This is a genomic window from Sulfitobacter sp. NFXS29, from assembly GCF_040148765.1.
Taxonomy (GTDB): Bacteria; Pseudomonadota; Alphaproteobacteria; order Rhodobacterales; family Rhodobacteraceae; genus Sulfitobacter.
Genome location: NZ_JAGDED010000004.1, coordinates 223884 through 281554 on the forward strand (window position 1 = coordinate 223884; position 57671 = coordinate 281554).

51 protein-coding genes, 2 tRNA genes and 1 riboswitch (2 of these 54 cut by a window edge) are annotated in these 57671 nt (G+C 63.4%); of the genes, 20 read left to right on the forward strand and 33 right to left on the reverse strand.

Annotated features, from left to right (window positions below; all coding sequences use genetic code 11):
- Positions 1-315 carry the final stretch of an NAD(P)H-hydrate dehydratase gene (locus J3456_RS09225; protein WP_349579915.1) on the forward strand. It extends 540 nt beyond the left edge of the window, so 315 of the gene's 855 nt are visible here — the last part of the coding sequence; its start codon lies off the left edge, out of view; its stop codon occupies positions 313-315.
- Here the strand turns inward: J3456_RS09225 and J3456_RS09230 are convergent.
- Positions 312-833: a Hint domain-containing protein gene (locus J3456_RS09230; protein ID WP_067939494.1), complete on the reverse strand. Its 522-nt coding sequence runs from the start codon at positions 831-833 to the stop codon at positions 312-314. The two genes, J3456_RS09225 and J3456_RS09230, sit on opposite strands and share 4 nt — an antisense overlap.
- Positions 834-967: 134 nt before the next feature.
- Between J3456_RS09230 and J3456_RS09235 the strand changes: the two genes are divergently transcribed.
- Positions 968-1051, forward strand: a tRNA-Leu gene (locus J3456_RS09235).
- Positions 1052-1101: 50 nt separating this feature from the next.
- Here the strand turns inward: J3456_RS09235 and J3456_RS09240 are convergent.
- The 7 genes from J3456_RS09240 to J3456_RS09270 all read right to left on the reverse strand — a co-directional run bounded on the left by J3456_RS09240 (position 1102) and on the right by J3456_RS09270 (position 7655).
- Positions 1102-2031: an AEC family transporter gene (locus J3456_RS09240; RefSeq protein ID WP_067939491.1), complete on the reverse strand. Its 930-nt coding sequence runs from the start codon at positions 2029-2031 to the stop codon at positions 1102-1104.
- A gap of 63 nt (positions 2032-2094) precedes the next feature.
- The gene (locus J3456_RS09245) at positions 2095-2904 is read right to left on the reverse strand and encodes an MBL fold metallo-hydrolase (protein ID WP_349579917.1); all 810 of its coding nucleotides are present in this window, start codon (positions 2902-2904) and stop codon (positions 2095-2097) included.
- Positions 2904-3710: a TatD family hydrolase gene (locus J3456_RS09250; RefSeq protein ID WP_349579918.1), complete on the reverse strand. Its 807-nt coding sequence runs from the start codon at positions 3708-3710 to the stop codon at positions 2904-2906. The genes J3456_RS09245 and J3456_RS09250 overlap by 1 nt, the downstream gene beginning before the upstream one ends.
- A gap of 13 nt (positions 3711-3723) precedes the next feature.
- Positions 3724-4836, reverse strand: coding sequence for a DNA polymerase III subunit delta' (locus J3456_RS09255; protein ID WP_349579919.1), 1113 nt, complete (start codon positions 4834-4836; stop codon positions 3724-3726).
- Between the two features lie 47 nt (positions 4837-4883).
- Positions 4884-5528, reverse strand: coding sequence for a dTMP kinase (gene tmk / locus J3456_RS09260; RefSeq protein WP_349579920.1), 645 nt, complete (start codon positions 5526-5528; stop codon positions 4884-4886).
- The gene (locus J3456_RS09265; protein WP_349579921.1) at positions 5525-6715 is read right to left on the reverse strand and encodes a D-alanyl-D-alanine carboxypeptidase family protein; all 1191 of its coding nucleotides are present in this window, start codon (positions 6713-6715) and stop codon (positions 5525-5527) included. Before J3456_RS09265 ends, tmk begins: the two co-directional genes overlap by 4 nt.
- 22 nt (positions 6716-6737) lie before the next feature.
- Positions 6738-7655, reverse strand: coding sequence for an SPOR domain-containing protein (locus J3456_RS09270; RefSeq protein ID WP_349579922.1), 918 nt, complete (start codon positions 7653-7655; stop codon positions 6738-6740).
- Positions 7656-7902: 247 nt separating this feature from the next.
- Between J3456_RS09270 and J3456_RS09275 the strand changes: the two genes are divergently transcribed.
- Positions 7903-7992, forward strand: a tRNA-Ser gene (locus tag J3456_RS09275).
- 22 nt (positions 7993-8014) lie between these two features.
- Here J3456_RS09275 and J3456_RS09280 read toward each other — a convergent pair.
- From J3456_RS09280 to J3456_RS09340, 13 genes are all read right to left on the reverse strand, one after another.
- Positions 8015-8767: an ABC transporter permease gene (locus tag J3456_RS09280; protein ID WP_349579924.1), complete on the reverse strand. Its 753-nt coding sequence runs from the start codon at positions 8765-8767 to the stop codon at positions 8015-8017.
- Positions 8767-9504, reverse strand: a complete 738-nt coding sequence (locus tag J3456_RS09285) for an ABC transporter ATP-binding protein (protein WP_349579926.1) — start codon at positions 9502-9504, stop codon at positions 8767-8769. The genes J3456_RS09280 and J3456_RS09285 overlap by 1 nt, the downstream gene beginning before the upstream one ends.
- Positions 9501-10184: a TenA family protein gene (locus J3456_RS09290; RefSeq protein WP_259949337.1), complete on the reverse strand. Its 684-nt coding sequence runs from the start codon at positions 10182-10184 to the stop codon at positions 9501-9503. Before J3456_RS09290 ends, J3456_RS09285 begins: the two co-directional genes overlap by 4 nt.
- Positions 10181-11128 carry an ABC transporter substrate-binding protein gene (locus J3456_RS09295; protein WP_349579928.1) on the reverse strand — a complete coding sequence of 316 codons (948 nt, stop codon included), beginning with the start codon at positions 11126-11128 and terminating at the stop codon, positions 10181-10183. The genes J3456_RS09290 and J3456_RS09295 overlap by 4 nt, the downstream gene beginning before the upstream one ends.
- Positions 11129-11164: 36 nt before the next feature.
- Positions 11165-12127 (reverse strand): ThiF family adenylyltransferase, encoded by a 963-nt coding sequence (locus tag J3456_RS09300; protein WP_349579930.1) that lies wholly within the window; start codon positions 12125-12127, stop codon positions 11165-11167.
- Entirely contained in the window at positions 12124-12720 is a 597-nt protein-coding gene (locus J3456_RS09305) for a thiamine phosphate synthase (protein WP_349579931.1), read from the reverse strand. The genes J3456_RS09300 and J3456_RS09305 overlap by 4 nt, the downstream gene beginning before the upstream one ends.
- Positions 12717-13478: a thiazole synthase gene (locus J3456_RS09310; RefSeq protein ID WP_349579932.1), complete on the reverse strand. Its 762-nt coding sequence runs from the start codon at positions 13476-13478 to the stop codon at positions 12717-12719. The genes J3456_RS09305 and J3456_RS09310 overlap by 4 nt, the downstream gene beginning before the upstream one ends.
- 3 nt (positions 13479-13481) lie before the next feature.
- Entirely contained in the window at positions 13482-13679 is a 198-nt protein-coding gene (thiS, locus tag J3456_RS09315) for a sulfur carrier protein ThiS (RefSeq protein WP_349579933.1), read from the reverse strand.
- Positions 13669-14649, reverse strand: coding sequence for an FAD-dependent oxidoreductase (locus J3456_RS09320; RefSeq protein WP_349579934.1), 981 nt, complete (start codon positions 14647-14649; stop codon positions 13669-13671). The genes thiS and J3456_RS09320 overlap by 11 nt, the downstream gene beginning before the upstream one ends.
- Positions 14642-15445 carry a bifunctional hydroxymethylpyrimidine kinase/phosphomethylpyrimidine kinase gene (thiD, locus tag J3456_RS09325; RefSeq protein WP_349579935.1) on the reverse strand — a complete coding sequence of 268 codons (804 nt, stop codon included), beginning with the start codon at positions 15443-15445 and terminating at the stop codon, positions 14642-14644. The genes J3456_RS09320 and thiD overlap by 8 nt, the downstream gene beginning before the upstream one ends.
- Positions 15446-15511: 66 nt before the next feature.
- A riboswitch (TPP riboswitch) is annotated at positions 15512-15608 on the reverse strand.
- A gap of 111 nt (positions 15609-15719) precedes the next feature.
- On the reverse strand, positions 15720-19049 hold the full coding sequence (locus J3456_RS09330) for an error-prone DNA polymerase (protein ID WP_349579938.1): 3330 nt from the start codon (positions 19047-19049) through the stop codon (positions 15720-15722).
- Positions 19049-20536 (reverse strand): Y-family DNA polymerase, encoded by a 1488-nt coding sequence (locus J3456_RS09335; RefSeq protein WP_349580034.1) that lies wholly within the window; start codon positions 20534-20536, stop codon positions 19049-19051. The genes J3456_RS09330 and J3456_RS09335 overlap by 1 nt, the downstream gene beginning before the upstream one ends.
- A complete protein-coding gene (locus J3456_RS09340; RefSeq protein ID WP_349579939.1) occupies positions 20484-21218 on the reverse strand; it encodes an ImuA family protein in 735 nt (244 codons plus the stop codon). Before J3456_RS09340 ends, J3456_RS09335 begins: the two co-directional genes overlap by 53 nt.
- 135 nt (positions 21219-21353) lie before the next feature.
- On the opposite strand from J3456_RS09340, the gene J3456_RS09345 reads away from it, so the two are divergent.
- The gene (locus J3456_RS09345) at positions 21354-21992 is read left to right on the forward strand and encodes an SOS response-associated peptidase (RefSeq protein WP_349579941.1); all 639 of its coding nucleotides are present in this window, start codon (positions 21354-21356) and stop codon (positions 21990-21992) included.
- Here the strand turns inward: J3456_RS09345 and J3456_RS09350 are convergent.
- Together J3456_RS09350 and J3456_RS09355 are read right to left on the reverse strand one after the other, a co-directional pair.
- Positions 21989-23419, reverse strand: coding sequence for a UdgX family uracil-DNA binding protein (locus tag J3456_RS09350; protein ID WP_349579942.1), 1431 nt, complete (start codon positions 23417-23419; stop codon positions 21989-21991). The two genes, J3456_RS09345 and J3456_RS09350, sit on opposite strands and share 4 nt — an antisense overlap.
- Positions 23419-24654 carry a putative DNA modification/repair radical SAM protein gene (locus J3456_RS09355; RefSeq protein ID WP_349579943.1) on the reverse strand — a complete coding sequence of 412 codons (1236 nt, stop codon included), beginning with the start codon at positions 24652-24654 and terminating at the stop codon, positions 23419-23421. The genes J3456_RS09350 and J3456_RS09355 overlap by 1 nt, the downstream gene beginning before the upstream one ends.
- Positions 24655-24880: 226 nt before the next feature.
- On the opposite strand from J3456_RS09355, the gene dctP reads away from it, so the two are divergent.
- The 14 genes from dctP (at position 24881) to choV (ending at position 40200) form a co-directional block, all read left to right on the forward strand.
- Positions 24881-25852 (forward strand): TRAP transporter substrate-binding protein DctP, encoded by a 972-nt coding sequence (gene dctP, locus J3456_RS09360; RefSeq protein WP_349579944.1) that lies wholly within the window; start codon positions 24881-24883, stop codon positions 25850-25852.
- 7 nt (positions 25853-25859) lie between these two features.
- Positions 25860-26354, forward strand: a complete 495-nt coding sequence (locus J3456_RS09365) for a TRAP transporter small permease (protein ID WP_349579947.1) — start codon at positions 25860-25862, stop codon at positions 26352-26354.
- 1 nt (position 26355) lies between these two features.
- Positions 26356-27672, forward strand: a complete 1317-nt coding sequence (locus J3456_RS09370) for a TRAP transporter large permease (protein WP_349579949.1) — start codon at positions 26356-26358, stop codon at positions 27670-27672.
- Between the two features lie 175 nt (positions 27673-27847).
- Positions 27848-29365 carry a malonate--CoA ligase gene (locus J3456_RS09375; RefSeq protein WP_349579950.1) on the forward strand — a complete coding sequence of 506 codons (1518 nt, stop codon included), beginning with the start codon at positions 27848-27850 and terminating at the stop codon, positions 29363-29365.
- A 174-nt stretch (positions 29366-29539) separates the two neighbouring features.
- The gene (locus J3456_RS09380) at positions 29540-32398 is read left to right on the forward strand and encodes a monovalent cation/H+ antiporter subunit A (protein WP_349579952.1); all 2859 of its coding nucleotides are present in this window, start codon (positions 29540-29542) and stop codon (positions 32396-32398) included.
- Positions 32399-32400: 2 nt separating this feature from the next.
- Entirely contained in the window at positions 32401-32748 is a 348-nt protein-coding gene (locus tag J3456_RS09385) for a Na+/H+ antiporter subunit C (RefSeq protein ID WP_120350813.1), read from the forward strand.
- Positions 32745-34289 (forward strand): monovalent cation/H+ antiporter subunit D, encoded by a 1545-nt coding sequence (locus tag J3456_RS09390; RefSeq protein ID WP_349579954.1) that lies wholly within the window; start codon positions 32745-32747, stop codon positions 34287-34289. The genes J3456_RS09385 and J3456_RS09390 overlap by 4 nt, the downstream gene beginning before the upstream one ends.
- Position 34290: 1 nt before the next feature.
- Positions 34291-34791: a Na+/H+ antiporter subunit E gene (locus J3456_RS09395; RefSeq protein ID WP_067630869.1), complete on the forward strand. Its 501-nt coding sequence runs from the start codon at positions 34291-34293 to the stop codon at positions 34789-34791.
- Positions 34788-35075, forward strand: a complete 288-nt coding sequence (locus J3456_RS09400; RefSeq protein WP_067630872.1) for a K+/H+ antiporter subunit F — start codon at positions 34788-34790, stop codon at positions 35073-35075. Before J3456_RS09395 ends, J3456_RS09400 begins: the two co-directional genes overlap by 4 nt.
- On the forward strand, positions 35072-35467 hold the full coding sequence (gene mnhG, locus J3456_RS09405) for a monovalent cation/H(+) antiporter subunit G (protein ID WP_349579956.1): 396 nt from the start codon (positions 35072-35074) through the stop codon (positions 35465-35467). Before J3456_RS09400 ends, mnhG begins: the two co-directional genes overlap by 4 nt.
- Positions 35468-35586: 119 nt before the next feature.
- Entirely contained in the window at positions 35587-37215 is a 1629-nt protein-coding gene (locus J3456_RS09410; RefSeq protein ID WP_349579958.1) for a caspase family protein, read from the forward strand.
- A gap of 128 nt (positions 37216-37343) precedes the next feature.
- Positions 37344-38264 carry a choline ABC transporter substrate-binding protein gene (locus J3456_RS09415; RefSeq protein ID WP_349579960.1) on the forward strand — a complete coding sequence of 307 codons (921 nt, stop codon included), beginning with the start codon at positions 37344-37346 and terminating at the stop codon, positions 38262-38264.
- Positions 38265-38350: 86 nt separating this feature from the next.
- A complete protein-coding gene (gene choW / locus J3456_RS09420) occupies positions 38351-39184 on the forward strand; it encodes a choline ABC transporter permease subunit (protein WP_067626912.1) in 834 nt (277 codons plus the stop codon).
- Positions 39181-40200 carry a choline ABC transporter ATP-binding protein gene (gene choV / locus J3456_RS09425; RefSeq protein ID WP_349579963.1) on the forward strand — a complete coding sequence of 340 codons (1020 nt, stop codon included), beginning with the start codon at positions 39181-39183 and terminating at the stop codon, positions 40198-40200. Before choW ends, choV begins: the two co-directional genes overlap by 4 nt.
- Positions 40201-40274: 74 nt before the next feature.
- Here choV and cueR read toward each other — a convergent pair whose 3' ends face one another.
- Entirely contained in the window at positions 40275-40670 is a 396-nt protein-coding gene (cueR, locus tag J3456_RS09430) for a Cu(I)-responsive transcriptional regulator (protein WP_120350818.1), read from the reverse strand.
- Positions 40671-40679: 9 nt separating this feature from the next.
- On the reverse strand, positions 40680-43187 hold the full coding sequence (locus tag J3456_RS09435; RefSeq protein ID WP_349579965.1) for a heavy metal translocating P-type ATPase: 2508 nt from the start codon (positions 43185-43187) through the stop codon (positions 40680-40682).
- 330 nt (positions 43188-43517) lie between these two features.
- Here J3456_RS09435 and J3456_RS09440 point away from each other — a divergent pair, with 330 nt between their 5' ends.
- The gene (locus tag J3456_RS09440; protein ID WP_349579967.1) at positions 43518-48737 is read left to right on the forward strand and encodes a GEVED domain-containing protein; all 5220 of its coding nucleotides are present in this window, start codon (positions 43518-43520) and stop codon (positions 48735-48737) included.
- 135 nt (positions 48738-48872) lie between these two features.
- Here the strand turns inward: J3456_RS09440 and egtB are convergent, their stop codons facing one another.
- Positions 48873-50135 (reverse strand): ergothioneine biosynthesis protein EgtB, encoded by a 1263-nt coding sequence (gene egtB / locus J3456_RS09445; RefSeq protein WP_349579968.1) that lies wholly within the window; start codon positions 50133-50135, stop codon positions 48873-48875.
- A gap of 222 nt (positions 50136-50357) precedes the next feature.
- On the opposite strand from egtB, the gene purU reads away from it, so the two are divergent.
- Positions 50358-51242, forward strand: a complete 885-nt coding sequence (gene purU / locus J3456_RS09450) for a formyltetrahydrofolate deformylase (RefSeq protein WP_349579970.1) — start codon at positions 50358-50360, stop codon at positions 51240-51242.
- 266 nt (positions 51243-51508) lie between these two features.
- Here the strand turns inward: purU and J3456_RS09455 are convergent, their stop codons facing one another.
- The 7 genes in view from J3456_RS09455 to J3456_RS09485 are tightly spaced (at most 12 nt apart) and all read right to left on the reverse strand, a layout consistent with a single transcriptional unit that may run on beyond the window.
- Positions 51509-53011, reverse strand: coding sequence for a chlorohydrolase family protein (locus tag J3456_RS09455; RefSeq protein WP_349579971.1), 1503 nt, complete (start codon positions 53009-53011; stop codon positions 51509-51511).
- Positions 52996-54201, reverse strand: a complete 1206-nt coding sequence (locus J3456_RS09460) for an amidohydrolase family protein (protein WP_349579973.1) — start codon at positions 54199-54201, stop codon at positions 52996-52998. The genes J3456_RS09455 and J3456_RS09460 overlap by 16 nt, the downstream gene beginning before the upstream one ends.
- Before the next feature lie 12 nt (positions 54202-54213).
- Positions 54214-54954 carry an aspartate/glutamate racemase family protein gene (locus J3456_RS09465; protein ID WP_349579975.1) on the reverse strand — a complete coding sequence of 247 codons (741 nt, stop codon included), beginning with the start codon at positions 54952-54954 and terminating at the stop codon, positions 54214-54216.
- Positions 54951-55586, reverse strand: a complete 636-nt coding sequence (locus tag J3456_RS09470; RefSeq protein WP_349579977.1) for a flavin reductase family protein — start codon at positions 55584-55586, stop codon at positions 54951-54953. Before J3456_RS09470 ends, J3456_RS09465 begins: the two co-directional genes overlap by 4 nt.
- Positions 55587-55590: 4 nt before the next feature.
- Positions 55591-56628 (reverse strand): ABC transporter ATP-binding protein, encoded by a 1038-nt coding sequence (locus J3456_RS09475; protein ID WP_349579980.1) that lies wholly within the window; start codon positions 56626-56628, stop codon positions 55591-55593.
- The gene (locus J3456_RS09480) at positions 56625-57590 is read right to left on the reverse strand and encodes an ABC transporter ATP-binding protein (protein ID WP_349579982.1); all 966 of its coding nucleotides are present in this window, start codon (positions 57588-57590) and stop codon (positions 56625-56627) included. Before J3456_RS09480 ends, J3456_RS09475 begins: the two co-directional genes overlap by 4 nt.
- Positions 57591-57599: 9 nt before the next feature.
- Positions 57600-57671 carry the 3' end of an ABC transporter permease gene (locus J3456_RS09485; RefSeq protein ID WP_349579984.1) on the reverse strand. The gene runs 852 nt beyond the window's last position, so 72 of the gene's 924 nt are visible here — the last part of the coding sequence; its start codon lies off the right edge, out of view; its stop codon occupies positions 57600-57602.

Genomic DNA, 57671 nt, shown 5'->3' on the forward strand with positions numbered 1-57671 from the left:
CGGGATGCAGCCGCGCGATTTGGGTGCGTGATCTTGCTGAAAGGGCCCGAGACGATCATCGCCACGCCAGAGGGGGATCTGCGGCGTCACCATGCGACCCAAGACCGCGCGACGCCGTGGTTGGCCACTGCGGGGGCGGGCGATGTGTTGGCGGGGCTTATTACCGGCCTGCTCGCGCGGGGGATCACACCGGTAGAGGCGGCCACCCTCGCCACATGGATGCATGCGCAGGCGGCGTTGCTGCACGGGCCGGGGCTGATCGCAGAGGATCTGCCGGACCTGATGCCACAGGTGTTGCGCGACTTGGGGGTCTAAGCGGCGTGCAGCACCGCGCCGCGGGCGCGGGCGGCATCGGCGGTGCCAAGCTCCAGCCCATCGGCATAGATGATATGCGGGCCGTTGCAGAAAATCTGGATCAACGTCGTCTCTTCCTCACCCAGATCGGTGATGAATTCCTCGTCGACCAATGCGCGCGCTGCGACCAATGCGCGTTCGGAGTTGAAAAGCGCCCGCGCGCGCCAATCACGCACCAGCAGCATCTGATCCCCGGCGAGTTGCACATCGCGTTCGGGCCGCGTGTGGCCCAGCGAACCTGCCGCCAGCGCGATGCGCCGCACCTTGCGGGTCGTGCGTTGAATATGAAGGATTTTGGCAAAGCCACTGTCGCGCGTGATGACCCGATCCCCGACCGAGAGGAACTCAACCGGGATTTCACCGTCCAGCGTCAGAATAAGGGCGCCCTGCACAAGACCGGTGTCCAGCGCAGCAAATGGGGAAAACTGCCCCCCATGGCGATCGTTGTCGCCTACGCACCCGACCGTATTCGGTTTCATGGGCGTCTCTTTCTATTGTACCTGCCTCAGGTATCCCCAACCATATGCAAACATCTGGTTAATGTCTTGTGCTTTTTTGCTCTCGCATCTGCCGCGCGGGTTTGCTAATCAGCGCGGGCACCGGTTGGTGCAGTGCGGGTGTGGCGGAATTGGTAGACGCACCAGATTTAGGTTCTGGCGCCTATGGCGTGGGGGTTCGAGTCCCTTCACCCGCACCACTTTCCCCCCTAAATGACGGATATTGCAGGCTTTTCGCGGACGCTTCCGTTCAACCCAGAACCGTCAACCAAAGCCATACCGTCAAGATCGAACTGCCCGTCGCGATCAGCACCGAGCTTGCGGCGACACGGCGCGCGCGGCCGTACATATTGGCGAAAATATAGGCGTTGAACCCCGGTGCCATGGCCGCCGTCAGCACGCCGGACCGAAATCCCGCCTGCGGCAGGTCAAACATGGTGCCAAAGCTCCAGACCAGCGCGGGATGTACCAAGAGGGCGATGGCGCAGACCATGAGGATCGCTTTCATGTCGCCTTCGGGCTTGTATTGCAGCAGCACCCCGCCAAGTGCAAAGAGGGCGGCAGGCAGGGCGGCGCGGACAATGAGCGACAGCGCGTCATCCACCACGCCGGGGATCGGCAAGCCGCTGAGGTTGACGGCAAATCCGCCAAGGATCGCGATCACCAGCGCGTTGCGGAACATCGCGCGGCTGACATTGCGCAACAGCGACAGGCCCGATTGCCCGCGGTTGCGCACGAATTCCATCACCGTGATGCCCAGGCCGTAGCAAAAGGGCGCGTGGAACGACAGGATCGCATAGTTCCCGGCCAGCGCCTCGGGCCCGTAGGCGCGCTCGGTGATCGGCAGGCCCAAGAGGATCGAGTTCGAAAACAGGCAACAAAACCCGATCGCCACACTGTCCTCCCAATCGCGGCGAAAGAGCACCCGCGCGCCGAGGATGCCAAGTGCAAAGCACAGCGCCGCCCCGCCGTAGAAACTGCTCAGAAGACGCGGGTCATAGCTGCTGGAAAGGTCTATGCGGGCAATGGCTTGGAACAACAGGCAGGGGATGGCGAAGTTCTGGGTGAATTTCATCACCCCGTCGATGCCAGAGACGGGGAACAGCCCGCGCCAGACGGCCACGTAACCAAAGCCGATGACCAGAAAGACCGGCAGAATAACGTCTAAAAGAGTTTGCACTTAAAAGGGGCCTTTTGGGGGCTCGCCGGGGGCGCCGACCCTCTGGCCCGCGCCCGGCGACGCCTAGTCTGAATGAGGAAGGGGGAAATGAAGGGTCAGCCCGTCATAGGCCGGTTGAATATGATCCGGCGTCTCTGCGGCGATGGTGTGGTAATCAAGATCGTTGTGCATATTGGTGAGCACGGCGGTTTGTGGCGCCACGCGGGCGATCCACTCCAGCGTCTGTGCCAAATGGCTATGGGTCGGATGCGGGTCACGGCGCAGCGCATCGACGATCCAGCAGCGCAGGTTGACCATCATCGGCCAGCAGGCCTCGGGAATGTCCGAGACATCGGGCAAATAGACGATATCGTCAAAGCGAAAGCCAAGCGCGTCGATATTGCCGTGGGTCACGGTGAAGGGTGTGAATTTCAGCGTGCCGCCCGGCCCGTCGATGCGGACCTCGCCGGTGATGTCATGCATGTCGAGGATGGGCGGATAACTCGACCATTCGGGCTGCACGAAGGCATAGCCAAAGCGCTCAATCAGCGCGTCCCGCGTGGGCGCATCGGCCCAGACCGGCAGCCGCGCGCGCATGTTCATCACCACCATGCGCAGGTCATCCAGCCCGTGCACGTGGTCCGCATGGGCGTGGGTGTAGATCACCGCATCAAGCCGTCCGACGCCCGCGTCGAGAAGTTGGCTGCGCATGTCGGGGGAGGTGTCGATCAGCACGGTGGTGGTGCCTGCATCCGTCACCCGCTCCACAAGGATCGAGCAGCGGCGGCGGGCGTTTTTGGGCTCATTCGGGTCGCAGTCCCCCCAGTGGCCGCCGATCCGCGGCACGCCCCCGGAAGAGCCGCTGCCCAATATGGTCACCCGCAGCTCAGCCATCAGCGCGCGGGCTCCCAAGCGGCGGCTTTCGCAAAGAGCCGCTCGAAATTCTCCTGCGTACGGGCCGCGAAGTCGGCGTAGTCGAGGCCGAATGTCTCTGCCGCCCGGCGGGCGGTATGGGCGGTGAAGGCCGGCTCATTCGGCTTGCCCCGATGCGGGGGCGGCGCGAGGTAGGGCGCGTCGGTTTCCACAAGGATACGGTCGAGCGGGGCTTGGCTGAAAATATCGCGCAGATCCTGCGATTTGGGAAAAGCGGTGATGCCGGACATCGATAGGTAAAATCCGAGGTCCAGCGCCGCGCGGGCCAGTTCAGCCGAGGAAGAGAAGCAATGCATGACGCAGCTATAGGCACCTTGCGCATGTTCCTCACGCAGGATGCGGGCCATGTCGTCATCCGCATCGCGGGCGTGGATGATCAACGGCAGGCCACTTTCCCGCGCCGCCGCGATATGGATGCGCAGAGAGGTCTTTTGCACCTCCGCACTCTCGGCGGTGTAGTGGTAATCAAGGCCGGTCTCACCGATGCCGATCATCTTGGGGTGGCGGGTGAGGGCGAGCAACTCATCGACCGAGGTGAGCGGCTCTTCGGCGGCGGACATCGGGTGGGTGCCCGCGGCGTAGAACACCGGATCATGCGCCTCGGCAATGGCGCGCACGGCGGGCTCATTCTTTAGCCGGGTGCAGATGGTGACCATGCGCGTGACGCCCGCCTCTGAGGCGCGGGCGATGACGGCGGGCAGGTCTTCTTGCAGGCTCTCGAAGTCGAGGTGGCAATGGCTGTCGGTGATGTGGGGCGTGTCGGTCATGCTGTCCTTTCGGCTATCGCGGCGCCGTCTGGCCTATCTGCCGCAGGGTATCTAGGACCAGCGCGGCAGGGTCAAGGTTCACCGCCAGCCCGTGGCGGGCGCGGTCGGATATCTGTTGCGCGGCATCGGCCCAAGCGCGGCCCTGTGCGGGGCTGGGCGAGAGGCGTTGCAGCACTTCGATCTCATCGGGGCAGGCGGCTCGCGCAGGCGGCGCACCGGTGGCCCCGGTGCGTGCCAGACGAACCAGAAGCAGGTCGAGCAGGGTGAAGAGCAGGTCGAGCTTGGCCTCGGCCCCGCGCTGAGCGGCGGCTTCGGCCAGTTTGATGGCGCGGCCCCGGTCGAGTTGCGGCAGCGACGAGATCAGCCCGACGAGATCGGCATAGGTCTTGACCCCGCCCATCAGCGACAGGCGCAGCGCGCCGCCGACCGACCCGCCGGAAAGCTCGGCCAGCGCTCCGGGGTCACCTTCGACCTCCACGCCCGAGCCGGCAAGCGCCTCGGCCATCTGGTCCGCGTCGAGCGTGCCAAGCCGAAGGGTACGGCAGCGCGAGCGAATGGTGGGCAGCAGGCTGGAGGGTTGATGGCTCAGCAGCAGCAGAATGGCCCGCTCTGGCGGTTCTTCCAGCATCTTGAGCAAGGCATTGGCGGCGTTGGGGTTCATCTCATCCGCGTCGTCAATGATGACGACGCGGCGGCCCCCGTCGGCGGCGGACATCTGGAAGAACCCGTTTAACGCGCGGATGTCATCGACGACGATCTGCTTGCGCATCTTCTTGGTGTCGGGGTTCAGCGTGCGGGTGACGGATTTCAGCCCCGCTTCGGCCCCGGCGGCCACGCGGCGGGCGACAGGATGCTCAGGGTCGATCTCAAGCGTGTCGGCCGGGGGCAGGTCGAACATGCCGCCATCCGGGTCGGGCGTGGCCAAAAGGAACCGCGCGATGCGCCATGCCAACGTCGCTTTGCCGACGCCGCGTGGGCCGGTCAGCATCCAAGCGTGGTGCAACTTGCCACTGTTAAAGGCGTCGAGAAAGGCGACCTCGGCCGCGCTTTGGCCGATCAGTTTCGGCGTGTCGCGCGGGTGGCGGGCACCTTCCACACGGTCTGGCTGGGGGGCGTCGTCTGTCATGGTCTCGGTCTAGCATGTTTCGCCGCAGAGGGAAGCGGGCAGGGCGATCAGCCCAAGTGGGCGGTCACGGTCGCGGTCACGTCACGGGCCACGCTGTCCATGTCGCGGCCCCCGTCGATCACTTGGAAACGGTCGCTGAATTCTTCGGCAAGGCTCAGAAAGCCCGCGCGCATCTTGGCCTGAAGCTCGACGCCGAAATCCTCGAACCGTTCTTCGGCTGTCTGGCGTGACAAGGCGCGTTGCAGACCATTGGCCGGGTCCATGTCGATCAGCAGGGTCAGGTCAGGCTCGACGCCGATCATCAGCGTATGCAGATCGTCCACCATCTGCCGCAGATCACCGCGCGACAGGCCCTGATACATCCGCGTGCTGTCAGCGAAACGGTCGCAGATCACCACTTTTCCGGCGTCCAGCGCCGGGCGAATGGTCCGCTCCAGATGGTCGCGGCGGGCGGCGGTAAAAAGCAGGATTTCGGTCTGCGCCGACCAGCGGTCGGGATCGCCTTGCAACACCAGCGCGCGGATTTCCTCGGCCCCCGGGCTGCCGCCCGGTTCGCGGGTCAGTACCACGTCGTGGCCCTGCGCTGTCAGATGGTCTGCCAAACGCCGCGCTTGGGTGGATTTGCCAGACCCGTCGATGCCTTCGAATGTTACGAAGAGGCCCGGCGCGCGGGCCTTCTCTGCGCTGGTCACGAAGCTTCCGCTTCCGCGTCAGGGGCCGCCTGCGGCCCCGCGTTAAGGCGGTTCATCAGATGCAGCGCGGCGGCGGTCATTTTAACCATGAACCCCCCCGGCGCGATGGAGGCGGAGGCCACCAGCGGGACGCGCATGGCGGGCAATTCGCCCCGGTCGACCACCAGTTCACCCAATTCGTCACCCTTGCTGATCGGCGCTTGGAACGGGCCGGTATAGATCACCTCGGCTTCAATCTCATCCCCGCCGGTGACGGGCACCAGCATCGACAGATCGTCCTTCAGCTCGAGCCCGACCGATTGGGTCGTGCCAAGGGCCACAGGCGCCTCGGCGATGCGGCTGCCCGCCGCGCCCAGATCGCGCTGTGTGAACTGACGGAAGGCCCAGTTGACCACCGATTCAGCCTCCTGCGCGCGGGCGGCGGCGCTGTCGAGACCCGACAGCACAAAGATCACCCGGCGGTCGCCCTGTTTGGCCGAACCGACGAGACCATAGCCCGCTTCGCTGGTGTGGCCCGTCTTCAGACCGTCCGCGCCGATGCCGAGACCCAAAAGCGGGTTGCGGTTGGTCTTGTTCTGCGGCGCACGGCCATCAAAGGCAAACTCACGTTCGGCAAAGAGCGGGTAGAACTGCGGGTAGTCCGAGATGATCCGGTTGGCCAGCAACCCAAGGTCACGCACCGACATCAGATGCCCCGCCTGCGGCCAGCCGTTGGAGTTGGCGAAGGTGGAATTGGTCATCCCCATCTGCTGCGCGCGCTGTGTCATCAGCCGGGCAAAGCCGTATTCCGTGCCATCGGGGCTCAGCGCTTCGGCGATCACGGCAGAGGCGTCGTTGCCCGAGAGCACGATGATGCCCCGGATCAGGTCTTCGACAGAGACGCGGTCGGTGGTGTCGAGAAACATGGTCGAGCCGCCATAGGACATGGCATGTTCCGACACGGGCAGTTTTTCGACAAGGTCGAGCCCGCCGTTCTGCTTGCCGCGTTCCACAGCCTCAAAGGCCATGTAGAGCGTCATCAGTTTGGACATCGACGCAGGCGGCAACGGCTCATCCGCGTTTTTGGCCAGCAGCACGGTGCCGGTGGTCTGGTCCAGCACATAGGCGGCAGTGGCGCGGGTGTCGAAGGCGGCGGCAGGCTGGAGTGTCAGCACCAGCGCCACGGCGGCAGCAAAAAGGCGGATCATAGGAAGCATTTCCTCCGGTTTGTCAGTTCGACACGGCATAGGCGTCGGTAAAGCCCTCAGCTTTGACCTTCTTAAGAAGGGCGTCGAGTTCGGATTGGCTTGTGGCGGGGCCGATCACCACGCGCCAGAAGGGTTTGTTGTTGATCGCGCTTTCCTTGACGGTGGGCACCATGCCAGCGCCGCGCATCTGCTTGGCGGTGCGGGTGGCATTGGCCTCAACGCTGAAGATGCCCAGTTGCACGAAGGGTTTGGACAGTTTGGCACCGCTCGCCGTTCGCGCCGGTTTCGGGGCCGCGGCGACTGGCGGTTTGGCCGCCGGGGTGGTGCTGGCTGTGGCGGTGGCCGCAGAATTGGCCGCTGTGCTGGCCGACGCGGTCGCGGCAGGCTCCAACGCCGTGGCCGTCACGGGGGCAGGGGCGGCAAGCGTGCCCGCAGCATCGCCGGTGTTTTCCGCCTCAAAGCTTTCCTCAGGGGCGGCGCTTTCTTCGCGGCGCAGGGCGGTCACGTTCAGCGGCGCCGGGGCGCCCGCCAGAATGCCAAGTGCGGCGGCAGCGTCCGAAGAGATCTGCAATTTCGGGCCGGGCAGTTCCCGCTCACGGCGAAACAGCGCGCCGATCACGAATTTGCCGTTCGCCTCATTGCGCACGATCACGCGCTCAGGCTCGGTCACGTCTGGATGCGCGACCCAGACCCCGCCGAGCGAAGGGCGCCCGTCCCACAGACCCTCATCCGTGGCCGAGAACACCTCAGGTGCTTCGACATCGCGCTCGACCAGTTTGGTCGAGGTGCTGCGCGGGGCGCTGGCGCCCTCATTCGCGCCGAAGGGAAGTTTGAAATCGCCGCCTTCACAGCCAGCCAGCAAACCAAGCGCCAGAATGCCCACGCCCAAGCCCGCTGCGCGGCTTTTCTTGATGCGCAACGGTTGATTGTCCCTGCTCATGCCTTTGATGTCCTTGCCTGCTGTCGTCGCGCGCCGCGACCCATGTCCCGCGAGAATGTCGCGCCGTTGGATCGGCACGCCCTTCGCCCCACTGAAAGGGGCTTTGGCGCAGAGTAACCCGACCGAGCGGCCCTTGAAAAGACCGCGCAGGGCAGATCGGCGAATTTCCCCAAGGGGCAGCAGGGGTCTGGGTGTGAAAATGTGCATTTGCCGAATCAATCTGGGCGCACTAGGAGGAGCGTGCTGCGGAGGAGTGGCAGAGTGGTCGAATGCACCGGTCTTGAAAACCGGCGTGCGTGAGAGCGTACCGTGGGTTCGAATCCCACCTCCTCCGCCACCATGCCCCAGATCGCAGCCTCTTACAGATAAAACCGCCGTGCTGCCCAGCGGGCCAGTGCTTCGACCGCGGTCCACAGCAGCAAAGACAGCGCCGCCAGAACGATCAACGCCGCGAACATCAGAGCGGTCTGGCCGCGGCCATTGGCCATCAGCATCAGATGCCCCAAGCCGCGGGAGGAACCGACCCATTCGCCGATCAGCACGGCAAGGGGGCCGTAAACCACCGCGAGGCGCAGGCCCGAGATCAGGCCGGGCACCGCATGGGGCAGGCGCAGCAGCAGCGTTTCGCGCCAACGGTTGGCGCCAGAGAGACGCGACAGATCGCTCAGGCCCGTCGGCAGCGCCATCAGCCGGTCAAAGAGAGCAGAGGCAATGGGGAAATAGGTGACAAGCGCGATGGTGACGATTTTGGACGGCATGCCGTAGCCAAGCCAGAGGGTGATCACCGGGGCGAGGGCGAAGACAGGCACGGCTTGGGCCACCACCAGCATCGGCCGCAGCAGCCAGCGCGCGCGGCGCGAAAGGGTCAGCAGCAGCGCTGTCTCAATGCCCAGAAAAATCCCCACGCTCAACCCAAGCGCTAGATTGCCCGCCGACCACAGCGCGTTCTGCCACAGCAGTGCGGCATTCGCGCCCAGCGCCTGCACGACAAGCCATGGCCCCGGCAGGATGAAACGCGGCACCCCGCTGAGGGTGACCACGAGCTGCCAAAACGCCAAAGCAAGCGCAAAGCATACCGCGCCGCGCCATAGTCTATGCCCCACATGCGCCATCAGGCGACCTGCGCGGGTGCGGCCAGCCCCATACGGCGGAGGAGATCGGCTTGGGCTGCGAGGGTTTCAGGGGCGTCGATCTCGCGCGGTGGATGCGCTTTGGGCAGGCTGCAGGGGGTGACCCCTTGGCGGCTCACGATCCACGCATGATCGGCCAGCCTAAGGGCCTCGGCAGGGTCATGGGTAATCAGCACGACAGTCCGCCCGCAAAGCAGCCGCGCCGCCAAATCTTGCATTTTAAGGCGGGTCACCACGTCGAGGGCAGAGAAGGGTTCATCCAGCAGGACAACGGGGCGATCTTCGTAGAGGGTGCGCGCAAGGGCGACGCGCTGGCGCTGACCGGCGGAAAGCTCGGCGGGTTTGCGGCCCCCTTCGGCGGCGAGGCCCACTTCGGCCAAAAGCGCAGTGGCGCGGTCAGGATCCGCGCGCTCTCCACGCAGGCGGGCGGGGATGGTGACATTTTCCATGGCGCTCGCCCATGGCAGCAACTGGTCATCCTGCGCCATCATCGCGACACGGGGCGCGAGGGGCCGATCGTCATCGGCTGCGATGCGCCCGTTTAGACGGGCGGCAGAGGGCAGGCCCGCCAGAAGGCGCAACAGCGATGTTTTTCCAACGCCGGACGGGCCGAGCAGCACGTTCCATTGCCCGGCCCTGAGGGTGACATCGAACCCGTCGATCAACGGGGCAGCGGCCCCCTGCAGCGCGCCTGATAAATGAATTTCAGGCGCTGTCATGGTGCGGCGGGCGCAAGCGCCATGCCCCAGAAACCGACTTCAAGCCGGGTCGCGGTATTGAAACGCTCTTTTAGGGTTTTGGCGCGTGGCAGTGTTTTCCAATCCGCGCCCAGACGCCGCCGCAATGCGCCGTCGATCAAAGCGCCAACATCCCGGCAAAGCGCTTGGTAATCTTCGCCGCCATAGACGGCGCACCAATCGGCATAGGGGCCATCATTGCCCCGAAGGCTCAGCCCAATCTCACCATAGCCCAATACACAGGGCGCAAGTGCGGCCATCAGATCAAGGAAATCACCGGAATAGCCTGCCTCTAGCACATAGCGTGTATAGGCGAGGTTCCCCGGTGCCTCTGCCGTGGCTTCAAGCGTGGCGCGGTCGATGCCTTGGCGCGCGCAGGTTTCCACATGCAGTGGCATCTCTACATGAACAAGCGCATGGACCGTGGCGCTGGCTGCGGCCATCTCATCCAGCGTTTCCGCCTTGGCCGCGGCCAGCGCCCATGCGCGGGCGAAATGGATCAGAAACACATAGTCCTGCCGTAGATAATGCAGATAGCTGGCCTGTGGCAGGGTCCCCGCGCGCAGCTCTTCGACAAAGGCATGGCGGGTGTAGTCCCGCCACGCCTCTCCGGCGCCGCTGCGCCATGCGGCAAAGGCATCGCCATAGTCGGGTGCCGTCATGGCTTGGCCTGCGCGGTGACATCGACCACCAGATCAGCGGCGGGGATCACGGTCTCGACCACACCGCTTTCCTGCATGAAAGCCTCGAACCGGTCGTAGCGCCCATGATCCACGGCGGCGGGGCGGGTGGCGAAACGCGGCCATGTGTCTTCCCAGGCGCGGGTGTTCAGCTCGTTGCGCAACTCGGCATCGGAGGCAAAAAAGGTCTCACCGCTGGCAGCCGGATCGTTGACGATATCGGCCGCGGCACGTTCGGTGGCACGCAGGAAGCGCGCGATCATCTCGCGGTCCATATCCTCGGCATGGGCGACATAGATCAGCTCGTCATAGGCGGGCACGCCTTCGGCTTCGGGGTAAAAGCAACGGCCCTCATGGCCTTCGATCTGCATCTGGTTCAGCTCGAAATTGCGGAACGCGCCGATCACGCCGTCGACCTGACCCGACATGAGCGCGGGCGAGATCGACCAGCCGATATTGATCTGCTCAACCTCAGAGGGGGCCACGCCATGGTGGCTCAGCATCGCGTCCAACAGCATCTCTTGCACGCCTGCCACGGCGAAACCCATTTTCCGGCCCTTGAGGTCGGCCATCTCTTTGACCGGCCCGTCGGCGCGCACCACGAGGCAGGTCAGCGGGGTCTCGACCAAGGTGCCCACGCGGCGCAGGTCCAACCCCTCGCGCTGGGCCAGATGCAGTTCCGGCTGGTAGGAGACCGCCAGATCGACCCGGCCCGCCGCCACCATGCGCGGCGGATCGTTCGGGTCGGCGGGAGAGATCAGTTCAACCTCCAGCCCCGCATCGGTGAAATAGCCCCTTTCCTCGGCCAGAATGATCGGCCCGTGGTCGGGGTTGATGAACCAATCCAGCATGACTGTCATCTTGTCTTGGGCCAAGGCCGGGGCGGCGATCAATGTCAGGGCGAGGGGAGTAAGGATGTGTTTCACGAAAGGCTCCATTTTGTGGTTTTGTTCAAGAAAGGGTCAGGCACCGGGCAGGGCCAGCAGGGCGATTTCTCCCGGCCAGCGGGCGCGGAGGGTGTTGGCCGCGTGATGCGCGCGCAGGCCGGTGCGGCAGGCGAGCACGATGCGCGGTGTGTGTGGGGGCAGCGGCAGGTCCGGCAGCGCCTCGGGGGGGACATGGCGCGCTTGGGCTGAGAAGGGCGCGGGCGCTTCGGCGCGCAGGTCGATAACCATATCGCGCGGGGCGATCTGGCTCTCGGCGATGAAATTTACGGGCGACGCAGGTTCGGGAGCGCTGTCAAAGCGAAAGCCCGACATCCGCCATTGCGCGGCGTCCCAGACCATCAACTGCCCGAGCGGAGAGGGTGACAGCCCCAGCAGCACCGACAGCGCCATCTGCGCCTGCGCCGCGCCGATTACTCCCACCACGGGGCCCAAAACGCCCGCCGTGGCACAGGTGGCCGCCGTCTGCGGCAAATCTGGGAAAACCGCGCGGAGAGAGGGGGCAGGCCCACAAAAGCCGCCAACATAGCCCGACATCCCAAGCGCCGAAGCCGAGATCAGCGGCTTGCCTTGCGCCAAAGACAGATCCGAAAGCGTCAGGCTGACGGCGAAAGTGTCCGCGCAGTCGAGGGCAATATCGCACTCCGCCAGCAATCCGGGGGCGTTGGCGGGGGTAAGCCATTCGGCACGCGGGGTGAGCGTCACCTCCGGGTTCAGCGCCGCCATCGCCTCTGCCGCGGCGGTGACCTTGGGCCTGCCGATATCGCCCATTTGGTAGAGCGGTTGGCGGTGCAGGTTACTCTCGGCCACCACATCGCCATCGACCAGCGTGATGCGCCCCACACCGGCCCCGACGAGGTATTGCAGCACCGGCACCGCCAGTGCCCCGGCACCGACGACGAGCACATGCGCGGCGGCAAGCCGTTCCTGCCCCTCGACACCGACCTGCGGCAGAATCGTCTGGCGGGCGTAGCGGCTCATGCCGTCACCTTGAGCCATTCGCGCATCCGCGCCTCGGGGTCGGCGTTCAGGGTGATATCCGTAACAGCCGCCACCGTATCGGCCCCAGCGGCAAAAGCCCCCGGCGCGCGGGCGACGTTCATCCCGCCGATGGCACACAGCGGGATATCCCCGATCCTTGCCTTCCATTCTGTCAGCCGGTCGAGACCCTGTTCGGTCCATTTCATCTTTTTAAGGATCGTTGGATAAACGGGGCCAAGCGCGATGTAATCGGGGGCGAGGGCAAGGGCGCGCTCAAGCTCGGCATGGTCATGGGTCGACAGGCCCAGCTGCAGCCCCGCCCGGCGGATCGCGGGGATGTCGGCTGTATCCAGGTCCTCTTGGCCCAGATGCAGCCAGTCGACCCCCAGCTCAATCGCGAGCTGCCAATGATCATTCACCACCAACAGCGCGCCGTGCTGGCGGCAGACGTCAAGGGCGGTGATGATCTCGTTCCGCAGCACGTCTTGTGGCGCGTCTTTAATGCGCAGCTGCACCAGTTTTACGCCCAAGGGCACCGCCCGCGCAACCCATGCAGCACTGTCGAAAACGGGATAAAAACGCGGCAGGGTCATAGCCAAGCCTTTCCGATTACGGGGGTGGAGGGCACCGCCATATCGCGCTGGCCCATTGGGCCGGAGGCGGCGGCAAGCGCGCCCGCGCGGCAGGCCAGCGCAAAGGCCTCGGCCATGGCGGCGGGGTCGCGGGCTTCGGCGACGGCGGTGTTGAGGAGCACCGCGTCGAAGCCCATCTCAAGCGCCTGTGAGGCATGGCTGGGCAGGCCAAGGCCCGCATCGATCACCATCGCCACCTCCGGAAATGCCGCCCGTAGACTGCGCAGCCCGTGCTGGTTGTTCAGCCCCAGCCCCGACCCAATCGGCGCGCCCCAAGGCATCAGCACCCGGCAGCCCGCATCGACCAGCCGCCCGGCCAGCACCTGATCTTCGGTGGTGTAGGGAAAAACCTCGAACCCATCGGCGCAAAGCGCCTCGGCGGCCTCAACCAAGCCGAAGGGGTCAGGCTGCAGGGTGTCGGCATGGCCGATAACCTCAAGCTTGATCCAATTGGTCCCGAAATACTCCCGCGCCATCTGCGCCGTGGTGATCGCCTCCCGCGCCGAATGGCAACCGGCGGTGTTGGGCAGCAGATGCACGCCAAGCCCGCGCACCATATCCCAAAACGCCTGACCCGCACCCTGTTCGCGGCGCAGGGAAACGGTTGCAACCGGGGCGGCACTTTGGCGAAAGGCGGCCTCCATCACCGAGGGCGAGGGGTAGCGCGCGGTGCCCAGCATCAGCGGCAGGGGCAGAGAAACGCCGTAAAAGTCGCGCATCGTTCAGCCCCCCTGCATGGCGCTGAGCACTTCAAGCCGGTCGCCGTCACTGAGCGTCGTCGCGCTCCGCGCGCCTGCGGGGACGAAATTGCCGTTGAGGGCGGTGGCGACTTTCGCTTCGCCCCAGCCAAGCTCCACCATGGCCGCGTCAAGCTGCGTGGCTGTGATTTGACGCGTTTCGCCGTTCACTTCAATTTTCACGGAATAAATCCCCTGTTGTCGCTGTTGCAAGAAAGGCTGCGGCCTGTTCTGCCAAGGCCGGTGCCATAAGAAATCCGTGCCGAAACAATCCGTTAAGGTGCAGCACCGCGCCGCGTTGCACGATGCCGGGAAGGTTGTTGGCAAAGGCGGGGCGCAGGTCGGCGCCCATTTCGATGATCTCGGCTTCGGCAAAGCGCGGGTCGAGCGCATAGGCCGCCGAGAGCAGTTCCAGCGCCGAGCGCGCGGTCATTTGGACGCGGCTGGCGCTTTCGATCTGGGTTGCGCCCAGCATGTAAATTCCGTTCCCGCGCGGCACCACATAAAGCGGGTGGCGCGGGTGCAGCAGGCGGATCGGGCGGGTGAGGGTGATCTCAGGCGCGCGCAGCAAGATCATCTCGCCGCGCACCGCCCGCAGGCCGGGCAGGTCGGCGCTGGCGGCCATGCCACGGCAGTCGATCACCGGGCCTGCGACCTTGGATGGGGTAAGGGGCGTGGGTTCGACCTTCACCCCATGGGCGGCGACCGTTTGGGTCAGATCATGCAGGGCTTGGCGCGGGTTCAGATGCGCTTCCTCGTCAAAGAACAGCCCGCGCCGATGACACCCGGAGAGCTCGGGCTCGAACGCCGCGATGGCCTCGGCGTCGCATGGGGTGTGGCCGTCGGTCCGGTCGGCGAACCGCTGGATTTCTGCGCGGTCACGTTCCGGGGCGAGGACCAGCGTGCCCCTGTGGGTGACCTCGGTAATCTCAGACCACTTCGCCGCGGCACGCCGCCCGTGGGTCACCACCGCAGGCTCGCTCAGCGCGCCTTCGCAGAAGGGGGCGAGCATACCGCCCGCCCACCATGAACAGCCATGCGGCCCGGGCGTGCCTTTGCGGTCGACCAACCGGGGCCGCAGCCCCTGCGCCAGACAGGCCCGCGCTGTCCAAAGCCCCGCAACGCCTGCGCCGATGATGGTGACGTCACTCATGGGGCCAAACCGCGTGGAAGTGATGTACCGGGCCATGGCCACTGCCGATGTTGAGGGTGTCGGCAGCTGCAATGGCGCGTTGCAGATAGGCATGCGCAGCCCGCACGGCCTGCGGCAACGTCTGCCCCCGCGCCAGCCCCGCTGCGATGGCGGCGGAAAGGGTGCAGCCGGTGCCGTGGGTGTTGGCGGTGTGCTGGCGGGGCGCGGAAAGGCGCAGGGGTTCATCCGCGGTGATCAGCAGATCGACGCAGGTCTCCCCCTTGCCATGCCCGCCCTTCATCAGCACCGCGCCGGGACCGGCCGAGAGCAGGGCGCGGCCCTGTTCCAGCATGGTGGCCTCATTGGTGGCTTCCGGCCTGTCCAGCAGCCGTGCGGCCTCGGGCAGGTTTGGGGTCAGCACATGGGCCAAGGGCAGCATCCGGTCACGCAGTGTCTCCACCGCCGCGGCAGAGAGCAGGGCATCGCCGGATTTCGCCACCATCACCGGGTCAAGCACCACAGGCGCGGCGCAGCCCGCCAGCCCCTCGGACACGGCGGTGATCGTCTCAGGATCGCCCAACATGCCGATTTTCACCGCACCGATCGCCAGATCGTCAAAGACTGCCGCCATCTGCGCCCGGATCATCGGGGGAGAGATCATCTCAACCCCGGTCACCGCGCGGGTGTTCTGCGCCGTCACGGCGGTGAGCACGCTGGCCCCGTAAACGCCAAGCGCGCTGAAGGTCTTGAGATCGGCCTGAATTCCCGCCCCGCCGCCGCTGTCGGACCCTGCAATCGTCAGTGCTTGAAACGCCATTTGGCCCCCATGTGTTAGATGGGCCAAGGGCGTGTGGATACGGGGTAAACGACGGGCCGCATGGGGCCGATGCGTGGTTCCGTTCCCTACGCCGGTACGACCCGGATCAGGTTCGATGGGTCGGTTTTCACCTCTCAGCCTTGCGGCACCCCAACGGATTGCGGGCAGGCTAGCGAGGCGGGCTGGCAGGGTCAACTGGTGATGATTAATTTATGTGTTATCTTTATGTTTCAATAATTTGCGGCTCACACTTCATCAAGAACATGAAGATTCGTTAATGAAAGTCCCGCGACTTCGGGATCACCCGCGCATCGCGCGGATGGCTATGCATCGCCACCTGACCGGGCAGCGGATGGGTCGGGTGATCTCCCCGCGTGGTGATGCCGGGCATCGGTGCGTCCGACAGCGAAGCAAGCCTGTCAGAGCGGTCTTCCAACCTATCGGCCACCACATGGATCACCCGCCCGTCGGTCTGCACGCGCCCTTCGACCACCAGCAGCCGCGCGGCCATGATCGTGGGGCGGTAAAGCTTGAACATATTCGGCCAGATCACGAGATTGGCGACCCCGCATTCATCCTCCAGCGTGATGAAACAGACCCCCTTGGCGCTGCCCGGCTTTTGCCGCACCAGCACCAGCCCCGCGAGCTTGACCCGCCGCCCATGCCCCATCCGCGCCAGATCGCGGGCCGAAGAAAACCCCTGCGCGGCGAGGCTGGAGCGGTAGAAGGACATCGGATGCGCCTTCAGCGACAGGCGCAGCGTCTGGTAGTCGGCCACGACCTGTTCGGCCTTCGGCATCACCGGCAAGGTGACTTCCCGCTCCGGCCCCTGAGCCGCCGCCTCGGCATGGTCAAAGATCGGCAAGGCGGGCGCGTCGCGCAGCCCTTGGGCCTGCCAAAGCGCTTGGCGCCGGTCGATCCCCATGCTGCGCATCGTGTCGGCGGCGGCAAGCTGGCGGATCGCCTTGGCGTCTAACCCCGCGCGGGACTTGAGGTCTTCGACATCGACAAAAGGCGCCTCCCGTCGGTCCATGATCCGCGCGGCGGCTTTTTCCTGCAACCCGTCCACCATGCGCAGCCCCAACCGCAGGGCAAAGCCCTCGCCGCAGGGCTCCAGCGTGCAGTTCCAATCGGAGAGGTTCACATCCACGCCGCGCACCTCGACCTGATGCTCCCGCGCATCGCGCACGATCTGCGCCGGCGCGTAAAACCCCATCGGCTGTGAGTTCAGCAGCGCGCAGGCAAAGGCCGCGGGGTAGTGGCACTTCATCCAAGACGAGACATAGACCAGCTTGGCAAAACTCGCCGCATGGCTTTCGGGAAAGCCGTATTCGCCGAAGCCCTTGATCTGGTCGAAACAACGTTGCGCAAAGACCGGGTCATAGCCGCGTTTGGTCATCCGGCCCACCATCTTGTCCTGCAGCTTTTCAATCGTCCCGCGCGAGCGGAAGGTGGCCATGGCCTTGCGCAGCTCATTGGCCTCGGTCGGTGAAAACTGTGCGGCGTCGATGGAGATCTTCATTGCCTGTTCTTGAAAGATCGGCACACCCAAGGTGCGGCTGAGGATGCTGAAGAGCTCGTCCTGCGGATAGGCCGGGCCGGGGGCGGGGTAGACGACGCTCTCCATCCCCTGACGGCGGCGCAGGTAGGGGTGCACCATGTCGCCTTGGATCGGGCCGGGGCGGACGATGGCGACTTCGATCACCAGATCATAGAACACGCGGGGCCGCAGCTTTGGCAGCATCGCCATTTGCGCACGGCTTTCGACCTGAAACACCCCGAGGCTGTCGCCGCGGCAAAGCATATCGTAGGTGGGCCGCCCTGTGGCGTCGTCCTCGTGATCCTCCACCGGGACGGTGGCCAGTTCCAGCGGGCGGTCGTAATGCGCCTCGATCAGGTCGAAACATTTGGCGATACAGGTGAGCATGCCAAGGGCCAGAATATCGACTTTGAAGATTTGCAGCGCATCAATGTCGTCCTTGTCCCATTCGATGAAACTGCGCTCGGGCATGGCGCCGTTGCCGATGGGCACGATCTCGGTCAGGGGGCGCTCGGTCAGGATGAAGCCGCCGACGTGCTGGGACAGGTGGCGCGGCATGCCGATCATCTGTTTGGCCAGCGTCAACACCATGCGCAGGTAGGGGTCCGAGAGGTCAAGCCCGGCCTCGCGGGTGCGCTCGTCGTCCATCTGGCCTTCGAAACTGCCCCAGATCGTGCCCGCGAGTTTCGAGGTGACGCCCTCCGACAGCCCCATCGCTTTGCCGACCTCGCGAATGGCCGAGCGCGGGCGGTAGTGGATCACGGTGGCGCAAAGCCCGGCGCGGTGGCGGCCGTATTTGCCGTACATGTATTGGATGACCTCTTCGCGCCGTTCATGCTCGAAATCCACGTCGATGTCGGGCGGCTCGTCGCGTTCTTCAGAGAGGAAACGCTCAAACAGCAGGTTGTGCACGGCTGGGTCGACCGAGGTGATGCCGAGGCAGAAACAGACCGCGGAATTGGCCGCCGAGCCGCGCCCTTGGCAGAGGATCGGCGGCTGCGCGTCCTGCCGGGCGAAGCGCACGATGTCATAGATGGTCAGGAAATAGCGGGCGATCTTTTTGCTCTCGATCAGGGCGAATTCCTTCTCGATGGTCTTTTTCACCGCCTCGGGCACGCCTTGCGGGTAGCGACCTTTTGCGCCTTCCCATGTCAGACGCGACAGTTCCTCCATCGGCGTGCGGCCCTCGGGGACGATTTCATGCGGGTATTCATAGGCCAGATCGGTGAGGCGAAAGGCGATGCGGTCCGCCAGACGGCGCGTCTCGGCGATGGCATGGGGCCAGTCGGCGAAGAGGCGGGCCATCGCCTCGGGCGATTTCAGGTGCCGTTCGGCATTGGCGGCCAAGAGATAGCCTGCCTTGGGCACGATCACACCCTCGCGGATCGCCACCATCACATCCTGCAAGGGCCGCCGGTGGCGCGCGTGGTAGAGCACATCGTTGGTGGCGAGGAGCCTGAGGCCATGTGTACGAGCCAGCGCATCGAGCTGGTTGATCCGCGCCCGGTCATCTCCGCGGTAGAGGAAACTGGCCCCGATATGCCGCATGTCCGGCAGTGCTTTCACCAGACGCGGCAGGCCAGCGGCAAAGACGTCAAGGTTCTCGGGCGGCATGACGATCAGATGCAGCCCTTCGGCGTGTTGGCTCAGCATCTCCAGCGTCAGATGGGTCTCACCCTTTTGCTGCCATTCGCCGTCTACAGATTGCATCTTGCCCGCCGACAGCAGCGTCGAGAGCCGCGCATAGGCGGCACGGTCCTGCGGATAGGCCAGCAGTTCGGTCCCACAAAGCAGCAACAACCGTGCCCCGATCAGCGGGCGGATATGGGCCTTTTCCGCCTCCACATGCAGCCGCACCACGCCTGCCAGCGTGTTGTGGTCGGCGATGCCGAGGCTGTCATAGCCGTGGTGATAGGCCATCTCGATCAGGTCCACGGCGTCCGAGGCGGCGCGCAGGAAGGAGAAACAACTGGCCAGCCCAAACTCCACGTAGTCCGCCCGCGGCGGGGCGGCAAAACCGTCTTCGCCCAAGGTGCGGCGCTTATGTCCTTCCTGCTCGGGCATCAGGCAAAGAGCCCATGCAGAAACCAGCGCGGCTCGGCCCCGCGACCGTCATAGATCACCCCCTCGCGGTAGAGCCAGAAACGCTGTCCGCCCTCGACCTCTACTTTGTAATAATCGCGCAGCCGGGTGCCGGGGCGGTCGCACCACCATTCCGGCGCGATGCGTTCGGGGCCAGTGTGGCGCGTGGTTTTATAGGTGACGCGGCGCCAGTTGAACTGCGAGGGCGGGCCTTCGGGCACGGCATAGATCACGCGCACCTCCTCGGCGGGGGTGAGCAGGCGCAGCGGACGGTCGCGCAGCAAGGCGGGTGCGGCTGTAGGCGTGCCGTGCAGGGCGTCGACCCGTTGCTCCACCCGTTCGGGCTTATGGGTCTCGCGCCACTGAGGCCAGCTGACCTTGTCTGCCCCCAGCTTGGCGGCGAGCCGGTCGAGCAGCCCGGCCACATCCGCCGAAGGGTCGCGTTTACCGTCGAGGTGGTCTTGCATCAGCGGCAGCGGTTCGCTGGTCAGCGCCTCCAACGTCAGCAGGTCAAAGCCGAAACCACTGTCGATGTTTTCCAGTTTGCCGTCGAAAAGCCTGCGCAGGTGCGCGGGGTCACGGCTGGCCCGCGCCGTGGCGACCCCAAGCGCGCGCCAATCGCCGTCGATGCGGTAGATGGTCAGGCGCAGCCGCCGCGCGCCAAGCTCGGCGCGGGCCAGAAGGGTGCAGAGGTCATCCACCAGCGCGGGCAGATGCGGGGCGGGGTCGATCACCGGCTCAGGCAAGCGGCTGCGGGTTATGAAATGGCGGTGGTCCGGCGGGGCGTTCAGCGGGTCGGGCGCCTTGCCGAGCGCTTTGTCGAGCAGGATCAGCGGGTTGCGGTCGGGCTTGAGGCTGGCGAAGCGGCGCATCAGCGCGGCGCGGGGCAGATCGCTGAGCGCGCCGATGGTCTTGAGGCCAAGACGGTCCAGCAGCCGCGTGGTCTGGGCATCCAGCCGCAGGGCGGCAACGGGCAGGGGGGCGAGGGCGGTGGCCACGTCCTCAGCCCCGCAGATCTGCGCGCCCGAGCCGAAGCGCGCCAGCGCCTGCGCGGCACCTGGGGTGGGGGCCATGGCGACCCGCGCCGTCAGCCCCTGCAACGCGAAACGCGCCCGGATGTCGCGCAGCATCGCCGCCTCGCCGCCAAACAGATGGGTGCAGCCGGTGACGTCCAGCAGCAACCCATGATCCACGTCGCGCGCCGTCCAAGGACACCAGCGCCGCGCCCAATGCACCAGCCGTTGGATCAGCGCCTCGTCGCCCTCCAGATCGGCGGGTTCAACATGCAGATCGGGGTGGATGGCCTGAACATCGACCACCCGTGCGCCTGCCTCGATCCCCCGCGCCTGTGCCGCAGCACTCAGCCCATGGACCACCGGACCATGCGTCCCGTCGCGTGACAAGACGACCGGCACCTCATTCCCCGGCACGCTGCGGTACTGGGCGATCACCCGGCGCCACCGCTCCATCGTCAGCATAGGGAACCAGACGGAGACGATCCGCGGCGCGGGGGCTTTGGCCTTTGTCGGGGTCATGGGCAGCCACCCATCGGCCCGGCGCATGGCCACGCGCGCGAAACAGTTCCAAATCCCAGCGGGCCGCGCCGGGGGCCTGCGCATCGTATGGATGGGCCTGTGAGGGCAGCGAGGAAATGCGCCAACGCATCCGCGCTGCACTCAGGCCGCCCGGATCGCCGCTGCGGATCAGATAAAGCGGCACGCCCGACGCTTCGGCCCTGAGCGAAAGCCGTTTGGTGGCGGTGAAATCCAGCACTTCCGGGCCGCCATGCACCTCGCCGATCACGGCCGAGAGACCCGCACAGGCCGCCCCTTCCTCCATCGTCCAGAGCACGTCGCGCGGATGGCTGGCCGTGACCAGCAGCACCGGTTGCTCCAGCCCGAAACCGCGCAGGCTGGGCGTATAGGGCGCCCCATTCTCGCGCCGCGACAGGAAGTCTTGCACCCAAAGCACCGGCCCCTTGCCGCGCGGCAAGAGCGACAGCACGAAGGCACTGGCCGGGGCCGTGGCGAAGGCCCCCGGAAAGACATCCGTCAGCGGCGCGTGTGCGGCCAGAACCCCCGGTTCGGGGGGTGTCGACGGCAGCCGCCGCGGCAGGGTGAGGACCTGCCCATATGTAGAATCGGTTGTCATGCACGACTCCATATGTTCACATTTTGTTCTGGTTATAAATCATCAATTGCGGTGCTGTCAAAGATCCTGTGGCCCTTGCCGGACGCGGGCAAAACCGCATTTAATGGGCCAAGACGACGGTAAGGGGGCCAACCGATGTGCAATCTCTATTCCCTGACCAAGGGGCAAGCGGCGATCCGCGGCTGGTTCGATGGGGCCGACGACCAAACAGGCAACCTGCCGCCGATGCCCGGTATCTACCCCGACTATGCCGCCCCGGTGGTGCGCCACGGCGATGGCGGTCCGGTGCTGGAGATGATGCGGTGGGGGATGCCCTCTCCGGCCTTCGCGCTCAAAGGCAAGAAGACCGACCGCGGCGTGACCAACATCCGCAACATCGCCTCGCCGCATTGGCGGCGCTGGCTGGGGGCCGAGCATCGCTGCGTGGTGCCCTTCACCGCCTTTTCCGAACCGCTGAACCGCCCCGGAGAGCGCTCGCGCCCCATTTGGTTCGCGCTTGGCGAGGACCGTCCGCTGGCCTTTTTTGCGGGCGTTTGGACCGAATGGACGAGCGTGCGCAAACTGAAGGACGGCGAGACCACTGATACCCTCTATGGCTTTCTGACCACCGAAGCCAATGCCGAGGTCGGGGCCGTGCACCCCAAGGCGATGCCGGTGATCCTGACCAACCCCGACGACGTGCAGCGCTGGCTTACGGTTGAAACGGCCGAGCTGCCCAGCCTGCAACGCCCCTTGCCGGACGGCACGCTACAGGTCATCGACCCCGAGGATTAAGCCGCCTCGGCCATCATTCGCGCGGCCATGGCGAGATCGGAGCGGAACTGCGCCGTAGCCTCTTCGCGCAACGCCGGATCCGGCACGCGCAACAGGTAGGAGGGATGCAGGGTGATCAACACAGGGATGCCTTCTGGCCCCGCCTCGATCGTGCCGCGCCGTTTCAGGATGCCCGCGCCCTTGCCGGAAAGGCTTTGCGCCGCCGTGGCGCCCATGGCAAGGATCAGCTTGGGCTGCACTTGCGCCACTTCGGCGTTCATCCACCAGCGGCACTGGTCAATCTCGGGCGTATCAGGTCGCTGGTGAATGCGGCGTTTGCCACGGGCGGTGAATTTGAAGTGTTTGACCGCATTGGTAACAAAGGCCGCCTCGCGATCCAGCCCAGCCTCCCCGGCGATACGGTCGAACATCTGTCCAGCGGGACCGATAAAGGGACGACCCGCAAGATCCTCCTGATCGCCCGGCTGCTCGCCGACCACCATCAGATCGGCCTCGCGCGGCCCTTCGCCCGGCACGGCTTGGGTGGCGTGGCAATGCAGCGGGCAGCGGGTGCAGGCGCGGATGGCGGTGGGCAGTTCCTCCATCGGGCCATCCCATGCGGAATCGAAGGCCGAAAGCTGCGCTTGCACCCGGTTCATGCGCACCGGCGGCAGGGTCGGCGCGGCTTCGGCCATGGCGCGGGCGCGGGCGGGGGCTTCGGCAATCATCTGCGGGATGAACGCGGCTTCGGGCATGTTCTTCCAGTATTTCTTGGGCATCTCGGATTGCATCGCCTTCACCATCAGGCGGGCGGGGTTAAAGATGTTCTGGAAATAGGTGATCCAAAGCTGCTCGCCCGCGTCTTCGGGCAGGTCGGGCTTGCTGTGGCCTTCTTGAAAACTCAGCGTGCCATTCTCGAAGATCGCCGAGACATCGGGCGTCAGGATGCGCCAGTCCATGTCCGAAAACCGCCGGACAAAGAAATCCGCTGTCGGCTCCACCGTGTGATGCGTGGGCTCAAACCATGCCGCGAAACTGCGGCGCGGGGCATCGGGCGCGCCGATTTCACGGAAGCGGACGAAGGCTTTCATCTTGTGCTGGCAGCGGCGCACGTTTTTTTCCATCTGCCGCAGCACCGCTAGGTCGGCATCGCCCCGGTCCGCCATCAAATGCGGCGCGTCTTTCACCCGCCACAAAAAAGCATAGAGCCGGGCAAAACGCTCAGGGTCGCTGTGCCAGACGGCTGTTTCGGCCATAGAGATAAAGCTGCGTGGGACCGAGACCTTCCCGCCTGAGAGGGGCTGGCTTTCCCCGCCGAACAGATCAGGAGCCGCGGCGTGATCCCCCCAGAGGATTTGCTCGGGCGGCACGCCAGCAGCAAGAAACCCGCGCGCGGCCTCGCGCCACGCTTTCGCGGTGCCGATGGGGGGCAGGGAAACGCGGTGCATCAGAACAGGGTCAACTGCTCAGGCGGTGGCGCAAACCGCGCGCGCAGGTCGGCGCTGTCGGTCAACCCACCGGGCGTCCAGCCGCCTGCGGTGACAAAGGCGCGGGCCTTTTTCATCGACGCGCCCATGCGGGTCAGGTCTTCGTAGCGCAGGGACCGATGGCGTCGGGCGGCGAGGATGCGGGTCACCGTTTTCACGCCAAACCCCGGCACCCGCAGCAGCATCTCGCGGCTGGCGCGGTTGACGTCGAGCGGGAAGTGTTCGCGGTGCACCAGCGCCCATGCGAGTTTGGGATCGACCTCAAGGTCGAGATTGCCGTCGCGGGTGACGGAGGTGATCTCGTCCAGTTGGAAATCATAGAAGCGCAGCAGCCAGTCGGCCTGATAAAGCCGATGCTCGCGTTGCAGGGGCGGGCGGATCAGCGGCAGTTTGGCGGAGCTGTCGGGGATCGGCGAGAAGGCGGAATAGTAAACGCGCTTCAGCTTGTAGCTGGAGTAAAGCCGCCTCGATTGGCCCAGCACCGTGGCGTCGTTCGACCCATCCGCGCCGATGATCATCTGAGTGGACTGGCCAGCCGGGGCAAAGCGCGGCGGGCGCTTGCCGGTGAAGGATTTCTCTTTGCTGGCGTCCTTGACCATCCGCACATTCGCCATGGCGCGGCGGATCTGCTCGGGCTTTTTCTCGGGCGCATATTGCTGCACCGCCGTATCGGTGGGCAGTTCGACATTGATCGACAAGCGGTCGGCCAGACGCCCGGCTTCCTCGATCAACTCGGGCGAAGCATCGGGGATCGTCTTCAGATGGATATACCCGCGAAAGTTCTCTTCGTGCCGCAGCTTGCGGGCGATCTGCACCATGTCCGACATGGTGGCATCCGGTGAGCGGATCACGCCCGAGGACAAAAACAACCCTTCTATATAGTTGCGGCGGTAGAACTCGATGGTGAGCTTCACCACCTCATCCACGCTGAACCGCGCCCGGTCGACATTCGAGGACACGCGGTTGATGCAATAGCTACAATCGTAGATGCAGAAATTGGTCATCAGGATCTTGAGCAGACTGATGCACCGCCCGTCGGGGGCGTATGCGTGGCAGATGCCGCTGCCTTCGTTGGAGCCCAGCCCCTTGCCATCGCGCGAGTCGCGTTTGGTCGAGCCGGAGGAGGCGCAGGAGGCGTCGTATTTCGCCGCGTCGCTGAGAATCGCCAGTTTTTGATCGAGTGTCTGCTTTGCCATGTGTTCTATATATGTTCTCATGGCGGGGGTGTCATTAAACTATCTTAATGCCGCGACAATCTGCGCAGGGGACCGCCTGTGCGACGGCGCGGGCAAGGGGTGAGAGTTTAAATTGACGTGGCGAAATCTTGTCGCTACGAATTACATGCAGATACATATTATGCATATGCATGCGAGAGCACCGGGGCAAAGATCGCGGGCTTTTGATCACAACTGGGAGACGATCATGAAAACAACAACCACGCTCAGCGCGGCGCTCTTTGCCGTCAGCACCCTTGCCACCACCAGCACCGCCAGCGCCGACGAAGTCACGCTGCGCGCCGTGTCGGCCTTTACCCTTGGCACCGCCTTTAGCCGCGAGTTCGAATCCTTTGTCGAATGGATCAACGAGAACGGCAAGGGGGTCGTGCAGATCAATATGGTTGGCGGGCCGGAAGCCGTGCCGCCCTTTGAATTGGGCAATGCGGTGCAATCCGGCGTTGTCGATATCGCCAACAACACCACGGCCTATTACCCCAACCTGCTGCCCACGGGCGATGCGCTGCATCTGGCGGAAAACACCATTCAAGAGCAGCGCGAGAACGGTTGCTATGAGTTGGTCGACCGCATCCACCAAGAGCAGATGAACGTAAAATACCTCGGCCACGGCGGCGACGGGATCGGCTACCACCTCTATCTGACCAAACCGGTCGAGGGGCCGGACCTCAGCGGTCTGACCATCCGCACGACTCCGGTCTATCAGGCGATGTTCACGCAACTGGGCGCCAATCTGGTGCGCACCGCGCCGGGCGAAGTCTATAGCGCGTTGGAGCGTGGCGCGATCGATGGCTATGGCTGGCCGAGCCAAGGGGTGCTGGATCTCGGTTGGGACGAGCAGACGAAATACCGGGTCGACCCGAGCTTTTACAACGTCGACGTGAACCTGCTGGTGAACCTCGACACGTGGAATGGCCTGACCGACGAACAACGCGCCAAACTCGAAGAGGGCGCGGCTTGGATGGAAGAGCTTAACAACGACAACGCCGACCGCAACGCGACGGAATACGCCGCGCAGGCGGAAGCGGGGATCGAGACGATTACCTTCAGCAATGCGGATGCCGAAACCTGGACCAATGCCGCGCGCGATGCTGGTTGGGCGGCGGTTGAAGAGGTCGATGCCGACCTTGCGCAGCAGATGCGCGCCTGCATGACCAAGTGATCGCCCGATGATCTCAACATTGTTTGACCGGACACTCCGGGGGCTGGCCGTTTTCTCGGCCGGTATCCTCGGGGTGATCGCGGTGTTTATCGCGATCAACGTGGTGCTGCGCAATCTCGGCTTGCCGGTGGTCTATGGCGCCTTGGATGCCATCCAATATGCGTTGATGATTGCCACCTTCCTTGGCGCGCCTTGGGTGCTGTCGATCGGCGGGCATGTGAAGGTTGATCTGATCACCAGCAACCTATCGCAGGGCACCGCCCATGCTTTGACCCGCCTGACCAGCGCCATTGGCGCGGTGACGGCAGGGGTGCTGGGCTGGTACGGGCTGCAAGCTGTGCTGGCCTCTGCTGCGCGCGGGTCGATGATCCGCACGTCTTTCGTGATTCCAGAGTGGTGGATGCTGGCCTTTGTGCCGCTGTCGCTGGCGCTTTGCACGATCATCTTTATCCGTCGTCTGCTCTATCCGGAAACGGCCGAGCGTAGTTTGAGTGGTCTTTGACATGGATTGGGGCCTGACACTGACCATGATGCTGGGCGGATTGGCGGTTTTGCTGTTGATCGGTCTGCCTGTAGCATTCGCCTTTATCGCCGTGACCACCGTGGGGGCCTATTTCGTATTGGGCGGAGACCGCGGCATCCTGCAACTGGCGCGCAACTCGGCGCAGTCGGTCGCGAATTTTCAGCTCGCGCCGATACCGCTGTTTATCTTGATGGGAGAGATCCTGTTTCAGACCGGAGTCGCGCACCGCGCCATTGACGCGATTGAGCGGGTGGTGACGCGCATCCCGGGCCGCATGTCGGTCGTGACGATCTTTGGCGGCACGATTTTTGCAGCCCTTTCCGGCTCGACCATCGCCAATACCGCGATGCTGGGCGGCACGCTGCTGCCGGGGATGCTGAAACGCGGCTATCACCCCTCGATGGCGATGGGGCCGATCATGGCCTCGGGCGCGATTGCGATGCTGATCCCGCCCTCGGCATTGGCGGTTCTGGTGGGCTCGCTCGCGGGCATCTCCATCGCCGGGCTGCTGATTGCGGGGGTTTTGCCCGCGCTGCTGCTGGCGGTGCTTTTTGTGGCCTATGTGGTGGGGCGGAGCCTTTTGGACCCGAAAGTCGCGCCGCCCGATGTCTACGAAGAAATGCCGCTGCGCGACCGTTGGACGCCCTTTGTGATCTATGTGCTGCCGCTGTCGGTGCTTTTCGCGGTGGTGATCGGCTCGCTGCTGGCGGGGATCGCAACGCCCACGGAAAGTGCCGCCCTTGGCAGCATCACCGCCGTGATCATCGGGGCCGCCTACCGCGCCCTGAGTTGGGAGAAGATGGGCCGCGCGCTGATGGAGACGCTGAAGCTGTCGGTGATGATCCTGTTCATCATTGCGGCCAGCCAGACCTTTGCGCAGGTGCTGTCCTTTTCAGGCACGACCAATGGGCTGATCAACGCAATTAACGCGGTCGATCCGACGCCGCTGATGGTGCTCTTGGGGATGATCGCGATCCTGCTGTTTCTGGGGTGTTTCATCGATCAGGTCTCAATGCTGATGGTCACCGTGCCGGTTTTCGTGCCTCTGGCGGGGGCGATGGAGATCAACGAGCTGACCCTTGGCGTGGTCTACCTGCTGACGATGGAGATCGGCCTGCTGACACCGCCCTTCGGGCTGCTGCTGTTTGTCATGCGCGGGGTCGCACCTGTGGAGATACGCATGCCGCAGATCTATGCCTCGGTCATGCCCTTCTTGTTGATCAAGATCTTTGTGCTGGCGCTGGTCGTCTGGCTGCCGGGTATCGGCACGTGGTTGCCCGGTTTGATGGGTCGCTGAACCTTGGGGCGGCGCGCCACAGCGTCGCCCCGCAAGCTATTGCCTTAATTCGACATTTGCCGACCCTCCCGCCGCGCGCGGCCCTCGGTCGGCTTGCATTACCCGGCGTAATGCGGTTGTAATCCCGCAAGGAGGCAGTCGGCTTTCCCAAGAACAACACGCGAGGAGCACTGTGATGGCAAACCCCCTTTATGACACTCTGTTTGGCCGTCACGCTGGCAAAACGACAGCCTTTCTTCATCTCGAAGGCGGGGTGACGCTGACCCATGCGGGATTTCTGGGCCGGGCCGCCCGTTTTGCCCATGTGCTGACCGAGTTGGGGGTGAAACCCGGCGACCGGCTGGCGGTACAGGTCGATAAATCCGCCGATGCGCTGGCGCTTTATGCCGCCTGCGTTCAGACGGGGGTGATCTTTTTGCCGCTCAACACCGCCTATACCGCGGATGAGGTGCGCTATTTCGTGACCGACAGCGGCGCCGCGGCCTTTGTCTGCCAGCCCGCGCGCCGCGATGAAATGGCACCGCTGGCCAAGGATACAGGGTGCCAGCTTGAGACGCTAGGTACGGAGAACGATGGCAGCTTTGCGGATCGCGCCACCTCGGCTTCCGACAGCTTCGAAACCGTCGCGCGGGCGGCGGATGATCTCGCGGCCTTCCTTTATACCTCCGGCACCACGGGGCGCTCGAAGGGGGCAATGCTGACGCAGGCCAACCTTTTGTCGAACGCGCAGACGCTGGCCGATCTGTGGCGTTTCACCAACGCGGACGTGCTGCTGCACGCGCTGCCGATCTTTCACACGCACGGGCTGTTCGTAGCGACCAATGTGACGCTGGTGGCGGGGGGCGCGATGATCTTCCTGTCCAAGCTCGACATTGACCGGCTGATAGAACGGATGCCCCACGCCACCGCGATGATGGGCGTGCCGACCTTCTACACCCGGCTTTTGGATGACGCGATTTTCACCCGTGAGACGACGGCGAACATGCGGCTGTTCATCTCTGGCTCGGCACCGCTTTTGGCCGAAACCCATGTCGATTTTGAGGAACGCACCGGCCACCGTATCCTAGAGCGTTACGGCATGACCGAGACCAATATGAACACCTCGAACCCCTATGAGGGCGAGCGCCGCGCGGGCACCGTGGGCCTGCCGCTGCCGGATGTGGAGTTGAAAATCACCGACCCTAAGACCGGCGCGACCCTGCCGGACGGAGAGATCGGCAGCATCGAAGTACGTGGGCCGAATGTCTTTAAGGGCTATTGGCAGATGCCTGAGAAAACCGCCGCCGAACTGCGCGAAGATGGCTTCTTCATCACCGGCGATCTGGGGCGGCGCGATGCGGATGGCTATGTGACCATTGTGGGCCGCGACAAAGACCTGATCATCTCGGGCGGCTATAATATCTACCCCAAGGAGGTCGAACTGCTGCTCGACGACCAACCGGGCGTGCTGGAAAGCGCGGTGTTCGGTGTGCCGCATCCCGATTTCGGGGAAAGCGTGGTGGCGGTGTTGGTGGCGCGCCGGGGCGCGGAGTTGGACCTTGCGCAGATCGCCGGGGATGTGTCCGGATCGCTGGCCAAGTTCAAACGGCCCGCCAAGCTGATCGTCCTGCCGGAATTGCCGCGCAACACGATGGGCAAGGTGCAAAAGAACGTGCTGCGCGAAACCTACCGGGACTTGTTTCAACCGGGGTAGGGGCGCCCGAGGGCCATTCTAGCGGGCATAGGGGCGGCGGTAACGCCATCCCACGGGGCAGGACTGCGGTGTAACCTGCGACAATCTGGCGTTTAATGCCCGGTTTCGCTTGAGGTGCCGGGAAAATTTCTACAGAACGTGGTGACCTTTCAGTCCGCCAGATCAGGAGTTCGCGTGTCCCTCTTCCTTATCGTTGCCTTGCCCTTCTTGGGCGCATTGTTACCCGGACTGATGAATTCCGCAGGGCGCCAAGCCTGCGGCGGGGTGACCTTTATGGTGACCCTCGTGGCGCTGGTGGGCTTGCTGACGCATCTGCCTGCCGTGCTGGTGGGCGAATTGGTCACCGCGCGGGTTGACTGGATCCCGCAGCTTGGCCTGAACCTGACCTTGATGCTCGACAGCCTCGGCTTTTTCTTTGCCTGTCTGATCCTTGGCATCGGTCTGTTGATCATCGCCTATGCGCGGTCTTACCTGTCACGTGATGACCATATGGGTGAGTTTTTCACCTATCTGCTGCTGTTCCAAGGCGCGATGGTGGGTATCGTTCTCAGCGATAACGTACTGATCCTTCTTATCTTCTGGGAGTTGACCTCGCTGTCGTCCTTCCTGCTGATCGGCTATTGGAAACATCTGCCCGAAGGCCGCCAAGGCGCGCGGATGGCGCTGACCGTGACCGGCATGGGCGGGCTGGCGATGATCGGTGGCATGTTGCTGCTGGGGCAAATCGTCGGCAGCTATGACCTGAGCGTGATCCTCGACAACCGCGAGATGATCCAAGCCTCGCCGCTCTATCTGCCCGCGCTGATCCTGATCCTGCTGGGCTGTTTCACCAAATCCGCGCAGTTCCCGTTCCACTTCTGGTTGCCCCACGCCATGGCGGCACCAACGCCGGTCTCGGCCTATCTGCACTCTGCCACGATGGTTAAGGCGGGGATTTTCTTGATGGCGCGGATGTGGCCGGTGCTGTCGGGCACTCCTGAATGGTTCGTCATCGTCACCACGGCGGGGCTGATCACCATGGTGCTGGGCGCGGTGATTGCGCTGTTTAAACATGACCTAAAGGCGCTGTTGGCCTTCTCAACCGTCAGCCACCTTGGCCTGATCACCATGCTTTTGGGCACCGGCACGGCCTTTGGGGCGATGGCGGCGGTGTTTCATATCCTGAACCACGCGACCTTCAAGGCCGCCCTCTTCATGTCGGCGGGGATCGTGGATCACGCGGTGCATACCCGTGACATCCGCCGCTTGGGTGGGCTGCGGCATCTGATGCCGGTGACCTTTGTCATCGCCACCCTGGCGGCGCTGTCGATGGCGGGGATCCCGCTGCTCAACGGCTTCCTGTCGAAAGAGATGATGCTGGAAGAGACCCTGCACACAACGCTCTTTGACATGCCGTGGCTGGTGCCGGGGCTTGCGACCTTTGGTGCGCTCTTCTCTGCCGCCTATAGTTTCCGTCTGATCGGCCATACCTTTCTTGGCAAAGAGCGTGACGACTATCCCGACCATCCGCATGACCCCAAGCCCGGCCTCTGGCTGCCGCCTGCGCTGTTGATCATCCCCGTGGTGGTGATCGGTCTTGCACCTTTCCTCGCCGAGCCTTTCGTCAAACTGGTGACCGCGTCGGTCCTTGGCGGCGCGGCCGAGATGCCCTCGGCGCATTTCAAGATTTGGCATGGGTTGGGCCCGGCGCTTTACATGTCGATCATCGCGGTTGTTGGTGGTCTGATCCTGCTGGCGCTCTTCACCCCGCTTCTGCGTCTTTGGGATGCCACGCCACGGCCCGAAGCCAAGTCGATCTTTGACCGTGTCATCGCGGCCTTTGTCGGCCTGTCGCAGGCGATTTCGCTGCGGCTGCACAGCGGTGCCTTCTCGCGCTATGCCGCGATTATGGCGGTGACCGTGGTTGTGGTGGGCTATTACGCTTGGGCCACCGGCACCGTCGGGGCTGCGACCCGTGCGTTGCAGCCGACAAACGCAGTGCAGATCGCCGGCTGGCTGATGCTGGTGGCGGCGGCCTGCGGCCTGGTGTTCTTGCACCGCAACCGCCTGTTGTCGCTGATCTTGATCGGCATCGTCGGGCTGATCGTCTCGGCTGGTTTCGTCTTCTTCAGCGCGCCCGACTTGGCGATGACCCAGCTGACGGTTGAAGTGGTGACGATCATCTTGTTGCTGCTGGCGCTGAACTTCCTGCCCAACCGCACACCGATTGAAAGCAGCGTGCTGCGTCGGACGCGCGACGTTGTGGTCTCCCTCGCGGCGGGGGCGGCGACGATGGCGCTGTCCTATCACTACCTCCTGCGCGACACCGTCGCACCGAGCATTTCCGAATTCCACCTTGCCAACTCCTACAAAGGTGGCGGCGGCACCAATGTGGTCAACGTGATCCTCGTCGATTTCCGGGGCTTTGACACCTATGGTGAGATCATCGTTCTGGGCATCGCGGCACTGCTGATCTACGCCCTGACCGAGACGCTGCTCTCGGGCCCGGTGCGCGCGCGCCTGCTGAACCGTAAACCCGACCAGCCGCGGGCAGGGGACCGGCACCCGATGATGATGGTGGTGATGACCCGCGTCATCATGCCCGTCGTGCTGATGGTTGGTTTCTATATCTTCCTGCGCGGCCATAACGAGCCAGGCGGCGGGTTCATCGCCGGTCTGATCGTCTCCATCGCCGTGGTGATGCAGTATATGGCCAGTGGTTTTGCCTGGGCTTCGGCGCGGCTGCGCTATCCCTATCACGGGATCATCGGCACCGGCGTCTTGATCGCGGGGCTGACGGGGATCGGGTCGTGGCTCTTTGCCAAACCTTTCCTGACGTCGGATTTCACCTATGTGCGCATCCCGCCTTTCGACAAGTTTGAACTGGCGACTGCCGCGCTCTTTGATCTTGGCGTGTTCCTTGCCGTTGTCGGGGCGGTGATGCTGTCGCTCGAAAGCTTCTCGCGGCTGGCCCGCCGGGCGCATGTGCCTGAGGCCGATCATCCGATGGACATCGACCCATCGCGCGAAGACACCACCAAGGCGGAGGCATAAACATGGAACTTCTCGTCGCATCCGCCATCGGCATTCTGACGGCCTCAGGCCTCTATCTTGTGCTGCGCTTGCGGAGCTTTCCCGTCATCATGGGCACATCGCTGCTGACCTATGCGGTGAACGTCTTTCTCTTTGCCTCGGGCCGTTTGACCGTGGGCGCGCCGCCGATCCTCACGGATGCCGCGCGCTATACCGATCCGCTGCCCCAAGCGCTGGTGCTGACCGCCATCGTGATTTCATTCGGCATGACCGCCGTGGTGGTGATGATCGCCCTCGGGGCCTATCTGGGCAACAATGACGACCATGTCGACGACCCGCTGACCGATACCAAGGCGGAGGACCGCACATGACCCATTGGCTGATCCTGCCCATCGTGCTGCCCGCATTTATTGCGCCCTTCATCATTCTGGCCGCACGCTATCACATCACCATCCAGCGGGTGCTGTCGCTGTTCGGGGCGCTGGCGTTGGTCGCCGTGGGGCTTGGCCTGTCGGTCGAGGCGTCGGGCGGCGATGTCATGCTCTACCGTCTCAGCGATTGGGCCGCGCCCTTTGGGATCGTGCTGGTCGGCGACCGCCTGTCGACGCTGATGGTGACGCTGACGGCGGTGCTGGCGCTCTTCGTGCTGCTTTACGTGATCGGCTCGAAATGGGACGAACGCGGACGGCATTTTCACGCGCTGTTCCAGTTCCAGTTGATGGGGATCATGGGGGCGTTCCTGACGGGCGACCTCTTCAACCTTTTCGTCTTTTTCGAAGTGCTGCTGATCGCCTCCTACGGATTGATGATCCACGCCGGGGGCACGCCGCGCCTGCGGGCGGGGGTGCAATATGTGCTTTATAACCTGCTGGGCTCGACGTTGTTCCTTTTTGCGCTTGGGGCCATCTATGCCGAGACGGGGACGCTCAACATGGCCGATCTGGCGCAGCGTGTGGCGCTGATTGATGCCGGCGCGACCGTGGGCATCCGCATCGCGGCGGTGCTGCTCTTGATGGTCTTTGCAGTCAAAGCGGCCGTGGTGCCGCTGCACTTCTGGCTGCCGTCGAGCTATGCCGAAGCACCCGGCCCTGTGGCGGCGCTTTTTGCCATCATGACCAAAGTCGGCGCCTATGCGATCATCCGCGTCTATACGCTGATCTTCCCGCCTAACCTTGCCGCCACGGCTGACCTGCACTCAACATGGCTGCTGCCTGCCGCGCTGCTGTCGCTGGCGCTTGGCATGATCGGCGTGCTGGCGGCCAAGCAGTTGGACCGACTGGTGGCCTTTTCGGTGATCGGTTCCATGGGCATGGTGATGATCTCAATCGCGCTGTTTACCCCCGAGGGGATTGCGGCGGCGCTTTACTATATTGTGCATTCGACACTGGCGGCGGGCGCGCTGTTCCTGATCGCTGATCTGGCGCGGGCGGGGCGCGATAACCTCGATCTGACGGCGCAGCCGCAGGTGGCGGGGGCCAAGCTGACCTCGGCCCTATTCTTTGTCGCGGCCATCGCCATGGTCGGCGTGCCGCCGCTTTCGGGCTTTCTGGGCAAACTGCTGATTATGGATGCCGCTGCCGAGAGTGATTACTGGGTCTGGATCTGGGCCGTGATCTTGGGCGCGAGCCTTTTGAGCCTCGTGGGCTTTGGCCGCGCGGGCAGCATGGTCTTTTGGAAGTCCCGCAGCGTCGCACTGCAAGAGGGGGCCACCCCAGCCGAGCCGCCATCGGCGCTGAGCTATGTGGCCGTGGGTGGCCTGCTGGCTCTTTTGGTCGCACATACCCTGTTGGCGGGCCCCGCCACACAATATGCCACGGCGATCTCGAACCAATTGTTCGGGCCAGAGCGTTACCTGAGCACCGTGCTAGAGACCCCCGGCAAGCTGTCGGACGGCAAAGAGGAGGCCCATTGACATGATGCGACCGATCCGTTGGCTTTTGCCGCACCCGTTTCTGACCCTGTTGCTCACCGTTGTGTGGATCCTGCTGCAAAACAAGTTCAGCGCTGGCATGCTGGTCTTTGGTCTGATCCTCGGGATCGTGATCCCGGTGCTGACCGCGCGTTGGTGGACCGACCGGCCCCAAGGCATTCGCCCGCTGCGCATGATCGCCTATGTGATCTTGGTCCTGTGGGATATCATCATCGCCAATATCCAAGTGGCGTGGATCATCCTGACCAAATCCAACGCCAGCATGTCGCCCGCCTGGGTTGTCGTGCCGCTGGATCTGAAAGAACCCGAAGCGATCACGATCCTTGCGGGCACCATCACCCTGACCCCCGGCACCGTTTCGGCGGATCTGTCGGACAACGGACGCTACCTGCTGGTGCACGCGCTGGACGCCACCGACCCCGACGCCGTGCGCGATGAGATCAAAGACCGCTACGAACGCCGCTTGAAGGAGATTTTCGTATGACCCAAGCGACCGACCTTTTGACCCTTGCGCTTTATGGTGCCCTGACCTTGGTCGCCATCGCACAATTCATGGCGATGATCCGGCTGTGGATCGGCCCCGGCACCGGGGACCGCATTCTGGCGCTGGACACGATGTTCATCAATGCCATCGGCATCATCGTGCTTTTGGGCATCCTGCAGGGCACGCAGATCTATTTCGAGGCAGCGCTGATCATTGCCATGCTGGGTTTCGTCTCAACCGTGGCCTATGCCCGGTTCGTCTTGCGCGGAGATATCATCGAATGAGCCCCGACATCATCGCCACCTATTTTATCATCGTGCTGCTGGTGATCGGCAGTTTCTTCGTGCTTGTCGCCGGGATTGGCTTGCTCAAGCTGAACGATCCGATGACCCGCCTGCATGCGCCGACCAAAGCCGCGACGCTGGGGATCGGGGCCTATCTGTTGGCGGCGATGGTGAATTCGTTTCTGACCGGAACGGGGTCGCTGCATGAACTGCTGATCATGGCCTTCATCTTTGTCACGGCTCCGGTTTCGGCGAATTTCATGGCCAAGGCGAATATCCACCGGCGCGATTGCCTGCCGCATCCGCCGGAACTGCCGGATGGCGATACCTGGGCCACGCTCAACGTGCCGGAAGAAGACCGCGAGATCGAAGAGACGTCGCCCAACGCCTGAACCACGGCAGCAAGGGTCGGATTCATTTCAAACTGTTACGATGGTGGAAACCTTTTCCTGCCAGCATAGGTTAATGGGCGGCGCCGCCCAACCGAAGCTGACCGAAAGGAGCCCGCCCTATGCGTTTGACCGCGATCCTCTTGATGTTGTTTCTGCCCCTCGCTGCGGCGGCCCAAGACCGTGTGGCGATGGTGATTGGCATCTCTGCCTATGAGGATGCAGCCCCGCTTGACGGGCCGCGCGCCGATGCCGCGCTGCTGACCCAGACGTTAGAGGGGCAGGGGTTCGATGTTACCACGCTGATCGACACGGATAGCGCCACGTTTAAGCGGGAACTCTCTGACTTTGCCTTTCAGGCGGAAACGGCGGATATCGCCTTGATCTACTACGCGGGCCGCCGCGTCGCCTCGGGCGGGCAGAGCTATCTGATCCCCGTCGATGCGCCCTTAGCCCCGGCCTCGGCGCTGCGGCAACAGGGGGTGGCGCTGCCCGCGCTGCTGCGTGCAGCGGGCAAGGCGCGGCAGATACGGCTTGTCTTGCTTGATAACTGCCATGCCGCCCCGCGCCAGTCGACCGCCCCGCTGCCGCCGCCCGAGCCGCGCCTTGGCACGCTGGTCGTCACCTCCGGTGAGGTGGGCGCCTGTGACATGGGTGGCGAAAACGCGGGCCTTTTCGCGGCCACATTGGCCGAGGTTTTGACAGAGCCGGATGTCGAAGTCGGCGCCATGCTGGACGGATTTCGCGCCACGCTGCGCAGCCGCAGCGGCGGCAGCCTCTCCGCCCGGCGCTTTGGGCGGCTGACCCCCACGCCAGCCTTCATCGCAGAGACGGACAGCGCGGACGCGACCCCGCAGACATGGGGGGATTTGGACCCTGTGCAAAGCCAGCGCTTGGCCGAATTGGCGCGGCAAGGGGACACCCGATCCCAACTTGGTCTCGCCGCCCTGCAAAGCGACCCCGACGATCCGCGCTATGATCCGCAAACCGCTGCGGCCCAACTGATGCGGGCGGTAGAGACCGGCTCTGCCGAAGCGCGGTATCAGCTTGCACAGCTCTACGAAGAAGGGCGCGGCGTCGGTCAGGATGAGGCCCGCGCCATGGCCCTTTATCGCGACGCCGCCGAGCGGGGCCATGCCGGGGCGTTGAACGATCTGGGGTTCATCCATCTGCAGGGCGAATTGGGGCAGGAAACCGATCCCGATCTTGCGTTGGACTATTTCCGCCGCGCAGCCGATAGGCGACACCCGGCGGCGATGTTCAACTTTGCCGCGATGATCGACGATGGCAAAGTGCCCGGTCGCGGGGCGGCGGATGCGGCGCTCTATCTCTATCGCGCGCTGCGGGCGGGGGACGGCACGCTGCTGGGGCTGATGCAGGATGAGCCCAAACTCTTCGACAGCGAGACCCGCAAAGCCCTGCAACGCAAACTTTCGGATTTCGGGTTTTACGACGGCGCGATCGACGGGCTTTACGGCGAGGGAACCCAAGCCGCGATCCGCGCGGGATTTGGCATGGAAGCGGCAGAGGGGCAGGGCGAAGCCCCTGATACCGTTGAGGAAACACAAGGGGCTGACACATCCGAAGCGCCCCCGTCAACGCCCGCCACGCCCGAGGCTGCGCCTGCTCAGACGCCCGCCGCCCCCGCCGCCCCCGCCGAAGAGACCCCGAAGGTTGACACCGAACCCGAACCGGGTGCGGACCAAAATGTCACCCCCGTTCTGCGCCCAAAACAGGCCGCGCGGGGGTGAGTTTTGAAACAAGTAGTATTGCTTTTTGCCCTCCAGTAAGTTGGCGAAATTAATCCGGTTGCAATATCGCGGCCGATGGCTTTTGATTGGCGCATCAGTCAATAAAAACTTCTCTGGGGAGAACACCAATGAAAAAACTGCTTATGACATCCGCTCTGGCGACGGTCGCCGCGGCCTCGCTGGCCGCTGCTGAATGCAACGAAGTCACCTTCTCCGACGTGGGCTGGACCGACATCACAGCGACAACCGCCGCCGCCTCTGTTGTGCTGGACGCGCTTGGCTATGATACCGAGACCAAGATCCTCGCCGTGCCGGTGACCTACACCTCCATGGCATCGGGCGACATCGACGTGTTTCTGGGCAACTGGATGCCCACCATGGAAGGCGACATCGCGAAATACCGCGAAGAAGGCAGCGTCGACACTGTGCGCGCCAACCTTGAAGGCGCGAAATACACGCTGGCTGTGAACAAAGCCGCCGCCGACATGGGCATCAAGACATTCGCCGACATCGCCGCCAACGCAGATGCGCTGGAAGGTGAAATCTATGGCATCGAGCCCGGCAATGACGGCAACCGTCTGATCCAGTCGATGATCGACGAGAATGCATTTGAGCTGGGCGAGTTCGAGGTCGTTGAATCCTCCGAGCAGGGGATGCTGGCCCAGGTGCAGCGCGCCACCCGCAAAGAAGAGCCCGTTGTCTTCCTCGGCTGGGAACCGCACCCGATGAACGCCAACTTCGATCTGACCTATCTGGAAGGCGGCGATGATTACTTCGGCCCCGATCTGGGCGGTGCGACGGTCTATACCAACACCCGCGCCGGTTTTGTGGAGGAATGCCCGAACCTTGGTAAATTCCTGAACAATCTCGAGTTCACGCTTGAGATGGAGAATGAGATCATGGGCGCGATCCTTGATGACGGCGAAAAGCCGGAAGAGGCGGCCGCCGCTTGGATCAAAGCGAACTCCGACGTGCTCAGCACTTGGCTGGACGGTGTGACCACCGTCGATGGTGGCGACGCGATGGAAGCTGTCGCTTCGCTGAAGTGATCCTCACGCTATGATGGAAAAGACCCGCCCCAAAGCGATGGGGCGGGTCATTCTCATGCGCAATTCTCCAATCCTGAAGGACTGACATGGACTGGCTGACAGAAAACAAGATCCCCGTGGCCGATGTGGCCGAAGACGCGCTGGATTGGTTGCAAACGAACGGGGCGTGGTTCTTTGACGGGCTGTCGGACCTGATGGAACGGCTGATCGACGCGATCCTCTGGGTGCTGCAAACCCCGCATCCGCTGATCCTCATCGCCGTCTTCGCCGCGATCACTTGGGGCATTCAGCGCAATTGGAAGACCGTGGCCTTTGTGGTGCTGGGCTTCCTGTTCATCTTAAATCAAGACTACTGGGAAGAGACGATGGAGAGCCTGACGCTGGTGCTCTCGGCCTGTGTTGTCTGTATGGGTGTGGGCGTGCCAATTGGCATCGCCGTGGCGCATCGGCCCCGGCTTTATGCTTGGGTGGCCCCGGTTTTGGACCTGATGCAGACTCTGCCGACCTTTGTCTATCTGATCCCTGCGATTGTCTTTTTTGGCATCGGTATGGTGCCCGGCCTGATTGCTACGGTGATCTTTGTTCTGCCCGCGCCGATCCGGCTGACGCAGTTGGGCATCTCTTCGACGCCCAAGGCTCTGCTTGAAGCGGCGCAGGCCTTTGGTGCCAAGCCGCGCCAGACCCTGTGGAAGATCGAGCTGCCCTATGCCTTGCCGCAAATCATGACGGGTCTGAACCAGACGATCATGCTGTCGCTGTCGATGGTGGTGATCGCTGCACTTGTCGGCGCAGACGGCTTGGGCGTGCCGGTGGTGCGCGCCTTGAACCAAGTGAACACAGGCTTGGGATTTGAATCCGGGTTGGTGATCGTCGTCGTGGCGATCATGCTCGACCGTATCCTGCGGGTGGGACGGAAATGAACAAAGCAGTAGAATTTGACAACGTATCCATCGTCTTTGGTGACAAGCCTGAAAAGGCCCTGCCGCTGATGGACGAAGGCCAGAGCCGCGCCGAGATTGAATCGGCGACGGGGCAGGTGCTGGGTGTGCATGACTGCTCGCTGAGCGTTGAGAATGGCGAGATCCTTGTGCTGATGGGGCTTTCGGGCTCGGGCAAATCGACGCTTTTACGCGCGGTGAATGGGCTTAACCCAATGGTGCGCGGCACGGTGCATGTGCATGACGAAAACTGGTCTTGCGACATTCATGCCAGCAATGCCGCAGAGCTGCGCCGCGTGCGCCGTGAATGCGTGTCGATGGTGTTTCAGCAGTTCGGCCTGCTGCCATGGCGCACGGTGCGCGACAATGTGGCGCTTGGGTTGGAACTGTCGAATGTCCCCAAGGCCGAGCGGCTGGAGCGTGCCGAGCGGCAGTTGAAACTGGTGGGCCTGAGCGATTGGGCCGACCGCAAAGTGGGCGAGCTTTCGGGCGGGATGCAGCAGCGTGTGGGCCTTGCCCGCGCCTTTGCCACCGAAGCGCCGATCTTGCTGATGGATGAGCCATTCTCGGCGCTCGACCCGTTGATCCGCACGCGGCTGCAGGACGAACTGCTGGACCTGCAACGTGAGCTAAACCGCACGATCATCTTCGTGAGCCATGACCTTGACGAAGCCTTCAAGCTGGGCGGGCGCATCGCCATCATGGAAGGCGGGCGGATTGTGCAGATCGGCACGCCGCGTGAAATCTTCTCGAACCCCGCCTCGGACTATGTGGCGGAGTTCGTGGCCAATATGAACCCGCTGGAGGTTCTGACCGCGCGCGACGTGATGGGCGTGGTTGACGGCGCTCCGACGCAGGGCGAAACCACGGCAGAGATCCCGGTGCGGGCGCTGATGGAGCGGCTGCGCGGGGCGGATGCGGCGATTGCAGTGATGGAAGACGGCACGCAGATCGGGACAGTCACGGCGCATAGCATCGTGGACCGGCTGAAAGCCTAAGCCGTGAACTGACAAAACGCAAAAGGCGCCGCCCGATTTGGCTGGGCGGCGCCTTTTGCTATTGAAAGCGGGGGTTATGTGGCCGCTGCGGTGCCCAAGGTCTTTAGGATCGGACAGTCGGGTCGATCATCTCCGGCGCAGTCGCGGACCAGCGTGCTCAGCGTGTCGCGCATTTCTTGGAGGCCGCTGATCTTGGCCTCGATCTGCGCCAGATGCTCTTTGGCGATGGCTCGCACATCGGCGCTGGCGCGGTTTTTGTCCTCCCAGAGGGCCAGCAGGTTGCGGCAATCTTCGATGCTGAACCCCAGCGTTCTGGCACGGCCCAAAAAGGCCAGCTTGTGCATCTCGCTTTCGCGAAAGGCGCGATAGCCGTTGGCATCCCGCAGCGGTTTGACCAATCCGATATCTTCGTAATAGCGGATGGTTTTCGGCGGCAGGCCCGTATGTTGTGAGACTTCTCCGATGTTCATGGTGCGCTCCTATTCTGCGGCCACGGGGGCGGTGGCCCGGGGGCCGTGTGAGGGGGTGGCGTCTTCGGCCAGGGGGGCGGCAATCCAGCGCAGCCGCAGGGCATTGCTGAGGACGAAAACGCTCGACAGGGCCATCGCTCCGGCGGCCAGCGCGGGCGATAGGAGCCAGCCGGTCAGCGGATAGAATGCCCCCGCGGCGACCGGGATCAGCAGCACGTTGTAGCCAAAGGCCCAAAAGAGGTTCTGACGGATATTGGCCATGCTGCGTTGGCTCACATCGATGGCATTGACCACGCCGCGCAGGTCCCCGGACATCAGCACCACATCTGCGGCTTCGATCGCGACATCGGTGCCGGTGCCGATGGCGAGCCCAACATCTGCCTGCGCGAGGGCGGGGGCGTCGTTGATGCCGTCGCCCACAAAAGCGATGCGGTTGTCGCCCTCTCTAAGCTTGTTGATGGCGGCCACTTTGCCATCTGGCAACACTTCGGCGATAACGCGGTCGATGCCCAGTTGCGCCGCGATGGCCTCTGCCGTAACCCGGTTGTCGCCCGTGATCATCGCCACGTCGAGATTGAGGTCATGCAGCCGCGCGATGGCTTCTGGCGTGCCGGGTTTGATCGGATCGGCCACGGCGATCACCGCCGCCAGCTGGCCATCAACCGCGGCGTAGAGCGGGGTTTTTCCGGCCTTCGCCAATTCCGCCGCGATCCGCCCGGTGTCGCCCAAATCGATCCCGTCGCGGGTCATAAGGCGGTCCGCTCCCAAGGTGACCCGGCGGCCCATGACCGTCGCGCTGACGCCAAACCCGGTGTGGGATTGGAAATCGCTGACCGCGCTCGGTACCGGGCCCGCAGCTTCTGCCCGCCGCAGGATGGCTTGGGCAATGGGATGTTCCGAGCGCGCCTCGACCGCGCCGATCAGGGGCAGCAACTCAGCCTCGGGAAGGTCGTTTATCATCACCAGATCGGTCAGTTCGGGCGTGCCCTTGGTCAGCGTGCCGGTCTTGTCTAAAGCGACAGTCTTAACGCTTTGCAGGCTTTGCAAGGCATCGCCCTGCCGGAACAACACGCCCAGTTGCGCCGCGCGCCCGGTGCCGACCATGATCGAGGTCGGCGTGGCCAGACCCATGGCGCAGGGGCAGGCGATGATCAGCACGGCCACTGCCGCCACCAATGCGTGGCTGAGCGATGGGCCAAAGGTAAGCCAGACCACAAAGGTCACCAGCGCCACGGCGATCACAGCGGGGACGAACCACAGGGTGATGCGATTCACCAAGTCCTGAATGGGCAGCTTTGCGCCTTGGGCCTCTTCGACCATGCGGATGATCTGCGCCAATACCGTGTCACCGCCCACTTTGGTGGCGCGGTAGGTCAGGCTGCCGGTGCCGTTGACCGTGCCGCCGACAACCTCTGTCCCCTTGGCTTTTTCCACCGGCACAGGCTCGCCGGTGATCATGCTTTCGTCGACATAGGATTGCCCGTCGACGACGATGCCATCGGTGGCGATCTTCTCGCCCGGGCGGAGGTAGATGATGTCGCCCGCGACGATCTTGTCCAACGGCAACTCAACGACTGTGCCATCCCGCTCGACCCTTGCGCTGCTGGCGCGCAGGCCCATAAGCTTGGTAATCGCGGCCCCGGTTTGCCCCTTGGCGCGGGCCTCTAGATAGCGGCCCAGCAAGATCAGCGTCACGATCACGGCGGCTGCTTCGAAATAGACCACGCGGCTGCCCTCGGGCAGGGCCCCCGGCGCAAAGAGCGCGGTGACCGAAAAGAGCCATGCCGCGCCCGATCCAAGCGCCACGAGAGAGTTCATATCCGGCGCGCCTTTCGCCAGCGCGCGGAGGCCCTTGCTATAGAAATGCCGCCCCGGCCACGCCAGCACGAGGGTGGTGAGGATGAACTGGATGAACCAGCTTGTCTCCCGCCCGATGGTGGCTGCGATCCAATGGTGGAACGCAGGGATCAGGTGGCCGCCCATCTCCAGCACGAAGACCGGCAAGGTGAGCGCCGCCGCCAGCAGGGTCATCCGTTTGAGATGAGAGGCTTCCGCCTCTTTGCGCGCTGTCGCATCAGGGCTGCCCGTCGCGGGGGCATCGGTGGTCGCGGGATAGCCGACCTGCGCCGCCGCATCGCGCAGGGCAGGCAACAGATCGGCATCCTCCAAGCTCTCGACCGTCGCCTCTTCGCTGGCAAGGTTCACCGAGGCCGAGATCACCCCCGGCACCGCGAGCAGCGCCCGTTCCACACGGCCCACGCAGGAGGCGCAGCTCATGTTGGATAGGCGCAATCTGTGGGTGGTCTTGCGCGCCGGGTAGCCCGCCTGCGTCAAAGCGGCGTCGAGCATGGCCGCGTCAAAACCCGGCTCTGCCGTCACCCGCACGTTTTCTGCCGCAAGGTTCACCCGCGCCTCGCGCAGACCCTCCAGCGCGTTCAGTGCTTTTTCCACACGTCCTACGCAGGACGCGCAATTCATGTTTTGCACGCCAAAAGTGAGTGTATCTGCTTTGCCCATTTCATGCCCTCTATCCGTCATATGCTGAATATGGGGCTTCCAGTCGCTGGAGGGTCAAGGGGGCATTTTGAAAAAATGAGCAGGTGGGCGGGGCGCGGCGAATCACGGTTAACGGGAGGCCGATGTAGGTCACGGGCTGGGCCGTTTTGGGCTGCGGCAACGGCGTAGCGATATATACGAAGGTGGTAACAGCGCCGAGTCTTCTGCCGCCTGTCTGACCGGAAGCATATCTTAATACCTTTCTGCGTAAGTCTTCCCAACCCGCTTCGTTGCTAAGCTGTCTTTAAAGGTTTGTTGCCAGGCTGCTTCAGAAAATTTGTGAGCAAAGATATGCATTTTTATTTTCGTTTTCTCGGCTTGATCGTGGCGCATGGATTGCGCTTTCTCTCCGCTTGGGCCGGGCGGGGGCCGGGGCTGCGGTTGATCTGGACAGCGCTCTGGTCCCTGCTTCCCTTCGCTTTGCTAACCAAGGTCGCCGTGGCGCAACAGTTGATCCTAAATCCTGTCGCCGCCCCCATCGTGGTCGGGGCTGGCATTGGTGAGCGGGCTTTGTGGCGCAACGCGGGCACGGTTGGCGGGGTCTCGGTCGATATCGTCGGCGAAATGATCTTTGCGGGGCGGGATCATGTTTTTACCACTGGCAATGGGCAGATCCAGATCACCTCTACCGGACAAGACCCACATTTCATGGACTTTTTCCTCTATGAGGCGGGCACCTATAACATCTCGACCAACACCGGCGGCGTGCCGGTGGTGGCGGATGTCTTCTTCCAGATCAATGACATCGACGGGCCGCTGAACGAACAGGTCTATGTGAATATCTGCGACGGGACGGTCGAATATGTCCGGGTTGACCGCAGTGCGACCACCTATCGCGGCTATATCGAAGGGCCGGATGCGAACCTCGGGACAGAGGTGTTCTATCTCGCCGGGGACCGCAGCTATAGCAACCAGCCGGTATCGGGGTTGGAAATCTTCTATCCGCAAACCTCGACCTTTCGCTTTGGCCGGACCGCCAACAACGGCTTTCTCGTCCTGCTTTCTAATCCCACCTATGACGAAGCGCAGACCTATGACCTGAAATGTGGTGACTTCAAAGCACCAGTTTTGCAGGACGACCTGAAAGAGCAGGTGCTGAGCGAGCCGGTGGTGGTCAACATCCTGTTCAATGACAGCGTCGCGACAGAAAATAACAATGCGCCCGCCAATAATTCCGGGCAGCCCAGTGAATATTCCAAACAGGCCATCGATCTGATCCCCCCCGCCGGTGCGCAGAATATCGTGACCGATTCCGACGGCCATCGGGTGGGTTTCGATGTCTTGGGAGAAGGCACCTGGAGCTACGACGATCTGACCGGAGCGTTGACCTTTACCCCCTTCGTGGCCTTTTTTGCAGCGCCGACGCCGATCAGCTACCGCTATCAATCGCCCATCATCCTGCCCAATGAGCCGCGGGCCTATTCGGCCCCGGCCCGGGTCTCGATCGATGTGGGTTCTGTCGGTCTGCTGAAACTTGCGCAATTGGTCGATACCAACCTGAACGGCTATGCCGACCCGGGAGAGACGATTGCCTATGTCTTTACGGCCGAGAACTTTGGCAATGTCGATCTGACCAATGTGCAGCTTGCCGAAACGCAGTTCAGCGGCAAGGGCGTACCGCCCGTGATCACCTTTCAGGCCGCGACGTCGCTGTCGCCCGAAGGCACGCTCTTGGTTGGCGAAAAGGCCGTCTATACGGCGACCTACACATTGGTGCCCGAAGATTTGGACACCACGATCAGCAACCAAGCGGAGGTCACCGCCGAGACGCCGGGCGGGACGGTTGTCTCGGACCTGTCGGATTCCGAAAATCCCGGCGACGGGGATGGCGTGGCATCCAACGGGCCGGGCGAGGGGCGCGATGACCCCACGACGATCTACGCAGGCTCCGGCCCCGACCGGGGCGATGCGCCCGTCACCTATGGCGATCCGCAGCACGCAGATACCGCGCAATACTGGATCGGCGCGCTCAACGGTGATGGCGACGGGTCGGCACAGCATTCCGTCGATGGAACGGGCGATGACCTCGACGGCAAGGATGATGAGGACGAAGAGAGCTTTCCCCAGCTCTACGGCGATCTGACCCGCACCGTAACCGTGGTGGTGAACGAGCCGACGCCTGGCACCGGCTATTTACAAGCCTTTGTCGATTTCGGCGGCGATGGCCTCTTTCTTGGCGATCAGGTCGCGACCGATATCCAAGATGGCGGGGCGCAGGATCTCGATGGGCTGGTGAATGGTGAAATTTCATTCCCCGTCAGCGTGCCGGTCACAGCGGTGCTGACCCCGACTTTCGCCCGGCTGCGCTGGTCCTCGACGCCTGGGCTGAACGCGATCACCCCCGCCCCCGATGGGGAAGTCGAAGACTATGGCATCACCATCAGAACACCGCCCGACGCCGACCGCGGCGATGCCCCTGCCAGCTATGGCGATCCGCAGCATATCATCGAAGGCCCCGGCGCGCCGGAGGTCTATCTGGGCAGCACACCGCCCGATATCGATCTTTTGGCGCAAAACTCCATCGGGGCCACGGGCGATGATACCGATGGATCGGATGACGAAGACGGGGTGACATTGCCGCAGTTCTATCGCGGCGGGTTGGCCGAGATCACAGTGACGGTCAACGATCTGGCCGGAGCGCCGGGGTCGTCTTATCTCCAAGCCTTCATCGATTTTGATGGCGACGGCACCTTTAACCAAGCCGGAGAGCAGGTGGCGCTGAACCTGCAAGACGGCGGTCTGCTGGACAAGGATGGCCTGACCAATGGGACAATCTTTTTCGAGGTGGCGGTGCCCGCAGGGGCGACCACATTGCCCACCTACGCCCGCTTTCGCTGGTCGACGGACAGCACCGGCCTGGCCACTGTTTTCGAAGGGGAGGTGGAAGACTACACACTGACCATCTCCAGCGATCCACCGCCGCTGGTCTGCGATGCCTCGCTCTATGCCATAGTCGACAGCCCTTCTACGCTGGTGCGTATGACGTTCCGCGATAGCGGCGGCAGCTACGCCACGACGGTTGAGGCTTCTGGCAGCACCGGGCAGAACCGTGATGGCGCTTGGGGCTACAATGCGTTGGATGGATATATCTACGGCGTGGAACAAAACACCCGCAGGCTCTACCGGATTGATGGGGCTGGCGACATCACGGATTTCGGCAACATCCCCGGCGCGGGCGATGCGCTGAACGCCGGGGATATTCTGCCCAACGGGCGGCTGATCTACGAGGTCGGCCCAAATACATGGCAGATCGTTGATCTGACCAATCCTGCCGCACCGATTGTATTGGGGGACATCGCACTCACCATCAGCGTCAATCCAGAAGACCTTGCCTTTAACCCCGTTGATGGCATCATGTATGGGATCGACAGGAACTCGGGCTTTTTGTTCCGCGCGGCGGTCAACAACGGCACACCGGGCAGCGTGACACCGCAGGCGATTGGCCCCGCCGTCTATGCGGGCGTGTTCGATGCGCTGTGGTTTGACCGCGATGGCAGGCTCTATGGCTATTCCAACACCACCAACAACCTTTTCGTGATTTCGACGGCGACGGGTGTGCCGCAGCTGGTTTCCGGCATTCCCTTTGATGAAGGCGGGCGCAGCGATGGTATCTCCTGCCGGGGGCCTGCACCGATCCCGCTGGGGGGCATCTCTGGCAATATCTACGAGGATGCGGACGGGTCGGACGTGAAGGACAACGGGGAGACCAATTTCGGGGCGGGCGTGGGCATCTCGGTCTTTGCCGACAATGGCACCCCGGCCAATACCGCCGATGATACCTTTCTCATCACGACGGACACATTAGCCGATGGCACCTATGCGGTGGGCGACCTGATGGTGAACACGACCTACCGCGTCGCGCTGGATGAGGCGGACCCTGATCTGCCCTCGGGGCTGACCATCGGCACCTCCAACCCGCTGAATGGCGTCCCGGTTTCCGGCAATAGCGTGACCAGTGACCAAGACTTCGGGTTCGATCCGGCGGGGAGTGACCTTGAACTCAGCAAAATCGCCGCCGCGACCGGGACAACGACGCCGATCACAAATGTCTCGGAAGGGGACACGATCGATTGGATCATCACGATCACCAATGTCAGCGGCGGCTCGCCCTCGGGCGTCAAAGTGATTGACCAGATTCCAAGCGGCTTTGCCTATGTCTCGGACGATGCGCCCGCGACCGGGGATACCTATGACCCCGATACCGGGTTGTGGTTCGTGGATGAACTGCTCAGCGGGGAGAGCGAGACCCTGACGATCACCACAACGGTGCTGGGCAGCGGTGATTTCACCAACCAGGCCGAGATTATCTATAGCTCGCTGCCCGATCCCGACAGCGATCCCAATACGGGGCCGTTGACCGATGACCTGTTCGACCAGCTGCCCGATGACGACGAAGCGTCCTACTCCGTGAACCTTGTGACAGGTGAGCGGATCCTGACGGGCCGCGTCTTCATCGATAATGGAGCGGGCGGCGGCACCGCGCATGACGCGCTGCGCAATGGCAGCGAAGAAGGGGCGTCTTCGGCGGTGCTTGAGATCCTCGACAGTGGCGGCGCGGTGCTGGCCACCCCCGGCCTGGCGACGGATGGCACGTGGAGCTATGGGCTCTCCGGCGCCTATAGCGGTCCGATCACGATCCGTGCGATCCCGGCCAATAACTACCGCGCGATCTCCGAAGCCGCGGCAGGTCTGCCCGACCTGGTGAACGCCAACCCCCATGACGGTGAATTTACCTTCACCCCTGAGGCTTTCGGCAATCGCATGGGACTGGATATCGGCCTGTTGCAACTGCCCAGCCTGACCAACGACCAAACCACGACAGTCGCTCAGGGGCAGGTCGCGACCCTGCCGCATATCTATACCGCAACCTCCGAAGGGCAGGTGACCTTCTCCTACGCCGGTGCCACCTCGACCCCGACCGGCGCGTTCAGCGCGGCACTTTTCCAAGACATCGGCTGTGACGACAGTGTCGATGGGCCGATCACCGGCCCCATCGCGGTCACGACGGGGCAAACCGTCTGTATCGTCTCGCGGGTTTCTGCCGGGTCCGGCGCTGGGCAGGGCAGTACCTATGTCTATCAAGTGCTGGCGACCACGGCCTTCGCGCGCACCACGGTGACCAGTTCGGCCAGTAACACCGACGAAATCTCAGTCGGGGGGCAATCGACCCAGATCGAGCTGCGCAAAACGGTGGAGAATGAGACCCAAGGCACCGGTGAAGGGACCATCAACCTCGGCGGTGTGAATGATATCCTGCTTTACCGAATATACCTGCGCAACAATGCCACCACGCAGGCATCGAACGTCAAGATTTACGACATGACCCCACCCTATACGGAGCTGTCGGAACCCATCGTCGATCCGCAACAGGTCTCACCCAACCTCAGTTGTGATCTGGTTCGGCCAGCAAGCAACCTAGCTGGCTATGCCGGAGCGATCGAATGGAACTGCACCGGGCAGATGTTGCCGGGTGAGACCGGGGCGGTACAGTTCAGGGTTGGCATTCAATAGGCCGGCGGCCGAGCAGGCCGGGGGGCCAGCGGTAAGGCGCATGTCGGGGCGCCACGATGCCCCGGGGTTTCGGCCTTTCCTCGCCCGGCCTTTTCCGCCCGGTCTTTCCCGCCGGGGCCTTACCCCGCTCAGGCCTTAACCCGCGTCGCGCGCCAACCGCAGACCCATCATCTGCCAGCGTTGATGCGGATAGAAAAACGTTCGGTAGCTTGGACGCAACTGTTTCTTTGGCGTGGCGCAAGATCCGCCGCGCAACACGCGCTGGTTGACCATGAACTTGCCATTGTATTCGCCCAAAGCACCCTCAGGCGGGCGGAAACCGGGGTAGGGTGCAAAATCAGAGGCGGTCCACTCCCAGACATCGCCCCAAATGCCCTTGCCGGGCAGGGGGCGTAGGGCACCGATCGCATCGGCATCGCCCATCAGGTTGCCGTTGATCGGCACATCGCGAAAGGCAACTTCATGCTCGGCTTCGGTGGGCAAACGGCCCCCGGCCCAACGGGCAAAGGCTTCGGCCTCATAATAGCTGACGTGGACCACCGGCGCATCAAGCGCGACAGGCTGCGGCCCGCGCAGGGAAAAGGTCCACCATGTGCCATCCTGCTGCCACCAGTAGAGCGGATGCGCCCATGCTTCGCGCTGCGCCACGGCATGGCCTTCCATCAGCCACAGCCGCGCATCGCTGTACCCGCCGTCCTCCATGAAAGCGATCCATTCGCGGTTGGTCACCGGACGGTCGGCAATCTCAAAGGGGTCGAGCCAAACCCTGTGGCGCGGCCCTTCGCAATCATAGGCAAAGCCGCCCCCCTCATGGCCAATCTCAACAAGACCGCCCCTGTGGCGGCTGAAGCTAAGCGGCATTTCGTCGGAAACCGCCAGCGGCTCGGGGTCTTTGTAGGTGGGCAGCAAAGGGTTAAAACTCAGCCCGTGGAGCAGGTCGGTGATCAACAGCTCTTGATGCTGCATCTCATGGTGGCAGCCCAGTTCAACCAGTTGAGCGATCTCATCGGCATCGTCGCGGCTGACGTTCATCAGATCGTTCAGGCCGTTCTCCACATGATCGCGATAGGCCCGCACCGCAGCGCCATCAGGGCGCGAAACCAATCCGCGTTTGTCACGCGCATGACGCGGTCCGGCCTGCACATAATAGGAGTTGAACAGCACCGCGAAACGGTCATCGGGCGAACGATAGTCAGCGACCCGGGGTTTGATGATGAACTCCTCAAAGAACCACGTCGTATGGGCCAGATGCCATTTCACCGGAGAGGCATCCTCCATGCTTTGCAACATCATGTCTTCGGGGCAAAGCGGCGCTGCCAAAGCCTGCGTCCGGCTGCGGGTGGTGGTGAAAAGGCTCAGGGCCTCATCAGGGGACATCGGCTGGGGCTTGGCGTTCATTTCGGGCGCTCCTTTGGTGGTCCGCAGACAGGGGCCACTATGGGCAAATTTAAGGCCGCCGCGTAGATTTCAAGCGATAACAGATGCTCACCATTTGGTATGGGCCGCTGCGGCGGCGCCGTGAGCCCGCTATCGCTTGCCTTCCCGCGTGGCGCCTGCAATCCATTGCGTCAGCAAAACAGTCCCCCTGCCGTCACGTACAACCGCCCAAAGGACCACCCCATGACCCAGTTCTGCCTGACCGTGACCTGCCCCTCGAAACGGGGGATCGTCGCCGCCATCGCCAATTACATCGCCGAAACCGGGTGCAATATCACCGACAGCGCGCAGTTCGACGACACGGAGAACTGCCAGTTTTTCATGCGCATCAGCGCAGAGTCGGAAACCGGGGCCACGCTCGAGAGCCTGCGCGACGGGTTTGATGCGGTCGCCGAACCCTTTGGCATGACCTATGATTTCCACGACCAAGACACCACGATGAAGGTCGTGGTCATGGTCTCTCGCTTCGGCCATTGTCTGAACGATCTGCTCTACCGGGTCCGGATCGGGGCCCTCCCGATTGAGATCGTCGCCGTGATTTCGAACCACATGGACTACCAAAAGGTGGTGGCGAACCATGACATTCCGTTTCACTGCATCAAGGTGACCAAAGACAACAAGCCGCAGGCAGAGGCGCGGATCATGGAGGTGGTAGAGGATACCGGCGCGGAACTGGTCGTGCTGGCGCGCTACATGCAGATCCTCTCGGATGCCATGTGTCAAAAAATGTCGGGCCGGATCATCAATATCCACCATTCGTTTCTGCCGTCTTTCAAGGGGGCGAACCCCTATAAACAGGCCTACGAGCGGGGCGTGAAATTGATCGGTGCCACGTCGCATTACGTTACCGCCGATTTGGACGAAGGGCCGATTATCGAACAGGACACCGTGCGGGTCACCCATGCGCAAAGCGCCTCTGACTATGTGTCGCTGGGCCGTGACGTTGAGGCGAGCGTCCTCGCGCGGGCGATCCACGCCCATGCCCATCAACGGGTCTTTCTGAACGGGAATAAAACCGTGGTCTTTCCGGCATCGCCGGGCAGCTACAGTTCCAAGCTGATGGGGTAAGCGCCATGGCCCCGCGTTCGCCGAAACTGGTGTCATCGCGGGGCCCTGGAGGGCTGAGCAGGGCCCACAGGCATCCGTAAACCGCGGGCGGCAGGTATCGGATCAGCGTAAGGATGAGAACGCTCTTGCAAGCAGTGAGCCAACTTCGATCACGCACGGGTGCGCGGTTACGAAGGGTTGTGCTTCTCGAATAGCACTTGGGTCAAAACGAGGCGCTCACATCTTGGCATAGTGGCTCCCAAATTCACCAATGACCTTTCAGTCCCTCAACCACCGCGCCTGACTGCAGGCGCATGACCACGCAGAGGATAACTTGTAGGAAAAATCTTTTTTACCGGTGGGTGAAACAATGTCCTGTCAGGATACTGCGCAACCATTCGATTGAACTGGGTCTGGGCCTGTTGGTGGAATGCAACCTCATCCACGCCCGGAATTGCGCCATCGCGCATAACAAAACGCCCGGCTATCATCACGTCAGACACGTCGCGCCCCGACCCGTTAAGCAGGATGGTCTGAATGGGGTCGATGCTCTGACCGATGTCGGGGCTGTCCAGCCGGATGACGTTCAGGTCCGCCGCACAGCCAGGGGCCAGCCGTCCCAGATCCGGGCGGTTCAGCGCCGCAGCCCCTCCCAGAGTGGCGGCATCGTAGAAATCGGCAGCGCGAACACAGGTCGGGTCGCCCTCCGCGATGCGGGCGGTCATCACGCCGAGCGCCATGTTCTGGATCATGTCGGCAGGATACGTATCGGTGCCCATGCCGACGGGGACGCCGAGGTCGCGGAACCGCGCGAAGGACTGCATGATCTTGCCGCCGCGCGCCATCACCAGCGGGCAATGGGCAAGCGCCGCGCCGGAACTCGTCAGAATTTCAAAGTCCGGCGCGTCATAGGTGATCCCGTTGATGCCCGATAGGAACAGCCCGTGCGGCAGGATCGTCGCGGGGGCAAAGAAGGCCGTGTCGCGCAACAATTCCAGCGGGCTCCTGCCATGCTGCTGAAGCACCAGATCGTATTCCAGCCGCGATTGGCAGCAATGCAAGCGGATCGGCACGTTGTGATCGCGGGCAGCGGCACCGCTGCGACGCAGGAGCTCGGGCGTGCAGGTCTCAATCCGGTCGGGGGCCAGCATCGTGCGGACCAGCCCGCTGTGGGTGTTCTCATGGCGGGTGATGAAAGCTTCTGCATCTGCAAGCCCCTGAAACCCGCGCGCCTCGTCATAATGAAAACCGATTTGCCGCTCGGCGTTCACCACTAGATTGCCACTGCGGTAAGCCGGTCCGAGGTAGACGCGCAGACCGAGGTCCGCCGCCGCCTCTGCAGCGGCGTCAAACTCCTCCTCCGTCTCCCCCCAAGCGCGGTAGAAAAGCGAAGAAATGGGCAGGGCTGTGGTGATCCCGTTGCGTATCAGCCGGGTGAAGGCATAGCGTTTCTGGAAGGCCAATTCGTCGGGGCTGTACATCTCGCGCGGCCCGGCCTGCATGTAGCTTTCAGGCCAAACCCGGCCCTTCAACTCGGGCGGATGGTTATCATAACCCAACACTGTGGTGTCGAGGTCGGCCAGCGCATCTAGGTCGATGAACCCCGGCCCGATCAGCGCCTCTCCGAAGTCTATCGTTTCGGCCACATCGCCGTTGAAATCATGACCGACGTGCAGCACCTTTTCCCCCTCAATGACGACTGTACCGTTGCGGTAGAGGCAGTGCTGGCCGTCTGCATGGCCGACGACCCAAGCGGCGGTCAGGGCGGTGCGTTTTATGCTGCGTGCCATGCTGCCTCCGTCACGCCATCACGTGCCACGATCTGTCCGCCCGAAACGACCAATCGGCGCGGAGGGCGCAGGGTGATCGCCTCGGACAGCGCTTCGACATCCGCCAGCACAAGATCGGCACGGCTGCCTTCGGTGAGACCATAGTCCTTAAGCCCCATCACCCGCGCCCCGTCGGCGGTGCAGGTATCGAGCGCCCAAGCCACCTCAACATCGGCGCGGAAATTGTTGCGCAGGCCGACGAGCATCGCGCGTTCCAACATGCAGGCGTTGCCGTAAGGCGTCCACGTATCGCGGATGCCGTCATTGCCCGCGCAGATCGCGATGTCGCGCTCACGGCAGGCCGCGACCGAAGGCACCGGGCGTGAGGCGGGCGCGGTGGTGGCCAGCGACACGTCCAACGCGGCGATCCGGTCGAGCAATGCGGACACCCGCGCCTGATCGTTCATGCCAAGGCAGAAGGCATGGCTGACCGTCACCTTACCCTGCATCGCCAGCGCCTCGGTCCGGTCGAGGATCATCTCAAGGCTAAATGCGCCCATTTCCCCCGGCTCGTGGAGGTGAATGTCGATCTGCTTGCCGTGTTTCTCAGCCAACCCAAAGACCGCATCAAGCTGACCCTTGGGGTCACGGTCGATGCCGCAGGGGTCCAATCCGCCGACAATTTCGGCCCCGTCGCGTAGCGCTTGATCCATCAGCTCCACAGTACCGGGCCGGATCATCATGCCCGATTGGGGAAAGGCGACGATCTCGATCTGCATGACGTCTGCGTAGCGTTCCCGCGTCGCGGCAACCCCCTCAAACAGGCTCAGCCCGTGGTCGGTGTCGATATCCACATGGCTGCGGATCGCTGTCGTACCTTTGGACAGCGCCAGTGCCACCTGCCGCGACGATTGGCGCTCCGCGTCCATATCCAACTCGTGGCGCAGATGGCGCTCGGTGTCGATCATCTGCTGTAGGCTTTTGCCCTGCTGATGCGGATGCCATGGCATGCCCCAAAGCGTCTTGTCGAGATGCGCGTGGGCATCAATGAGGCCGGGCAGGGCGAGCGCGTCGCCGCAGTCTTCGACGGTGACATCGCCAGTTGGCGTGACCTCCGGAGCGATCCGGGCGATGCGCCCATCTTCGATCAATACGTCGGTTTTCGCGGCACCCAGCAGGCGCAGGTTTTTCAGCAGCAGTGGCTTGGTCATGGCTCGTCCAGTCTATCGTGTCAGGGGGGCGACGCGCGGCTGCGCTTCGGCGGCTTGCTTCACGCGGGGCAGGGCGTAGGCACCTGCCTTGCTGGTCAACAGTCCTGTGGCGGCCAAGCCCGCGGCCATGCGGATCGCGAAGCCCACGCCATCGATCACCGGCACGCCAGCGTCGCGGCCCAGTTGCTCAAGATGCGCGCTCATGCCCGCGCAGCCCAGGACCACGGCCTCGGCGCGGTCTTCTTCGACCGACTGGCGGATCTTGCGGGCGATCAGCGGTAGTGTTTGCACGGGCGCAAATTCAAGGTCCAACACCGGGATATCGGCGGCATGAACTGCGCAGAGCGCCCGGCCACAGCCATAACGATCTCCTAGGTCTTCGATGATCGGCACGGCGCGGGGCAGGGTTGTGACCACGGAAAAGCGCTTGGCGATCCTTCCGGCCGCGATCAGCGCGGCTTCACACAGGCCGATCACTGGCCCCATCGCCACAGCGCGCGCGGCGTCAAGGCCGGGATCGTCGAAACAGGCAATCACATGGGCGACGGCACCCTGTGCTTCGGCGGCGACAATTGCGTCGAGCATTGCGGGCACGGCGCGGGCCTCGTCGGCATAGCCTTCAATGCTGGGCGGCGTGCCGCGTGCGGTGGCGGCCATGATCTCGATCCCCGGCCCGGCATGGGCGCGGGCGGTGCGGGCGATGGCTTCGGTCATCCCCACGGTCGAGTTTGGATTGATAAGGTGGATTTTCATGAAGCGGCTTTCCGTGTCACGCCAGCGGGAGGCTGGGCTGGGGCCTTCAGCTCAAACTGTCGGTCAGAGGTGATGTAATTGTCGGCATGCAGCCGTGCGATCGGCTGGTAGTTCTCAGGGCGCACGTAGCGGCGTGCATCATCAAGGCAGTTGTCGCGGATATGCATCTGCACGACCCGGCCCAGAATGATTTCGCGCCGCTCGTACCGAATGGTCTCGGCCACCACGCATTCCATCGCGCAGGGGCTTTCCGCAATCCAACCACCTTCGATCTGGCTGGCAGGCGTCATGGTCAGCCCCGCGGTGGCGATTTCGTCCACGTCGGGCTCATAGCTGATGCCGCAGGTAATCATCGCTTGCGCCAGCGCCATGTCGACCATGTTGACGCAAAAGCTCTGCCGGGCGTTGATGTTGTTCACCGTGTCCTTGACCGTGCCATCTGGCCGGGTCTGGATGCCTAGGATCACGATGGGCGGCTCTTGCGAGAAGACGTTGAAAAAGCTCATGGGGGCCGCATTGGCCACCCCGTCGGGGCAAAGCGTCGTGACCAGCGCGATCGGGCGTGGGGCGACGAAGCTGGACAGCAGGCGGTAGCGGTCGCGCTCGGGCAGGGTGGTGAAGTCAAATTCCATCCCGTTATTCCGCCGCCAGCCGCAGCCATGCTGGCAGCCGCCCTTCGTCCGCCGCGTGGCAGGCCGATTTTTGACCGCCCGCGCGCAGGTTCAACGCCGGTGCCACGCTGCGGCAGGTGTCATTCGCCAGCGGGCAGCGTGGGTGGAACGAACAGCCGGGCGGGGGCGAGATCGGGTTTGGCACTTCGCCCGCTACCGGGGTCCGTTCGGTGCCGCCGACGGTGAGCTTGGGCACGGTTTCCATCAGCAGACGCGTGTAAGGGTGCTGCGGGTTCTCGAAGATTTGCTCCTTGGGTCCGACCTCGACGATCTTGCCCAGATACATCACAGCCAGCACATCGGCCATGTACCAGACCACCGCCAGATCATGGCTGATGAAGATGTAGCTCATGTTGAACTCATCCTGCAGGTCTTTCATCAGGTTGAGGATTTGGCTCTGCACGCTCACGTCCAGCGCCGAGGTGGGCTCGTCACAGATCAGCAGTTCGGGCCGTGTCGTGAGGGCACGGGCAATCGACAGGCGCTGGCGTTGGCCGCCCGAAAACTCATGCGGAAACTTCTTGGCGTCGGCAGGGTTCAGGCCCACTTGGCTGAGCAGTTTTTCCACCTCACGGGTGACCTCGGCGCGGGTCTTGCAGATGCCGAAGTTTTTCAGCGGCTCGCCAATGATGTCACGCACCCGCCAGCGCGGGTTGAGCGAGGCATAGGGGTCTTGAAAGATCATTTGCATCCGGCGGCGCAGTTCGGGGGGATTGCCGGGGGGCATATGAGTGATGTCTGTCCCCTCAAAGCGGATCGCGCCTGCGCTTGGGGTGTGCAGCCCCATCAGCAGCCGTGCCACGGTGGACTTGCCGCAGCCGGACTCGCCCACTACGGCAAAGGTCTTGCCACGCGTCACTTCAAAGCTGATGTCGTTCACCGCCGTCAGGATGCGGCGCGGGCGGCGTTCCAGCACCCGATTGAGGAACGGTTCGGACACGTCGAAGCGTTTGGAGATATTCTGGACGCTGAGAATGTCGTCGGGGGCGATTTCGGGGGTCATGCTGTCTCTCCATAAAGGTGGCAGGCGACTTGGCCGGTGCCCGCATCCTGGGGGACGGGGCGCAAGCTGTGGCAGTGTTCCATCGCACGCGGGCAGCGGGGGGCAAAGGCGCAACCGGGGGCGGGGTTGCGCAGACCGGGCATCGCGCCTTCGATCTGGGTGAGGCGGCGGTCGCGGTTGCCGATCTGCGGGATCGAGGCTATGAGGCCGCGCGTATAGGGGTGCAGCGGCTCTTCGATCACCTGCTTCACATCGCCGATCTCGACCAGCCGCCCGGCATACATCACCGCCACGCGGTCCGCGGTTTCGGCGATCACGCCCATGTCGTGGGTGACCAATACCACTGCCGTGCCGTTCTCGCGGCACAGCCGTTTGAGCAGGGCGAGGATCTGCGCCTGCACGCTCACATCAAGGGCCGTGGTCGGCTCATCCGCGATGATCAGCTTCGGCTCGGCACAGAGTGCCAGCGCGATCACCACCCGTTGCCGCATCCCGCCAGAGAATTGGTGCGGATATTGGTCGAGCCGCGCCTCGGGGGCCGGGATGCCGACTTCGGCCAGCCAATCGATGGCGCGCTGGCGGGCGGTCTTTTGGTCAAACCCCAGATGCACGCGCATCGTGTCGATCAACTGCTCGCCCACGGTATAAACCGGATTGAGGCTGGTCAGCGGGTCTTGGAAGATCGCGCCGATCTCCTTGCCCCGGATGCGGCGCATCTTTTCGGGGGGCAGATTGTCGATCCGCTCCCCACGCAGGCGCACCTCGCCAGAGCGGATCAGACCAGGTGGTTCGATCAGCCCGGTGATCGCAGCGCCCGTGATCGACTTGCCTGCGCCGGATTCACCGACCAGTCCGAGGATTTCGCCCTCGTCGAGATCAAGGCTTAGCCCCTTGACGGCTTCCAGCGGGCCGCGGCGGGTGGGGAATTCGACAACGATATTGTCCAGTTCAAGAAGTGACATTGGTGTACCTCAGCGCAGTTTGGGGTTGAGCGCATCGCGCAGCCAGTCGCCCAGCAGGTTCACTGCCAGCACGAGGATCGC

Bases quoted from the DNA above. Each gene is read 5' to 3' on its own strand.
- choW (WP_067626912.1), top strand. From the start codon at position 38,351: ATGGACTGGCTGACAGAAAACAAGATCCCCGTGGCCGATGTGGCCGAA.
- J3456_RS09320 (WP_349579934.1), bottom strand. From the start codon at position 14,649: ATGAGTGACGTCACCATCATCGGCGCAGGCGTTGCGGGGCTTTGGACA.
- J3456_RS09465 (WP_349579975.1), bottom strand. From the start codon at position 54,954: ATGAAAATCCACCTTATCAATCCAAACTCGACCGTGGGGATGACCGAA.
- J3456_RS09310 (WP_349579932.1), bottom strand. From the start codon at position 13,478: ATGCGCGACTTTTACGGCGTTTCTCTGCCCCTGCCGCTGATGCTGGGC.
- J3456_RS09270 (WP_349579922.1), bottom strand. From the start codon at position 7,655: ATGAGCAGGGACAATCAACCGTTGCGCATCAAGAAAAGCCGCGCAGCG.
- choV (WP_349579963.1), top strand. From the start codon at position 39,181: ATGAACAAAGCAGTAGAATTTGACAACGTATCCATCGTCTTTGGTGAC.
- J3456_RS09365 (WP_349579947.1), top strand. From the start codon at position 25,860: ATGATCTCAACATTGTTTGACCGGACACTCCGGGGGCTGGCCGTTTTC.
- J3456_RS09375 (WP_349579950.1), top strand. From the start codon at position 27,848: ATGGCAAACCCCCTTTATGACACTCTGTTTGGCCGTCACGCTGGCAAA.
- mnhG (WP_349579956.1), top strand. From the start codon at position 35,072: ATGAGCCCCGACATCATCGCCACCTATTTTATCATCGTGCTGCTGGTG.
- J3456_RS09455 (WP_349579971.1), bottom strand. From the start codon at position 53,011: ATGGCACGCAGCATAAAACGCACCGCCCTGACCGCCGCTTGGGTCGTC.
- J3456_RS09370 (WP_349579949.1), top strand. From the start codon at position 26,356: ATGGATTGGGGCCTGACACTGACCATGATGCTGGGCGGATTGGCGGTT.
- J3456_RS09460 (WP_349579973.1), bottom strand. From the start codon at position 54,201: ATGACCAAGCCACTGCTGCTGAAAAACCTGCGCCTGCTGGGTGCCGCG.
- J3456_RS09390 (WP_349579954.1), top strand. From the start codon at position 32,745: ATGACCCATTGGCTGATCCTGCCCATCGTGCTGCCCGCATTTATTGCG.
- J3456_RS09230 (WP_067939494.1), bottom strand. From the start codon at position 833: ATGAAACCGAATACGGTCGGGTGCGTAGGCGACAACGATCGCCATGGG.
- J3456_RS09300 (WP_349579930.1), bottom strand. From the start codon at position 12,127: ATGAGCCGCTACGCCCGCCAGACGATTCTGCCGCAGGTCGGTGTCGAG.
- J3456_RS09355 (WP_349579943.1), bottom strand. From the start codon at position 24,654: ATGGCAAAGCAGACACTCGATCAAAAACTGGCGATTCTCAGCGACGCG.
- J3456_RS09330 (WP_349579938.1), bottom strand. From the start codon at position 19,049: ATGCCCGAGCAGGAAGGACATAAGCGCCGCACCTTGGGCGAAGACGGT.
- cueR (WP_120350818.1), bottom strand. From the start codon at position 40,670: ATGAACATCGGAGAAGTCTCACAACATACGGGCCTGCCGCCGAAAACC.
- J3456_RS09305 (WP_349579931.1), bottom strand. From the start codon at position 12,720: ATGACCCTGCCGCGTTTTTATCCCGTTTTCGACAGTGCTGCATGGGTT.
- J3456_RS09245 (WP_349579917.1), bottom strand. From the start codon at position 2,904: ATGGCTGAGCTGCGGGTGACCATATTGGGCAGCGGCTCTTCCGGGGGC.
- thiD (WP_349579935.1), bottom strand. From the start codon at position 15,445: ATGGCGTTTCAAGCACTGACGATTGCAGGGTCCGACAGCGGCGGCGGG.
- J3456_RS09415 (WP_349579960.1), top strand. From the start codon at position 37,344: ATGAAAAAACTGCTTATGACATCCGCTCTGGCGACGGTCGCCGCGGCC.
- purU (WP_349579970.1), top strand. From the start codon at position 50,358: ATGACCCAGTTCTGCCTGACCGTGACCTGCCCCTCGAAACGGGGGATC.
- J3456_RS09250 (WP_349579918.1), bottom strand. From the start codon at position 3,710: ATGACCGACACGCCCCACATCACCGACAGCCATTGCCACCTCGACTTC.
- J3456_RS09290 (WP_259949337.1), bottom strand. From the start codon at position 10,184: ATGACGGCACCCGACTATGGCGATGCCTTTGCCGCATGGCGCAGCGGC.
- egtB (WP_349579968.1), bottom strand. From the start codon at position 50,135: ATGAACGCCAAGCCCCAGCCGATGTCCCCTGATGAGGCCCTGAGCCTT.
- J3456_RS09470 (WP_349579977.1), bottom strand. From the start codon at position 55,586: ATGGAATTTGACTTCACCACCCTGCCCGAGCGCGACCGCTACCGCCTG.
- J3456_RS09480 (WP_349579982.1), bottom strand. From the start codon at position 57,590: ATGTCACTTCTTGAACTGGACAATATCGTTGTCGAATTCCCCACCCGC.
- J3456_RS09475 (WP_349579980.1), bottom strand. From the start codon at position 56,628: ATGACCCCCGAAATCGCCCCCGACGACATTCTCAGCGTCCAGAATATC.
- J3456_RS09335 (WP_349580034.1), bottom strand. From the start codon at position 20,536: ATGGAGCGGTGGCGCCGGGTGATCGCCCAGTACCGCAGCGTGCCGGGG.
- J3456_RS09280 (WP_349579924.1), bottom strand. From the start codon at position 8,767: ATGGCGCATGTGGGGCATAGACTATGGCGCGGCGCGGTATGCTTTGCG.
- J3456_RS09395 (WP_067630869.1), top strand. From the start codon at position 34,291: ATGATGCGACCGATCCGTTGGCTTTTGCCGCACCCGTTTCTGACCCTG.
- J3456_RS09350 (WP_349579942.1), bottom strand. From the start codon at position 23,419: ATGCACCGCGTTTCCCTGCCCCCCATCGGCACCGCGAAAGCGTGGCGC.
- J3456_RS09255 (WP_349579919.1), bottom strand. From the start codon at position 4,836: ATGACAGACGACGCCCCCCAGCCAGACCGTGTGGAAGGTGCCCGCCAC.
- J3456_RS09440 (WP_349579967.1), top strand. From the start codon at position 43,518: ATGCATTTTTATTTTCGTTTTCTCGGCTTGATCGTGGCGCATGGATTG.
- J3456_RS09345 (WP_349579941.1), top strand. From the start codon at position 21,354: ATGTGCAATCTCTATTCCCTGACCAAGGGGCAAGCGGCGATCCGCGGC.
- J3456_RS09410 (WP_349579958.1), top strand. From the start codon at position 35,587: ATGCGTTTGACCGCGATCCTCTTGATGTTGTTTCTGCCCCTCGCTGCG.
- J3456_RS09340 (WP_349579939.1), bottom strand. From the start codon at position 21,218: ATGACAACCGATTCTACATATGGGCAGGTCCTCACCCTGCCGCGGCGG.
- J3456_RS09385 (WP_120350813.1), top strand. From the start codon at position 32,401: ATGGAACTTCTCGTCGCATCCGCCATCGGCATTCTGACGGCCTCAGGC.
- J3456_RS09265 (WP_349579921.1), bottom strand. From the start codon at position 6,715: ATGATCCGCCTTTTTGCTGCCGCCGTGGCGCTGGTGCTGACACTCCAG.
- dctP (WP_349579944.1), top strand. From the start codon at position 24,881: ATGAAAACAACAACCACGCTCAGCGCGGCGCTCTTTGCCGTCAGCACC.
- J3456_RS09435 (WP_349579965.1), bottom strand. From the start codon at position 43,187: ATGGGCAAAGCAGATACACTCACTTTTGGCGTGCAAAACATGAATTGC.
- J3456_RS09285 (WP_349579926.1), bottom strand. From the start codon at position 9,504: ATGACAGCGCCTGAAATTCATTTATCAGGCGCGCTGCAGGGGGCCGCT.
- J3456_RS09400 (WP_067630872.1), top strand. From the start codon at position 34,788: ATGACCCAAGCGACCGACCTTTTGACCCTTGCGCTTTATGGTGCCCTG.